This is a genomic window from Nesterenkonia halophila (genome assembly GCF_009467795.1).
In the GTDB taxonomy this organism is placed as follows: domain Bacteria; phylum Actinomycetota; class Actinomycetes; order Actinomycetales; family Micrococcaceae; genus Nesterenkonia; species Nesterenkonia halobia.
Genome location: NZ_WIAX01000001.1, coordinates 110,981 through 167,296, shown reverse-complemented (window position 1 = coordinate 167,296; position 56,316 = coordinate 110,981). Strand labels below are relative to the sequence as shown.

Sequence of the window (56,316 nt, the reverse complement as noted above, 5' to 3'; positions counted from 1 at the left end):
GGCGACGAGCCGTCGTCCGGGTCGGAAGGTCACGCCCCCGAAGTCGACGACGTCGTCGACGACGCCCTGGGCGGTCTTGGTGGACTTGCGCGGATTCGACCCCAGGGCCTTGATCCCGAGATCCACAGTCCGCAGCACGGCGACGTCGCGGACCGCGCCGTGGACGACCACGCCGGACCAGCCGTTCTCGGCGGCCATCCCCGCGATCATGTCGCCCAGCACCGCGCGGTCGAGAGAGCCGGCGGCGTCGACGACGAGGACCGCGCCCTCGCCCGGTTCGGAGAGGATCTGTTTGAGCAGGGCGTTGTCCTCGTAGCACTTCACCGTGCGGATCGGCCCGGCGAAGGCCGCCGCGCCGCCGTAGTCGCGCAGCGGCAGCGCCAGCGACTGCAGGTCCTCTCCGTGCTCGTCGTAGAGATCAGCAGTGGACGTCATCGTCCCTCCTCAGGGTCGGTCAGCGGACGAGGGCCCGCCATCTCGACGCAGGGCGGACTCCTGATCGGCAGACTATCCCGCCGAGCCGGTCGTCCGCGGCGCATGTCGGCGGACGGACGACCGGCTCCGTCCCCGGCGGCTTCACAGCGTCAGCAGCACCTTGGTGGCCCGCCGCTCGTCCATGGCCCGGTAGCCGTCGGGGGCCTCCTCCAGGGGCAGGGTCAGGTCGAAGACCTTCCCCGGGTCGATCTCGCCGCGCCAGATCCGATCGATGAGGTCCGGCAGGAATCGGCGCACCGGGGCCGGGCCGCCGAGCGTATGGATCCCGGCGAAGAACAGCTGGATGCCCGGGATGTGGACGTCGAAGTTCACCCCCACATACCCGAGGTGCCCGCCGCCGCGCGTGACGCCGACGGCCTGCATGAACGACTCCTGGGTGCCGACCGCCTCGACGACGCCGTGGGCTCCGAGTCCGTCGGTGAGCTCGCGGATCCGTTCCACGCCGGCGTCGCCGCGCTCCTCGACGATGTCGGTGGCGCCGTAGTGGCGGGCGAGCTTCTGCCGCTCGGGATGCCGCGACATCGCGATGATGCGCTCGGCGCCGAGCTCGCGCGCCGCGAGGATCGCCATGAGGCCCACGGCGCCGTCGCCGACGACCGCGACGGTCCGCCCCGGCCCGGCCTGGGCCGCCTCCGCGGCGAACCAGCCGGTGCCCAGCACGTCGGAGGCGGCGAGCAGCGCCGGGATCAGCTCGGGATCCGGCTCGCCCGGCGTGGCGACCAGCGTGCCGTCGGCATGCGGGATCCGGGCCTTCTCCGCCTGCGTGCCGATGGTTCCGGCGACCATCTGGGCGTGGACGCACTTCGAGGGGAAGCCGTCGCGGCAGATCTCGCAGGTGTTGTCGGAGATGATGAAGGATCCGACGACGAAGTCTCCCGGCGCCACAGTGGTCACCGCGGAGCCGACCTCCTCGACGACGCCGACGTACTCGTGGCCCATCGGCAGGTGGTCGGCCTCTTCGACGCCGCGATAGGGCCAGAGGTCGGAGCCGCAGATGCAGGTCGCGCGCAGGGTGACGATCGCGTCGGTGGGCTCGATGATCCGGGGGTCCTCGCGCTCCTCGACGCGCACGTCCCCGGGGCTGTGCATGATGACTCCGCGCATGGGCGCAGCTCCTCTCAGTGGGTTCCCGGCCGGGGGCGGCCGGTGATGACGGTGATGGCAGTACTGTCGAGGGCGGGGCCCTCTCGCGCGGCGAGGCTCAGCCGGCGTCGCGCGGGGCGGCCCGGTGCTCCTCGTCGGTGACCGCCTCGCCCCAGTGGACGACGGCGTGGTCCGCGTCGCCCTCGTTGATGGCCAGATGGACCATCAGCCGGTCGGGGGCCGCGCCGTGCCAGTGCTCCTCATAGGCTTCGAAGAGGACGCGGCCCCGGGGCGGATGACCTCGACGGGTCCGCCGCGGCGCTGGCAGAGGCCGACGCCCTCGGTGACGAAGACCGTCTGGCTCAGCGGGTGGCTGTGCCAATGGGTGCGCGAGCCGGGCATGAAGTGGACGAGACTGGCCTGTACGCGCGAAGGGGCCGGCGCGGCGGCGACGGCGTCGCGGTCGAGGATCGCGACGTTCGCGCCTGCCTCGGCGAAGGTGCGGACGGCGGCCTCGCCCATGCCGGCACCGCCGCCGGTGACGAGGGCGGTCCTGCCGGTGAAGTCGTAGAGGGGATGGGTCATCTCTCTCCTCATGCTGTGGTCTTGCGTCCGGCGTTCCGCTCATGGCGGCCCGCCCCGGCCTGTCTGACCGGGTCAGTCATCTCCGACCACGCGGCGGAATCCGCCGGGCTCGACATGCATGCGCCAGATCCGGGCGGCGAGCGCCTCGGGCGCGAACTGCGGGTCGCCGCCGCCGATGGCACCGGGGACCACGAGCTGGGCGACGTGGACGCCGTCGACCGCGAGGGTGGTGTGCAGCATCTCGCCGTAGGCGCTCTCACCGGCGAAGGCGACGGAGGTGCCGGCCACCGCAGGGTTGGGCGTCGCGGCGCTGCCGCCGTTGACCAGCAGGATGGTGCCCCGGCCCCGCCCGGTCATCGAAGGCAGGACCTGCTGCACGACGACGACGAGGCCGAGGATGGAGAACTCGGCGGCCTCGGCCAGATCTCCGGGAGACGTCTCGAGGACGGGCTTGAGGAACTCGCGGCGCGGGATCGGGCTGTACTGCAAGACCTCCACCGGTCCGAGGTCGGCCTCAGCCGCCTCGAGCGCCCCCGCGAGGGCGTCGCGGTCGCGGACGTCGGCCGTGTAGCCGCGAGCCCGGATCCCCGCGTCCTGGAGGTCGCGGGCGAGCCGGTCGACGTTCTCCTGCGTGCGGGAGACGAGGGCGACGGCGAAGCCCTCTGCGCCGAAGCGGCGGGCGACGGCGGCGCCCAGGCCCGGTCCGGCTCCGACGATGGCGATCGTGGTCATCCTGGCTCCTTCCACCAGTGATCGGCAGGTGCTGCGGCGAGCGCGTCCGAGGACGTCCGCCCCGCCGGCATGATCCACCGTAGAGCGACCGCTCCCGCCGGAGGAGTCCCTGTCGGTACCCCCACGGGCAGGGACTCCCCGTCGGCCCGACGCCGTGGTCGCATGAATCCTGCGGCGGCGGCCGTGCCGGCAGATCTCGCCGGCTCCGGCCCCGTCGCGCCGCCCTGTCCCCTCCCGACCCCAGCGAGGAGAATCGTCGTCCATGTCGAGGACCGCACGCGAGAACCTCCGCGAGACCGCACCGGAGACTGCCGAGACCGGCGCCGAGGAGACCGAGGCCGCGCCGTCGCGGCTGCCGCGGGTGACGTACCTGCTCGCCGCCGGAGTCTTCCTGATGGGCACCACCGAGTTCCTCGTCGCCGGGCTGCTGCCGGAGATCGCCCGGGACCTCGGCGTCCCGGTGGCCGACGCGGGTCTGATGATCACCGTCTTCGCCCTCGGGATGATCGTCGGCACCCCGCTGATGGCGGTCCTGACCCTCCGGCTGCAGCGGCGGCACACGCTCACCTTGGCGCTGCTGGTCTTCGCCCTCGGGCATCTCGTCGTCGCCGTCGGCCCGAGCCTCCCGCTGCTGCTCGGCGCCCGGTTCGTCACCGCCCTGGCCACCGGAGCCTTCTGGGCGGTGGCCGCCGTCGTCGGCGCCCGCGCCGCCGGGCCGGCGCGGTCCTCCCGCGCACTGGGGATCATCCTGGGCGGCGGCATGCTCGCCAACGTCCTCGGCGTCCCGCTCGGGGCCTTCGCCGGTCAGGTGATCGGGTGGCGCGGGCCCTTCTGGGGACTCGCCGTCGTCGCAGTGCTGGCCGCAGTGCTCATCCGACGCCACGTCGCCGCCGAGGCCTCGTCGACGAGACCCTCGGTGCGGGCCGAGCTGGTGAGCCTGCGCGACGTGCGCGTCTGGCTGGTGCTCGCCGGTGCGGCAGTCGTCTGCGGCTCCTCGCTGGCGGCCTACAGCTTCATCGCTCCGCTGCTCACCGACGCGGCAGGGCTGCCGTCCTCGGTCGTGCCCCTGGTCCTGGTGGCCTATGGGGCCGGCGCGCTGGTCGGCTCCTGGGCGGGCGGCCGCCTCGGAGCCCGGCGCCCCTGGCCGGTGCTGTTCACCGCCGCGACGATGACGCTGCTGGTGCTCCTCGCGCTCGCGGCCTTCGCCAGCCTGCCGGCGGTCACCGTGCTGCTGGTCGCGCTGCTGGGGCTGTTCGGGATGTCGACGAACCCGATCCTGATCAGCAAGGCGGTCCACTACGCCGACCGGGCCCCGACGCTGGCCTCGGCGATGGCGACTTCGGCGTTCAACGTGGGCACTGCTCTCGGCTCGTGGATCGCCGGCTTCTCCCTGGAGTCTTCTCTCGGATCGGTCGGCCCGGTGGTCGTCGGCGCCGGCATCGCCGCCCTGTACTTCCTGCCGCTGGGGCTGCTGCTGGTCCGCGACCGAGCCGACCGCGGAGCCGACCGCCGGAGCGCCGCCTCAGGGACGTGACCGCGGCGTCGGGGCGTCGTCGCCGCGGTCGCCGCCTCGCTGGTCCCGCCGCGGCGTCCCGCCCGATTCCGGAGCGGCGGACTGCCCGGCCTGTTCGTCGTCACCCTGCTCGCTGGCCGCCCAGGAGGCGAGCAGCTGCATGCGCTCCGCGGAGGGCGTGGCGGGCTCGGCCGCGTAGATGGTCAGGGTCAGCCCCGGCTCCGCGGCCATCTCGAGTCCTTCGTAGGCCAGCGTCATCTCGCCGACGACCGGGTGGCGGAATCGTTTGGCCCCGCTGCCGTGATGGCGGACGTCATGCGCGCCCCAGCGCCGGCGGAACTCCTCGCTGCGCGTGGACAGCTCCCCGATCAGATCATGCAGCTCCTTGTTGCGCGGGTCCCGTCCGGCCTCGGTGCGCAGGATGGCCACGGTGACGTCGGCGACGGCGTCCCACTCGGGATGGAAGTCGAGGGCCCGCTGGTCCAGGAAGATGTAGCGCGCGATGTTCGGCGGGCGTCCCGGCATGTCGTAGACCTGTTGGTAGAAGGCCTGGGCGAGCGGATTCGCCGCCAACAGGTCCATCCGTCCGTTGCGGACGAAGGCCGGTCCCGCCGTGACCGCGTCCAGGGCCCATTGCAGGCCCCGGTGCGGAGTCCAGCGGCGGGCGCTGCGCCGACGCGGCGGACGGGCGACGGGACTGGCGGCCTGGGCGAGGTCGAACAGGTGGGCGCGTTCCGCGTCTCCGAGCAGCAGGGCTCGAGCGATGCTGTCCAGCACCTCCGGAGAGGCTCCGTCGATCGCGCCGCGCTCCAGCCGCGTGTAGTACTCCACGCTGACTCCGGCCAGCGTCGCGACCTCGCTGCGCCGCAGTCCGTCGACGCGACGATTCGTGCCCGGCGGCAGCCCCACCTGGTCCGGAGTGACCCGGGCTCGCCGCGACATGAGGAATTCGCGCACCTGCGCTCGATCGTCCATGCCGCCCACGATAGGCGAGCTGCATGTGACGGGGAGTCCCTCTCAGGGACCCCGTCCGAGCCCGTTCCGACCAGAGGAACCGAGATCCACAGCAGATGTCCAGCCGACGTCAGGCCCAACACCAGAGGTGGTCCGTAGTGTCGGAGACACCTCATCGAGGTGCGAGTGATCCGAGGACCCTCGGGTCGGGCTTTCTGATGCGTCCCCCTCACGCCGCCCGGCCCGGGGGTCCTCTTCTGCTCGCAGACGGATCGGCGCGTGCGGCACCGTCGTCGTCCGCCAGCAGCTGGAAGAGGATGTGATCCTGCCAGCGCCCGTCGATCCGGAGATAGTCCGGCGCCACTCCGTACGGCCGGAATCCGTTCTTCGCGAGCACGCGCTGTGAGGCGGCGTTCGCGAACACGGTCTCCGCCTGGAGGCGATGCAGCCCCAGCTCGCCGAAGGCGACGGCGATCGCCGCGGACACCGCCCGGGTCGCGATCCCGCGCCCGTTCGCCCGTTCGCTCACCCAATACCCCATGGCGGCCGATTGGAAGGCCCCTCGGGTGATTCCGCTGAGCGTCAGCCGCCCGACGATCGCGTCGTCGTCGAGGATCACCGCCGGGAACGTCCTGCCCTGTGCGTGGTCGTCGAGGCTCTGCCTCGCGATCTCGAGCTGCGTCGCGGGCTGGAAGTACTCGTCCTCCCGGGCAGGCTCCCACGGGGCCAGGAACTCGCGGTTCTCCCGGAGCAGCGCCGTGACCTCCTCGACGTCGTCGACGGACAGACGACGGATCGTGGCGCTCACGGCGACTCCCCCTTCGCTCCGGGCTCCGGACATGAGAAAACCCCGGAACCACCGAGTGGTTCCGGGGCTCCGGGCCCGTAGCGGTGGCGGGGCTCGATCCCGCGACCTCACGATTATGAGTCGTGCGCTCTAACCAACTGAGCTACACCGCCACAGAATGAGAAGCGCCCGCGCCGTGCAGTGGCGCCCCATCCTCGGGAGGATGAGACGCTCTGCGCTGCGCGGGCTCTCACTCCGAGCCCCAAGCGGGAATCGATCCCGCGACCTCCACCTTACCAAGATGGCGCTCTACCGCTGAGCTATTGGGGCAACGGCATGAAAGTCTACCAGCACCCTCATGGCGAGTGAAATCGAGAGGATGTGACCTGACTCACCTCTTCGATCCACCCTCGCGTCCGGGGCTCGATGACCAGCCGCGCGGCCGGTCAGGCGACCGGCGGCCTGAGACTGCCGACACGACGACGGCGCGGCCCCGACCGTGTGGCCGGGACCGCGCCGTCGTCGTGCAGGCTCAGCTCGAGCGCGGCTTGCGCTTCGTGGAGCCGAAGCCGCCGGACTTGGCGTCACGACGCCCGCCGCCGCGCGGTGCGCCGCCCCCGCGGCCGCCGGACGCGCCGCCGGCGTCCTTCTTCAGCTCGATCAGCTCGCCGCCGATCCGCGTCTTCGCCAGCGCATCCCACTGCGCGGAGGACAGCTGCTCGGGCAGCTCGACCAGCGCGTGGGTGTTGCGGATGTCGATGCCGCCGATGTCCTTGGCCGGCAGGTCGGCCTCGTTGGCGATGGCCCCGACGATGTGACCGGGGTTCACCCCGTTCCGGCGGCCCACAGCGATGCGGTACATCGCCTTGCCGGGGCCGGCCTCGCGGGCCGGCCCCTTCGGGCCACGGTCACGACCGCCGCGCTCGGGCTTCTCCGAGGCCTCGCGGGACGCTTCGCGGACCAGGTCGTCGTGGCCGGAGTCCCGGTCGAACAGCGGACGCCCCTCGTGGAGCATCGCCACCAGCGCGGCGGCGACATCCTCCCCGGAAACATCGTTATCGGCGATGTAGGAGCTGACGACCTCGCGGTACTGGTCGATCTGGCCGTCCTGCCGGGCGGCGGTGATCCGCTCGGCGAAGCGCCGCGACCGGGCGGCGTTGACGTCGGCGATGGTCGGCATCGCCATCTGCTCGACCTTCTGGCGCGTGGCCTTCTCGATCGAGCGCAGCATCCGCCGCTCGCGCGGGGTCACGAACAGCACAGCCTCCCCGGAGCGCCCGGCGCGGCCGGTGCGGCCGATCCGGTGCACATAGGACTCGGTGTCCATGGGGATGTCGTAGTTGTAGACGTGGCTGATCCGCTCGACGTCGAGCCCGCGGGCGGCGACGTCGGTGGCCACCAGCACGTCGACCCGGCCGGCGCGCAGATTCTCCACCGTCTTCTCGCGCAGCTTCTGCGGGACGTCGCCGTTGATGGCGGCGGCGCGGAAGCCGCGGGCGGTCAGCTTCTCGGCGACCTCCTCGGTGGCCGCACGAGTGCGGACGAACACGATCGCTCCGTCCTGCGTCTCGGTCTCCATGATCCGCACCAGGGCGTCACCCTTGGCGTGATGCTTGACCTGGACGTAGCGCTGGCTGATCGTCGACGACGTCGACGTCGCCTCCTTGACCGAGACCTCCACCGGGTCGTTCAGGTAGTCGGCGGAGATCCGGCGGATGGCCTTCGGCATGGTGGCCGAGAACAGCGCGACCTGCTTCGCGGACGGAGTCTTCGCCAGGATCTGGTCGACCTCCTCGGCGAAGCCCATGCGCAGCATCTCGTCGGCCTCGTCGAGGACGAGGTGCTCGATGCCCGAGAGATCCAGCGAGCCGCGCTGCATGTGGTCGATGACGCGCCCCGGGGTGCCGACGACGACCTGCGCACCACGGCGCAGACCGTCCAGCTGCGGGCCGTAGGGGGCGCCGCCGTAGATCGGCAGCACGGTGACGCCGTCGACGTCGGCCGCGTAGGTGGAGAACGCGTCGGCCACCTGCAGCGCCAGCTCACGCGTCGGGGCGAGCACCAGCGCCTTGGGGGTCCGGGTCAGCTGGCCGGCGTCGTGCTCGGCGGCCAGGCTGCTCAGCGTCGGCAGCGCGAAGGCCGCCGTCTTGCCGGTGCCGGTCTGGGCCAGACCGATGACGTCGCGGCCCTGGTTCATCAGCGGGACGGTCCGGGCCTGGATCGCCGTGGGGGTCGTGAAACCCATCCGGTCGACGACGGCCATCACACGATGGTCCAGGCCGAGGGTGCGGAAGGCGGGCTCGGCGGCCTCGGGCGCCGCGGACGTCTCAGCGGTCTCGGACTGCACGGGCTCCTCCGTCTGCTCAGCAGTCTGGTCGGTCGCCTGCTCAGTCGTCTGCTCAGCAGTCGGCTCAGCCTGCGGGGTCTGCTCCTCCGTCGCAGCCGTGGCGGGCTGCTCGACGGTCTCCTGACGCTCGTCGGCGTCCGGGGTGATGGTGGGGGTGCTCATGGGCGGTGCTCCTTCTCGGATCGGCACGGCCGGTCCTCGACAGCACAGCTCTTCTGCACACATGCGTCGACCACCTCTGCTCGACATGCGTCAAGGGCAGGGCAGGGTGCACATGCTCTGATGAGAGCTGGGATGACGGGGACTCTGCGACCGCTGGTCGGCTCCGGAGTCGACCCGTGAAACACACATGAACCTCGACAGGCATCACAGGCGTCGAATGCTTCGACGCTCGCCTGGAGCAAGCAGGAGAAGACGGGGCCTTCCGGAGAATGCCCTATGAGTCTACGGCATCGCGACGCCGAATGCCGAGTCGAGAGACGAAGGTCACGGCCAGGCCACGTACCAGGCGTTCTGCGCGTCATGCGGCAGCAGGTGCGTGGACACCGAGCTGAAGCCGCTCTCGGCGAGCAGCGCCTCCGCGGCCGGCCGCCCCCACGCGGCTCCGAGGCCGGTCCCGCCCCGGGCCAGCGAGACCGTCAGGCAGTGCATCGTGGAGATCGTATAGATGAACGGTCCCAGCGGGTGGTCGAGGTCGCCGGCATGAGTGCCCGAAGTATTGATGTCCTGGGCCAGGTAGACGCCGTCGGGCCGCAGCACCTCCCGGATGCCGCGCACCACGGCGAGGGGATCGACCTGGTCGTGGATCGCGTCGAAGGTCGTCACCAGGTCGAAGGACTGGGCGCCCCACGGCGCCGGGAGGACGGCGGCGTCGCCGACGCGCCCCTCCAGCGACGGCAGGTCGGCATGCTCGGCGCGCAGGTGGTCGATCGCCTCCTGGGAGAGGTCGAGCCCGTGGAACCGCGAGCGCGGGAACTCCCGGGCCAGCACTGCCAGCGCCCTCCCCCGGCCGCACCCGACGTCGAGCACGTCGATGCCGGCGGTCAGCCGGCCGGCGAGGCCTGGGACCATGGGCAGGACGTCGTCGAGCAGGGCGGCGACCACCGTCTGTGCGGAGTCGGCCTCCATGACCTCCTGGAACCGCGGATAAGAGGAGTACGGGACCCCACCGCCCGTGCGGAAGCAGCCGACGAGCTCGTCCTCGACGCCGGCGAGGACAGCCAGGTACTGGGCGAAGGCCGCTACGTTCGCCTCGCCGGCGTCGGTGAGCAGGTCCGCATGCGCCGCCGGCAGCCGATAGCGTCCGGTCTGCGGGTCGTGGGCGACGAGACGCCCGACGGTCATCGCCCCGAGCCACTCGCGCACATAGCGCTCCTGGAGACCGGCGGAGGCGGCGAGCTCGACAGCCGTCGGCGGCGTCGACGCCTGCGCCAGGACGGAGAGGAGCCCGGTGCGGTGGCCGAGGGCCAGCATCAGCCCCAGGCACCCGTCGTTGAGGATCCCGACGAGACGCTCCTCCGCCGCCTCGGCCGTCGGGTCGTCCACCGTCCACATATGCCTCACCCCGCTGCCCGGTCCACCGTCAGCGTCCGCCCGGCCGACCGGGAGAGTCAAGAGACCCGGCCCGTGATGCGGGAGAGACGGGCCTCGCCCGCACGATCCGATGCTCGACCCAGAGCACGAAGGCCGCGACCGCCGCGGCATCGGCCAGTGCCACCGGCCAGCCGACCTCCGTCGCCGCCAGGTCGCCGATCCCGCCGAACCCGACGAGAGACGCGGCGAGGTTGTTGACCACATGCAGCGCGATCGCCGCCTCGAGCCCTCCGGTGCGCCAGGTGATCCAGGCTGTCCCGAGCGCGAACACGGCGATCGCCAGCTGCCCGGGCAGGTCGTAGTCATGGCCGAGCACGAAGGCCAGCAGCAGCATCGGCCACGGGACCTGCAGCCCCATCTGCCGCCCCCTCGCCGAGCTGCGCCCAGGCGGAGACGGCCGCCATCCCGGCGGTGACGACGACGGCCGGCACCAGGCAGCGCGCCATCATCGTCCAGCGCAGCCGCCCGGCCACTGAGGACAGCAGCCCGACCGGCCGACATCCCGCCAGCCGGAAGCCCAGCAGCAGCGCCGGGAGCATCAGCGCGATGGTTCCGAAGATCAGCGTGAATCCCCAGGGATCGTAGACGTCCAGCGTCGCAGGAAACTCCGCGTCGGAGTCCCGGATCAGCGGCGACAGCAGTACGGCGATCATGAGGACTAAGCCGCCGACGGCATAGATCACCGCACTGAGCACCAGGCCCAGCAGCGGCTTCCACCAGCGGTACTGCGGCCAGCTGCGGGCCAGTCGGTGGTGGGCCGGCGGCGCCGACGCCTCGTCGGGGCACGGCATGGAGTGCGGCGGGGTCGTGACATCAGTGGTCGTCGAAGAAGGCCTGGTTCCATCCTTCGCCGGCCCGCCGGCGCCCACATCGGCCGCTGAGCAGCCGGCCCGCCGTCGAGAGGACCAGATCAGCGTCATCCTTCCGGTCGACGCGGGGCGCCGGGCCGGTGGATAGGCCGGACGCCGTGACAGCTCGTGGACGACGCCGACGCCACCTCTGGCAGCTGCCCCTGACGGCGCTGATCGGCCTGGCCTCCGGCGTCGTCGTCTGGGTGGACGTCATCACGATCGACCCCGGCATCTCGCCGCTGCTGCTCCTGCTCGACGTCCTCCTCGGCCTCACCTCGATGGTCCTGGTCGGCCTGCGGGACCGGGCCCCGGTGACCATCGCCCTGCTCCTCTGTGCGACGGCGGGCTTCTCCGTCTTCGACGTGGCCCCGTGGCTGCTCGCCGTCGCTTCGCTGAGCACGCGCCGCAGCCTGCGGCTGGTGGCGCTCCTGCTCGCCGCCACTGTCGCCTCGCCGCCGAGCAGGCCCGCACGGAGGAACGCATCCGGATCTCGCGGGAGATCCACGACGAAGTCGGCCACCGGCTCTCGCTCATCGCCCTCCATGCCGGGGCGCTGGAGTACCGCGAGGGGCTCGCCGCCGAGCAGGTACGGCATGAGGCCGGAGTGATCCGCTCCAGCGCCCACCAGGCGATGGGCGAGGTCCGCCGCACGCTGCAGGTGCTGCGCGACGACGCGTCCGGACATCTCCCGGAGGATCACGACCCGGGGCTCGATCTGGAGGCGCGCATCCGGCGCCTCGCCCAGGACGCCGACGACGCCGGCTCCCCCACCACTGTGCGGACCCCGGCGCCGCTGGCCGAGCTGCCGCCCGCGTCGAGCCGCCACGTCCACCGCATCGTGCAGGAGGCGCTGACCAATGCGCTGCGCCATGCCCCGGGAGCCGCCGTGGAGGTCACCCTTGACGGCGGCCCCGGCGACCGGCTGGCGCTGACCGTCGCCAACCCGCGGATCCGCAGAGCGCCGGAGGAAGCTCCGGTCGGCGCCGGCGGAGGACTCAGGCATGTCGGCGCCCGCGAGCGCTCCGAGCTGGCGGGCGGGCAGCTCGTCACCGAGGCCGGAGAGGACGAGTTCCTCGTGAGGGCGTGGGTGCCATGGCCGAGCTGAGTGTGCTGGTCGTCGACGACGAGGAGCTCATCCGTGCCGGTCTGCACCTGCTGCTCGACGGCGCCGAGGGGCTGCACATCGCCGGCGAGGCCGCCGACGGGCACCGGGCCGTCGAGCTCGCCGCCGCGCTCGACCCCGATGTCGTGCTGCTCGACCTGCGCATGCCGGGCATGGACGGCTTCGCCTGCGCCGAGCAGCTGCTGGCCGACGACCCCGACCGTACTGTGCTGGTGCTGACCACCTTCGACGCCGACGAGACCGTGCTGCGGGCCCTGGAGCGCGGCGTCGCCGGATTCCTGCTGAAGGACACTCCGCCGGCCGAGCTCGTCCGCTCCGTGCGGCAGGCCGCCGAGGGCGCCCCGGTGCTCTCTCCGTCAGTCGCCCGGCAGGTGATCTCGCGGGCCACCGCCCCGCGCGAGGGCTCCCGGAGCGAGGAAGCTCGCGGCCGCCTCGCCGCACTGACCGAGCGGGAGCTGGAGATCGCCCGAGCCGTCGCCGAGGGGATGACGAATCAGCAGATCGCCGAGGCGCAGGTCGTCAGCCTGCCGACGGTCACGACGCACATCGGGCGGATCATGCAGAAGCTGGAGGCCGACAATCGGGTGAAGATCGCCCTGGCGATCCATCGAGCGGAGCTGAGCTGAGGCGGCTCAGTCCCCCGGCCGCGCGGTCGCCGGGCCCTTCGCCGTCGCGATCTCGCGGATGGTGGCCTCCGGGGCCTCGGCGACGGAGATGACCTCCACCGGGTCGCCGGCGCGGATCTCGCCGGGGGTGACCACGCGGAAGTAGGTGCCGGGGCGGCCGGCCTGCAGGAACCGCTTCACCCAGCCGGGCTCGTCCATCCAGCGGCCGAAGGTCGCGCAGGGGATCCGCGGGCGGGTGGCCTCGAGGACGAGCTGCTCGCCGATCCGCCATCGCTCCCCCGGGTAGGCGCCGTCGACGTCGAGGCCGGCGAGCCGCAGGTTCTCGCCGAAGGCCCCGGCCGGGAGGTCCCGGCCGAGCTGATCGGCCCACCAGGCGGCGGCGTCGTCGGCATAGGCGTAGACCGCCTTCTCCTCGCCCCCGTGGTTCCTGCGGTCGGCCTGGACGTCGCCGTGCAGCCCGAAGGTCCGGACCATGACCGGTTCCTCGGTGGGCCGCTTGTCGATGGCGGTGACCCCGACCGTCCCGGCGGCGTCGCGGACGAGCTGGTCGACCACGCAGACGGCCTCCACTGTGCCGGTCAGGCCGAGCCGGTCGGCGGCGGCGAGCAGACAGATGGGCGAGGCGTCACTCATGGCGCCAGTCTAGGCGCCCCCTCGGAGGCGATGACGCCGTGGAAACTGTGGGAATGGTCGCTCATTCCCACACGAGCCACGGAGTCATCCCCGGCCGACGGCGCTCAGAGGCCGGCGAGCGCCGCGTCGAGGTCCTCGATGAGGTCGGCGACGTCCTCGATGCCCACTGAGAGACGCAGCAGGTTCTCCGGCACCGCCAGCTCGGTGCCCTGCACCGAAGCGTGGGTCATGTGGTGCGGGTGGTTCATCAGCGACTCGATGCCGCCCAGCGATTCGGCCAGCTGGAACAGCCGGGTGCCCTCGGCGACCTTGCGCGCCGCCGGCTCGCCGCCGCGCAGCTGCACTGAGACCATGCCGCCGAAGCCGCGCATCTGGGTCTTCGCCAGGTCGTGGCCGGGGTGGTCCGGAAGCCCCGGGTAGAGCACCCGCTCGACGGCGGGGTGGTCGACCAGGTGCTCGGCGATCGCCTGGGCGTTGCTGCAGTGCCGGTCCATCCGCACCCCGAGAGTCTTCAGCCCGCGCGTGGTGAGATAGGCGTCCAGCGGCCCGGAGACCGCGCCGACGGCGAACTGCTGGAAGCCGACCTGCTCGGCGAGGTCGTCGGCGGCGGCGTCGGATCCCAGCACCACCGCGCCGCCGACGACGTCGGAGTGCCCGCCGATGTACTTGGTCGTCGAGTGGACCACCGCGTCGGCGCCGAGGCTCAGCGGCTGCTGCAGATAGGGCGTGGCGAAGGTGTTGTCGACCACGAGCAGCGCCGAGCGTCTGTGCGCGATCTCGGCCAGCGCGGCGATGTCGGTGATCGCCATCAGCGGGTTCGACGGAGTCTCGACCCACAGCACGGTGGCGTCCTCGGCGTCCAGGGCCGCGGCGACGGCGTCGGCGTCGGCCAGATCCAGCGGGGTGTTCGCGATGCCCCAGTTCCCGTGGACGCGGTCGATGAGCCGGTAGCTGCCGCCGTAGGCGTCGTCGCCCATCACGATCCGCTGGCCGGGGCGCATCACCGCGCGGATCAGCGCGTCCTCGGCCGCCAGCCCGGAGGCGAAGGAGAAGGCGTGGCCTCCGCCCTCGGCGGCGGCGAGCTGGGTCTGCAGCGAGCTGCGGGTCGGGTTCGCCGCCCGGCCGTACTCGTAGCCGCCGCGCAGCCCGCCGATGCCGTCCTGGGCATAGGTCGAGGAGAGGTGGATCGGCGGGACCACGGCCCCGGTGGTGGGGTCGAAGTCCTGGCCGACGTGGACGGCGGCGGTGGAGAAGCCCAGCGGGCTCTCGGCGTGGTGATGGGTCATGCTCAGGCCTCCTCGTCGAGTCCGGTCATCCGGACCAGCAGATCATTTCGGGTCAGCACGCCGACGATGTCGCCGTCCTGGGCCACCAACAGCGTGGGGGCGGTGCGCAGCTTCTCGAGGATCTGCGGCACCGTCTCGGTGATGCCGACCAGCGGCAGCTCGTCGGAGAGATGCTCGGACACCGGGGCCCGCGGGTCGACCTGGCCGAGGATCAGCGCGTCGGAGAGCCGCTCGACGTCGACGGTCCCGTAGACCTCGCCGATGCGCGCGACGCGGCCCGGCTCGTCGATGACCGGCACGATGTCGACGCCGTAGCGGGTCATCACCGAGATCGCCTCGCGCAGCGTCGTCGAGCGAGGGATGGCGATGACCTCGGGCAGCGCCTCGGAGACGGCGTCGCGCTTGGCGGTCAGCAGGTCGGCCGCCGTCGTCGTGCGCGGATCGCGCGCCCCGGTGCCCGGGGCCGGATCGGCGACGCCGCCGAGGCGGCCGTCGCGCACGGCCTCGGAGATCTCCTCCGCGCTGGTCACCGCCAGCTCGGAGCCGGTGGAGGTGGAGACGACCTCGCCGAAGCCGTGGTCGATCATCCACTGGTCGTTGAAGATCTTGCCCAGGTAGCCGCGGCCGGAGTCGGGCAGCACGGCGACGACGACGTCGTCCTCGCCCAGGCCCTCGGCGACCTTCAACGCCGCGGCGACGGCGGTGCCGGAGGATCCGCCAACCAGAAGCCCCTCCTCAGTGGCCAGCCGGCGGGCCATGGCGAAGGATTCAGCGTCGGTGATCGCGTGCTCCTCGTCGGGCACCGACGGGTCGTAGTTCTTCACCCAGATGTCCTCGCCGACGCCCTCGACGAAGTACGGGCGCCCCTCGCCGCCGGAGTAGACCGAACCGTCAGGGTCGGCGACGACCACCCGCACAGGTCCGGACGCGCGGTCGGCGGAGACCTCCTTGAGGTAGCGGCCGGTGCCGGTGACGGTCCCGCCGGTGCCGGCGCCGACGACCAGGTGGGTGACCGTCCCGTCGGTGTCCTCCCAGATCTCCGGGCCGGTGGTCTCGTAGTGGGAGTGCGGCGCGGCCGGGTTGGAGAACTGGTCGGGCTTGAAGCCGCCGGCGATCTCGGCGGCGAGCTGGTCGGAGATTCCGTAGTAGGACAGCTCGGACTCCGCGGAGACGCCGCTGGGGCCGACGACGACGTCGGCGCCGTAGGCGCGCAGCACGTCGCGCTTCTCCTGGGCTACCTTCGGCACGGTGACGAAGACGCTGCGGTAGCCCTTCTGCTGGGCGACCAGCGCCAGGCCCACGCCGGTGTTTCCGGAGGTCGGCTCGACGACGACGCCGCCGGGCCGCAGCCGGCCGTCGGCCTCGGCCTCCTCGATCATCTTCAACGCGATGCGGTCCTTGATGGAGGCGCCGGGGTTCAGATACTCCAGCTTGACCAGGACGGTCGCGGAGATTCCTTCCGTCACCCGGTTCAGCTTCACCAGCGGGGTGCCGCCGATCAGGTCGACTACGGACTGGGCATATTTCATGCTCCCAGGCTACCGTCGGGGCCTTCCGGGGCCGCGGGCTGATCGCCCGCGGCGGACTCACGGAGAAACAGAGCAGCCGTGCGACGAGGATCCCCTGCGGCACCCGTCGGACCGCGCCGGCTGTGGTGGGATGGACGGGTGGACCACTCCCCCGCTCACGTTCCCCGGGCCGAGCGCATCGTCGACGTCGGCGGCGTCCTCGACCTGCCCCGGACCCTGGGCGTGCTGCAGCGCGGCCGGGCCGATCCGGCGCTGCAGATCGACGGCGGGCCGCTCGGCGGCGGCGCCGTTGGCGGGCCGTCCGGCACCCCCGGAGCCGGCGCCTGGCTGGCGTTCCGACAGGATCTCCGGCGGCCGGACGGCGCCCCGGCCCCCGCCGACGAGGAGCCGGTCCCGGTCCTGCTGCGCCTCGACCAGCTCGACGCCTCTCACGTGCGGGTCCGGGCCTGGACCGCCGCGCCGGACGACGACGGCGCGGCCGCCGGGACGGCCGTCGCGGAGGCGGCGACGCTGCTGGGCGCCGCCGACGACTGGACCGCGTGCGAGAGGCTGCTCGACGCCCGCGGCGACGAGCAGTCGGCGGCGCTTGCGCGGGTGCGTCGTCGGCATCCGGGCGTTCGGCTTCCGGCGACCGGCCGGATGGTCGAGCAGCTGGTCACCGTGGTGCTGGAGCAGAAGGTCACCCATGATGAAGCCCGTCGCTCCTGGCGCGAGCTGCTGCGCGCCGTCGGCGAGCACCCGCCGGGCCCGGCGCCCCGGGGGATGCTGCTGCCTCCAACGCCGACGCAGCTGCGCGGCATCCCCTCCTGGACTTGGCACCGGTTGGGGGTGCAGCCGCCGCTGGCGGCGACGGTCCAGCGGGTGGCCGAGCGGGCGAGCGCGCTGCGGCGACTGGGCGCCGTCGGGCCCGCCGACGTCGACGCGGCCGCCGAGCTGGCCGATCGGCTGACGGCGATCCGCGGGATCGGCGCGTGGACGGCGGCGGAGACGCTGCAGCGCAGTCACGGCGCGGCGGACCTGGTCGCCGTCGGCGACTATCACCTGGCCCATCGCGTCGGCGAGGCGCTGAGCGGGCGACGCGCCGACGACGCCGGGATGCTCGCGCTGCTCGAGCCCTGGCGCGGGCACCGGCAGCGCGTGGTGCGGCTGATCGGACTCAGCGGCTTCCAGCACCAGCGGCGCGGGCCGATGCTCGCCCCGGAGGATCACCGCCGCCGCTGACCTCCGCCCCACACACGTCGAGCGGGGGATCCACTGCGGCTGTGCGCCGGATCGGCGCCGACAGCAGCCATGGATCCCCCGCTCGATGCGTCGGGGCGGGGAGGCTCAGCTCCGGACGGAGTCCTCGCCGGAGCCCTCGGAGCCCTCCGCAGCCTCGCCGGACTCCTCGTCAGACTCCTCGGAGTTCTGCGCGGCCTCGGCCTCGTCCTCGGCGATCTGGCGATGGACCTCCTCCATGTCCAGGCCCTTGACCGCCGTGATGACCTCGTTGAGCTGCTCGGCGTTCAGCGCGCCGGCCTGGGAGAACACCAGGACCTTCTCGCGGAACGCCATCAACGTCGGGATGGAGGTGATGTTCGCCGCCGCCGCGAGCTCCTGCTCGGCCTCGGTGTCGACCTTGCCGAAGGTCACGTCCGGGTGCTGCTCGGAGACTTCCTCGTAGACGGGGGCGAACTGCTTGCACGGACCGCACCAGTCGGCCCAGAAATCGATCAGCAGGATCTCGTTGTCCTCCAGCGACTGCTGGAAGCCTGCCGTGGTCAGTTCGGTGGTAGCCATGGCGGCCACCTTACGCGACCACGACGGCGCTGTGGGCGCTTAAGCGACCGGCGAAAGCTCCCTGGAATCAGGGTGGGGACCGGCTGGATGAAGCCCGCGACGGGCCCTGCGAGAAGCTCGCGAGGAGGCCCGGCGACGAGGCCGCCGCATGCACGACGAAGGGCCCGGACCATCCGGTCCGGGCCCTTCGTCTCAGGGGTGGCAGATGAGGGATTCGAACCCACGAAGGCAATGCCAGCTGATTTACAGTCAGCCCCCTTTGGCCGCTCGGGTAATCTGCCCTGCTGTCCTCGATCGGGCCTGCCCGGCCGAGCACCCCACCACTTTAGCCGACGATCCGGGACTCCTGCCAATCGGCGCCGGGTGTGCGTCTGCTCACCCGCCCGAGCTCCGCCGCGGGCGGGCTCGGCACCCGGTCAGGCACCGGGCTCAGCACCGGGCTCGGTCGCGCCTGCGCCCGCGCAGCAGCGCGCAGTAGGCTGGACGCGCAGCCCTCCGCGCCCCCGCCATCTCCAGGAGCTCCCGTGGCCGACGTCGACGCCGCCTCCCTCGCCCGTTCGCTGACCGAGCACAGCCCGGCGGGGATCGCCGAACAGGTGCGCGAGCTCATCGTCGACGGCACGCTGGAGGCCGGCACGCGCCTGCCGACGGTCCGCGACGTCGCCACCGAGGTCGGCGTCAGCGTCGGCACCATCGCCCAGGCCTGGGCGCTGCTGCGCGAGGGCGGGCTCGTCGAGACCCGCCGGCGCGGCGGCACGCGCGTCATCGAGGGCCATGGCCCGACGGCGGAGAACTTCCCCGGATGGCACGCCGTGGACCTGCTGCGCCACAGCCCGGATCCGCGGCTCGTCCCGCCGCTGGAGGATGCGCTGGCCCAGGCGGTCCACCAGCCGGGCATCCACGCCTGGAGCCGCGAGCACGTCGTCGAGCAGCTGGCCGAGCAGCTGGCGGAGCGTCTGCCCGACCAGCCGCGGAGCTATGCCGCGGTCAGCTCCGGCACCGAGGCCCTGTGGCTGGCCACCCGGGCCGCCGTCGACGTCGCCGCCGGGGCCGCCAGCGCCGAGCACGCCGCCGAGGCCGGCGTCGGGCTGCGCACCGCCGCGGGCGCCGAGCCCGTGATTGCCGTCGAGGAACCGGCCTCGCCGGGCTATCTCGGCGTGCTGCGCGGCCTGGGCCTCGCCCCGGTCGGCGTCGCCGTCGACGAGCAGGGTCCGCGGCCGGAGGCGCTGTCCGCGGCGCTGGAGCAGGGCGCGGTCGCCGTCGTCCTCTCCCCCTCCGGGGCGTTCTCCGACCGCCACCGACTCACCGCCGAGCGTGCCATGGCGCTGGAGCCGCTGCTGGCCGCTGCCGGCGAGGTCACGATCATCGAGGACGACCCGCTGGGCCCGCTGGCCGAGGACGGCGAGGCCGTGCCGTCGCTGGAGGCCCTCTTCCCGCACCGGACGCTGCGGGTGATCGGCTTCGAGCGCGCCTTCGGCATGGACCTGCGCAGCTCCGTGCTCGCCGGCGACGCGCAGCTGATCCGCCGGTGCATCGCGCGCCGCTCGGGCGGAGTGGCATCCACCAGCCGCATCCTGCAGCATGCGCTGGCCCACCAGCTGCGCGACCCGGTGGTCGCACACCGGCTCGTCTCGGCGCGGAAGCACTACGCCGCCCGTCGCGAGCTCGCCGTGGAGCGCTTCGCCGCCGCCGGGCTGACCGCCCGCTCCGGGCCGGGAAGCTGGGCGGTCTGGGTCGAGGTCGACGACGAGCAGTCCGCGGCCCTGGCGCTCGGGGCCCGCGGGATCGTCGTCGACGTCGGAAGCTCCTGCGTGGTCGCCCCGCGGCCGACCGGGCTGCTGCGGCTGTCGACGGCGCAGCTGCCCGAGGACCCGGCGCGGCTCGACGAGCTGGCCGCCACCGTCGCCGGAGCGACCCACGGCTCGCTGGAGGACGCCACCTTCGTCTGAGCCGGCGCCGGGGCCCGGCCGCCCGCCGGGCCGTGCTCAGCCGAAGAGCCGCCGCGTGGCGATCTCCGCGCCCTCGGCGAGGCTGCGCAGCTTGGCCTCGGCGATCTGCGGGTGGAGGCGCCCGCCCAGGCCGCAGTCCGTCGAGGCGATGACGTTCTCCCGGCCCACCCGCTCGGCGAAGCGCTCGATCCGCTGGGCGACGAGCTCCGGATGCTCGACCACGTTCGTCGCATGCGAGACGACGCCCGGCACGATCACCTTGCCCGCCGGCAGCTCGACGTCGTCCCAGACGGTGTACTCGTGCTCGTGGCGGACGTTGGCCGCCTCGAAGGAGTAGTACGTCGCATCGATCTGCAGCATGAGGTCGACGATGTGCCGGAACTCGATGTCGGTGGTGTGCGGACCGTGCCAGGAGCCCCAGCACAGGTGGAAGCGGATCTGCTCCTGCGGCAGTCCGCGGAGGGCGTGGTTCAGCGCGTCGATGCGCAGCTGGGTGAAGGCCCTGTAGTCCTCCACGCTGGGCTCCGGCGAGATCTGGTCCCAGTTCTCCGCGATGGAGGGGTCGTCGATCTGCACGATGAGCCCGGCGTCGGTGATGGCCCGGTACTCCTCGCGCATGACCTCGGCCCAGGCGAAGAGATGCTCCTTCTCGTCGCTGTAGTGGCGGTCGGCGATGCGGGCGGCCGAGCCCGGCGAGAGCGAGGTCATGAAGCCGGTCTCCAGACCGGTCGCGTCGAGGGCGCGGCGCAGGTTCGCGACGTCGGAGGCGATCGCCTCGTGGCCGGTGTAGGCCAGCGGGCCGGTGGTGGCCGGGAACGGCGTCGCATGCGAGCCGGTGCCGATGCCGCCCTCCGGATCGCTGTAGGCGTCGTGGAAGGCCGTCCAGTCGCGACGGTTCGGGAAGCTGGTCAGCCGCACGTCGCCGGGGGCTGACTCCACATGCGGCTGGCTGAAGATGTCCTCTCCGGTGACCTCCAGGCCGGAGACGCGCTGGAAGATGTAGGACCACCAGGCCCCGTAGTCCACTGCCGAGGACATCGCCTTGCCGTACTCGCCGTCGCCGGGAACGGTCACCCCGGCGGCCTTCTGCCGGACGACGAGGTCGACGACCGCCGCGGAGAGCTGGCGGTCGAACTCCGGGGTGCGCTGCAGCGTCAGTCCGTCTGCGGCGAACTCGCGGGCGGCGTTGGCGGCGATCAGCTCCTCGGTGCGCGGCAGCGAGCCGGCGTGGGAGACGAGGATCTGTCGCGCCGGGTCCTGCAGAGTGCCGACGGGAGTGCTGGTGTGGGTGCTGGCGTGAGGCATGCGGCCTCTCCTTCCTGGGTCGGTCGGAGGGCCCGCTCCGGCGAGCCGCGGACTCCCCGGTGCGGACCCGCCGGCGCGGCGCCGCCCGCGGCCCGTCGCGGGCTCGGGGCGCCTGGCCGGTGCAGAGCAGGTCCGCAGCGGTGCCCCGAGGCGGGGCGCGAGGCTTCGCATGCACGCTGCGTGGTTGACATGGCCGTCGTCGGACGCCGCGGAGCCGCGCCGGCCAACGAAATGTTCATGTCTTCACTGAGCATTGTAGGGCGGCCCGGTGGACCCCGGGCCGATATGACGGCGGCCGATAGACTCGACGACGACTCACGACACCGTCTCGAGCAGGAGGACGCTCATGGCCAAGGAATCCAGCTTCGACATCGTCTCCCAGGTGGACAAGCAGGAGGTCTCCAACGCGCTCCACCAGGCGCAGAAGGAGATCTCGCAGCGCTACGACTTCCGCGGGACCGGCGCGGGGATCGACTACTCCGGCGAGAAGATCCTCATCCGCGCCGAGGCCGAGGAGCGGGCGAAGGCGGCCAAGGACGTCTTCGACTCCAAGCTGATCAAGCGCGGCATCTCGCTGAAGTCCTTCGACGCCGGCGAGCCCTACGCCTCCGGCAAGGAGTACCGGATCGAGGGCGCCATCAAGGAGGGCATCGACCAGCCCACCGCGAAGAAGATCACCAAGATCATCCGCGACGAGGGCCCGAAATCGGTCAAGGCCACCATCCAGGGCGACGAGCTGCGCGTGACCTCCAAGTCCCGCGACGACCTGCAGGATGTCATCACCCTGCTGAAGGACTTCGACGACGCCGCCCTGCAGTTCATCAACATGCGCTGACCCGCGGCCGAGTCTGCGACCGGGCCGACCTCCGGGCGGCGACACGACAGCGGCGCCCCCGCTCCGCAGTGGAGCGGGGGCGCCGCTGTCGTGTCGGCCCCGTGCCGGCGCCTCGCCGACGTCGTGCCGGTCAGACGATCGCCGTCACCGCGATCAGACCCAGCGGCAGCACCAGGAAGATGCCCACCACCCAGCCGGCGGCGTAGAGCTTCTTCTCCGCGGCGACGTCGGCCAGGCGGCTCGCCGCGCGCAGCGGCAGATCGCGCAACCCCGGGATGCCGAAGATCAGCGCAGTGGCCAGCACGTTGAACAGCAGGTGGGCCAGCGCGGCGATCAGCGCCACCCTCGCCTCCGGCCCGTCGAAGGCGAAGGCCGAGATCAGCGCGGTGACCGTCGTGCCGATGTTCGCCCCGAGGGTGAAGGGGTAGATCTGGCGCAGGCTCAGCGTCCCGGAGCCGGCCAGCGGAACCATCAGGGCCGTCGACGTCGACGAGGACTGGACCATGACAGTCATCAGCGCGCCGGAGCCGATGCCGGCCAGCGGCCCGCGGCCCATCGCCGCGTGGAGCACGGCGCGGGCCTTGCCGACCATCAGCACCTTCAGCAGTCGGCCGATGAGGTTGATGACCAGCAGGATGAGCGCGACGGCGACGCCGATCATCACCAGGCCCTGCCAGAGCGGGGGCAGCCAGCCCAACGAGGCGGTGATGCCCTCGGCCAGCGGCGTGGTCGCCCCCTTGATGACGGAGCCGAGGCCGCCGAAGATGGCCGCCAGCGGCCCGCCGTCGGTGCCGGAGAGCGGGTCAGCCAGCGCAGTGGCGAGCTGCTCCAGCAGTCCGAAGGCCATCTCCAGCGGCAGGAAGATCGCCACCGCGAGGAGGTTGAAGAAGTCGTGGACCGTCGCGGCGGCGAAGCCGCGGCGGAAAGCTGCCTGATCCCGGACCATGCCGAGGCTGACCAGCGTGTTGGTCAGCGTGGTGCCCAGGTTCGCGCCGAGGATGACCGGGATCGCGATGGACAGCGGCAGCCCGCCAGCGACCAGCCCGACGGTGACCGAGGTCGTCGTCGAGGAGGACTGCGTCAGGACTGTGGCGGCGACGCCGACCATCAGGGCGACCAGCGGATTGGTGGCGAAGTCGAAGAGCGTCTCGGCGTGCCCGCCGGTGGCGATGCCGAAGCCGTCGCCGATCACGTGGACCGCGGTGATCAGCACGTAGACCGCGGCGACGACGCCGAGCCAGTTGGCGATGCTGAGCGCCCGGCCGGAGAGGCCGAGGCGCTCGAAGGGGGTGATGGGACGGGCGACAGGAGCTTCGTGAGCTCCGGTGGTGACCTTCTCCGGTGCCGCGGCGGCCGGTGCGGACATCGATTCTCCTCAGCGTGAGCCGAGACCCTCCGGGCCTCTGCCGGACGCAGCTTCCGCCGCCCGCTCATCCACCGGTGAACACTCGGTGATGTGGGTGACACGACGGACAACACTGCGCATCCCTTGCCCCATGAGCGTCACACGCGGAGGTGAACTCCGAGTGAACTGCCCTCCACCCACGCATGACAGCCGCTGTGGAATCACTCACACGCGCCCTGCTCGCCGCATGATCAACCAGTGTCGTCCTTGAGCATGGTGCTGACGGATGTTCCCGTCGAGGCCCGCGCCGAGAGCGGACGAGCGCCCCGGACGGATAGCATGGACGACGACGGGGTGATCCCGACGACGGCGCCCCTCCCCGCACGTCATCGGACAGGAGAGCGCATGCATCAGCACCACGGACGGCTCCGCACGGCAGGCCTGCTGGCCTTCCTCTTCGCCCTGCTGCTGCTCATCGGAGCGCTGCTCGCCTACTTCACCAGCAGCCCCAGCTTCCTGTTCATCTTCGGCCTCATCGGCGTCGGCTCGGTGGCGTACTCCTACTGGAACTCCGACAAGCTCGCCCTGCGGGCGATGAAGGCCTATCCGGTCAGCCGCGAGCAGGCGCCGGCGCTGTACGAGATGGTCGAGGAGCTCGCCGAACGCGCCCAGCAGCCGGCCCCGCGGATCTTCATCGCCCCGCAGCCGACGCCCAACGCCTTCGCCACCGGGCGCAATCCGGAGAACGGCGTCGTCTGCTTCACCGAGGGCATCCTGAACCTGCTCAGCCCCCGGGAGCTGCGCGGGGTCACCGGACACGAGCTGATGCACGTCTACAACCGCGACATCCTGATCTCCTCAGTCGCGGCCGCCGTCGCCGGCTTCCTGACCACGATCAGCCAGTTCTTCATGCTCTTCGGCGGCGGCTTCGGCCGCGGCGGCAACAACCAGGGCGGCAATCCGCTGGCGCTGATCGGGGCGATCGCCGCGGTGATCCTGATGCCGATCGCAGCCAGCCTCATCCAGATGGCGATCAGCCGCACCCGGGAGTACGACGCCGACGCCGACGGCGCCGAGCTCAGCGGCGACCCCCTGGCCCTGGCCTCGGCGCTGCGCAAGCTGCACGGCGGCATCAACGCCGAGCCGCTGCGCGAGGACCCCAAGCACGATGCCCATGCGCATATGATGATCGCCAATCCGTTCGGCCCGAAGGCCAAGCAGCTCTTCTCCACGCACCCGCCGATGGACGAACGCATCTCGCGCCTGGAGCAGATGACCTCCGGCCCGCCGCAGGGCTGAGACCCCGCCCCACGACGAGACGAGCCCGCCCGGACCTCAGGGTCCGGGCGGGCTCGTCTCGTCGTGGGAGGGGGCGGCGACCGCCTCAGCTCTGGCGCGAGATGCGGACCATCTCCTCGCGGGGCACGACCTTGACCCGCTCGCGCTCCACCGGACCCTGCGCCGTCGCCTGCTCGCCGAGGGAGACCTCGTGCGCGTCGAGCGTCAGCCAACCGTCCCAGGTCGTGTACTCCACCCCGCGGGAGTCGAGCAGCTCGAGCACCGCCGCCTCGTCGGGCTCCTCGGCGGCGGGCAGCTGGTGGACGTCCTCCAGCAGGCAGCCGATGGTCTCCAGCGCGTCGCCCTTGGTGTGGCCGATGAGTCCGACCGGACCGCGCTTGATCCAGCCGGTGGCGTAGGTGCCCGGCAGGTGTTCCCCGTCCTCGTCGAGCACGCGGCCGGCCTCGTTGATGATCACCCCGCGCCGGGCGTCGAACGGGATGCCCGGCACCTGGGTGCCGTAGTAGCCGACGGCGCGGTAGACCGCCTGGACCGGGTAGTCGAGGAACTGTCCGGTACTCCGGACGCCGCCGGAGCCGTCGAGCTCCATGCGCTCGAAGCGGATGCCGTCCACGCGGCCGGTGCCCTGCCCCTGCTCATCGGTGCCCTCGAGGACCTCGACCGGCTGGTGCAGGAAGTGCAGATGCAGCTTCCGCTCGGCCTCCTCAGTGCGCTCCTCCTGCTCGACCAGCCAGTTGGTCAGCGTGTTGACCATGGTCTTGACCTGATTGTTCGACTTGATCGCCTCGTCGGAGGCCTCGTCGAACTCGAAGTCCTCCTCGTCGAGGACGATGTCCACGCCCGGCGCGTGCGAGAGCTCACGCAGCTCCAGCGGGGTGAACTTCACCTGCGCGGGGCCGCGGCGGCCGAAGATGTGCACGTCGCGGGCCGGGGACTCCTCGAGCCGCCGGTGGACGTTCTCCGGGACCTCGGTGGTCAGCAGGTCTTCGGGTTGCTTGGCCAGCATGCGGGCGACGTCCAGCGAGACGTTGCCGTTGCCGATGACCGCGATCTGCTCGGCCTCCAGCGGCCAGTCGCGCGGGTAGTCCGGGTGGCCGTCGTACCAGGAGACGAAGTCGGCCGCGCCGAAGGACCCCTCCAGCTCGATGCCCGGGATGTCCAGCGAGGCGTCGCGGATCGCGCCGGTGGCGAAGACCACGGCGTCGTAGTGCCGGCGCAGGTCCTCCAGCATGAGGTCGACGCCGATCTCCACGTTGCCCAGCAGCCGGATGTCGCCGCGGTCCATGACCTTGTGCAGCGCCTTGACGATCCCCTTGATGCGCGGATGGTCGGGGGCGACGCCGTAACGGATCAGCCCGAACGGCGCCGGATACCGGTCGAAGAGGTCGATGCTGACCGGAATGTCGCTCTTCTTCTGCGACTTGGCCAGGATGTCCGACGCGTACACGCCGGCCGGACCGGCCCCGACGACGGCGACGCGGACGGGGCGCTGGGGAGTCTGGTCTGTCACTTCGGGGACGTCCTTTCCATGCGCGGCCGACGGCACGACGACGCGCTCGACCGCGGGCGGCGTCGTCGCGGGGGTCGCGCCGCCGTCGCCTGCTCGATTACCTCAGAACAGTATGCCGTATTGCACAACGCCCGCCGCCCGGAACCCTGTTCCCCGCGGGCGCCGACATGACGGATCTCACGGCGGATCGCTCCTTCCGCGGCCCCGAGACGAGCATCGCAGACGCCGGGCGCCGACGGTGCCGCGCGCCGTCAGGGCTCCGCCGACTAGACTGGCGCCATGGCGGAGATGCTCCTGGAGAAGTACAAGGGCCTGGTGGCCAAGCACCTCGACGATCGGTGGACCCCGCAGGAGGGCTACACCGCCGAGGAGCTGGCCGATCAGCTCGCCGCCGCGGATCTGCCCGCCGGCACCTCCCTGCCGCTGGCGCTCGAGGAGTTCTACCGGGCGGTGGGCCGCTGCGAGGAGCTCATGGAGGCCCATTGCTTCTTCTTCGACCCCGACGAGTTCATCGTCGAGGACGGCCATCTGCTCTTCCTGGAGGACGAGGACGAGCAGTTCGCCTGGGGAGTGCCCGTCGAGGCGCTCGACGTGCCCGATCCGCTGGTCCGTCGGCGCGCGAACTCCACCGGCGCCTGGCACGACGAGGACGCCACCGTCGGCGAGTTCATCCTGGACCTGCTGGACTTCTCCTTTGAGGAGGAGTGAGCGTGGTCGATCCGTCCACGCTGCACGCCTCCCACCGGCCGCCCGACTACGCCTGCCCCTTCTGCGGCCTGGCCCGCGGCGACGTCGAGACCGGCGACAACCGCTGCGAGCTGAGCGACCTGGTCCACCAGGACGACGAGCTGCTGGTCTTCATGGCCTGCGACGGCTTCGGCCCGCACGAGGGCCATGCGATGATCACTCCGGTGGCCCACCGCGAGGCGCTCTACGACCTCGACGACCACCTGCTGGCCCGGATCGGGGCCATGCAGCGCGACGTCGCCCTGGCGATGAAGCTCGCCTGGAACCCCGAGGGAACCTCCGTCCGCCAGCACAACGAGCCCGCCGGCAACCAGCACGTCTGGCACTACCACCTGCACGTCTTCCCGCGGTACAGCGACGACATGCTCTACCGCCAGCTGCGCCATCCCGTCCCCGTCGACGTGCGGGCGGAGAAGGCCGTGCAGCTGCGCGAGGCGCTGGAGCAGGTGCTCGCTTCCCGCTGACTCTGGTCCTGGGTTCGCTGGTGGTTGCCTGCGGCGCGTCCGGCACCCGCCTCGCACCTTCGCTCCGGCTTCGCCGTCGCCACAAGGGATCCGCGAGGCGGGTGCCGTCCGCGCCGCCTGCTGACAGTTCGCCGGCAGTGCCACGGGGAGACGGCGGGCCGCAGCCATCGCACCCCGTTGCCCCGTCCATGCGTCGCAGGGCTGTGAGATGTCGCAGGGCCACGGGACAGCGACACCTCACAGCTCAGCGATAGGCGGGAGGGACGGGCGTTCGAGTGCGCTCCCCCGGCACTCTGGTGGACCCGTTGCCTGGGCGCGCCGCCGACGGAGCGGCGCGCGGATTCCTTGTGGCGACGGCGCCAGCCGGAGCGAAGGTGTGCGACGCTTCGCCTCCGGCGCGCCCGGGTGACCGCAGCCCCATCAGGAGAGCGCCGCCGGCGAGAGGCAGAGCCTCAGCCCTCGCGGTCCACCACGGCGTCGGCGAAGGCCAGCAGGGCCGACTTGATCGTCGACTCCGGCAGGTCGGTCAGCGCCTCGGCGGCCCGGCGGGACCACTCGTGGGCGATCTCCCAGGCCCGGTCGGTGACCGGATGGGCGACGACGGCGGCGACGGCGGCGGCCAGCGCGTCGTCGTCGGTCAGGTCGCCGTCGACCAGCGCCAGCGCCTCGGCCGCGGCGGCGTCGCCGTCGGCCGCGGCGGCGCGCAGCAGCAGCACCGGCAGCGTGGGCACGCCTTCGCGCAGGTCGGTGCCCGGAGTCTTGCCGGAGGCCTCGGCGTCGGAGGTCAGGTCGATGACGTCGTCGGCGAGCTGGAAGGCCACGCCGACCGCCTCGCCGTAGGTGTCCAGCAGCGCGGCGGTCTCGGCGGTGCAGCCGCCGTAGTGTCCGCCCAGTCGGGCGGCCGCGGCGACCAGCGAGCCGGTCTTGTCGGCGATGACCTGCAGATAGTGGTCGTAGGGGTCCTCGCCCGTGCGCGGGCCGACGGTCTCATGCAGCTGCCCCATGACCAGCCGCTCGAAGGTCCGTGCCTGGACCTGGGAGCCCTCCAGGTCCAGCTCGGACATCATCCGCGAGGCGCGGGCGAGGATCAGGTCGCCGGTGAGGATCGCCACCGAGTTGCCCCAGACCTCATGGGCGGCCGGTGCGCCGCGGCGCACCGGGGCCGAGTCCATCACGTCGTCGTGGTAGAGCGTGGCCAGGTGGATCATCTCCATGACCACCGCGGCGCGCCGGACGCTGTCGTCGGGCCCGTCGCCGAGCAGGGAGGTCAGGATGGTCAGCAGCGGACGGATCCGCTTGCCGCCGGCCTCGGCGAGGTAGCGCGAGGAGGTGTCGGCCAGCTCGTCGTCGCTGGAGAGCGCGGCGAGCAGCTGCTCCTCCACGGAGCTCAGCGCCTCGGAGATCGCCGGAGCCAGACGCTCGTCGTCGGCGAGCGCCTCGAAGCCCGGCGGGAGGCTGAGCGACAGGGGGTCGACTGCGGAGTGGTTCATCGCCGTCCAGCCTATCGGGCGTCGGGCGCGTGCGGCGCGGCCGGCCGGCGCGCATGGTGGATGGCGACGATGCCGCCGGTCAGGTTCCGGTACCGCACCGACTCCCAGCCGGCCTCGGCGACGAGCGCGGCCAGCTCGTCCTGGTCGGGCCAGGCGCGGATGGACTCGGCCAGGTAGACATAGGCCTCCGGATTCGAGGAAACCCGCCGGGCCGCCGACGGCAGCGCGCGCATCAGGTACTCGAGGTACACCGTGCGGAACGCGGCGCAGCTCGGGTCGGAGAACTCCATGACCGCCAGCCGACCGCCGGGGCGGGTCACCCGGTGCATCTCGGCCAGCGCGGCCTCGGTGTCGACGACGTTGCGCAGCCCGAAGGAGATGGTGACCGCGTCGAAGGAGGCGTCGGCGAAGGGCAGGGCCGTCGCGTCGCCGTGGACGAACTCGATGTCCGGCCGACGGCGCCGGCCGACGGCGAGCATGCCTTCGGAGAAGTCGCAGGCCACCGTCTCGGCGCCGGCGTCGGCGAAGGGCTCCGCGGAGCTTCCGGTGCCGGCGGCGAGGTCGAGGACGCGCTCGCCGGGCCGCACGTCCAGCGCCTGGACCAGACGACGGCGCCACAGCCGGGTCTGCCCGAGCGAGAGCACGTCGTTGGTCAGGTCATAGCGCTCGGCGACCTGGTCGAACATCGAGGCGACGTCCTCGGGACGCTTGTCCAGATCGGCCCGGGGCCCGCGGCGCACACGCCGCGTGTCCGGCCGGGGGTCCTGCGCTGCAGAATGCGATGAGCTGGTCACGCCAGCATTGTCCCAGAATCCAGGTGCTCCCGCGCGGAGGGCGTCGCCGGAGGTCAGCGCCGGGAGGAGGCGAGTCTCACAGCCGGTGCGCGACGAGCCCGGAGACGGCGATAGACTTTCTCCGCCATGGAAGCCCCACCGCTGCACTCCGTCGTCCGGGAGGTCACCTTCCCCGACGGCGTCCGCCTGCCCGAGCTGCTGCCGCGGCTGACCCCGACCGGCTGCTGGATCCGCCGCGGCGAGGGCATCGTCGGACTGGGCGTCGCCGACGGCGCGACCGCCTCCGGATCGCAGCGCTTCGTCGAGCTCTCCCGCTGGTGGGAGGAGCGCCGCGCCGTCGTCGAGGAGGCGCCGCGACCGGCCGCACTCGAGCAGATCCCGGGCTGCGGGCCGACGGTCTTCACCTCGGTGACCTACTCCTCGGACTCCGCGCACGCCTCCCACCTGACGCTGCCGGAGGTGGTCCTCGGCGACGTCGCCGGGCACACCTGGGTCACGGTGACCACGGTCGACGCCGACGACGCCGTGGCCGCCGTCCTGGCCCGGCACGGGCTGGCCCTGGGCGAGGACGGGACGCTGACTCCGGTCGACGACGCCCGGGACTCCCCGGAGTTCCCCGCCACCCGGCTGCGCGCCGGGGCGCATCCGACCGAGCACTACCTCGAGGCCGTCGCCGCGGGCGTGGAAGCCATCGAGGAGCGCCGGCTGGAGAAGCTGGTGCTCGGCCGCGACGCCGTCGTCGAGGCCGAGGCCCCGATGCCGCGCGGGGTGATCCTCGCCGGGCTGATCCGCGACTACACCGACTGCTGGACCTACCTGGCCGGCGATCTGCTGGGGACCACTCCGGAGATGCTGGTCACCGTCCGCGGCCGCGACCTGGCCGCGCGCGTGCTGGCCGGCACCGTCGACGGCTCGCTCTCCGCCGCCGAGGCCCGCGAGCAGCTGCTCGACGACGTCAAGCAGCGCAGCGAGCACGAGATCGCCGTGCAGTCGCTGCTGGCCCAGCTGGCCCCGGTGGTCGAGCTGATCAGCGCGCAGAACCCGCCGGCGGTGCTCGCGCTGCCCAACGTCCACCATCTCTCCACCGACGTCACCGGCCGGCTGAGCCGCACCGCCGACGGCACGCTGCCCCCGGCGCTGACCGTCGCCGAGCGGGCCCACCCGACGGCGGCGATCTGCGGGACCCCGACGGCGACGGCGGCCGAGCTCATCGCCGCGCTGGAGCAGCTGGACCGCGGCCCGTTCACCGGGCCGGTCGGCTGGATCGACGCGCACGGCAACGCCGACGTCGGCATCGCGCTGCGCGGCGGACTGCTGGGCGAGGACGACCGCAGCGTGCGGCTCTTCGCCGGCTGCGGGATCGTCGCCGGCTCGAAGCCGGAGTCCGAGCTGGCCGAGACCCGGTCGAAGCTGCGCCCGATGCTCGGCGTGCTCGGAGTCGAGGGCTGAACCCCGGGGCCGGCCAGGCCTCGCGCCCCTCGTTCCTCCCTCAGGCGGCGACCAGCGGCTCCAGAGTGAGTCCTTCGCGAGTGCGCTCCACGCCGCGGACGTGCCAGCGGTCGCGGAAGAGCGCGAGCAGCTCGCCGTCGCCGCGCCGCAGCACCTCCACCCCGCCGATGGCCTCCAGCGCCGCGGCGGACTCCTCGTCGGTGCGTCGGGCGATGCCGTACGGCAGCGTCTCCCAGCGCGGGGCGGAGCGGAACTCGTGGGTCAGCCGGTGCTCGACGACGTCGAACTGCATCGTGCCGACGGCCGCCAGCACCGGGATCTCCTCGCCGCGCCGCTCGGAGCGCAGCACCTGGACCACACCCTCGGATTCGAGCTGCTCCATCCCGCGGCGGAACTGCTTGGTCCGGCCGCGGTCGGCCGGTGTGGCCACGGCGAAGTGCTCGGGGGCGAAGCGCGGCAGGCCGGGGAACTCCACCGGAGGTGCCTCATAGAGCGTGTCGCCGATGGTCAGCGCCGAGGCGTTGACCAGGCCGACGACGTCCCCCGGATACGCCAGATCGGTGAGGTCCCGGTCGCGGCCGAAGGACAGATGGGCGTACTTCATCGCGAAGGGCTTGCCGGTCCGCGCCGTCGTCGCCGTCATGCCGCGCCGGAACACGCCGGAGCAGACGCGGATGAAGGCCAGCCGGTCCCGGTGGGCCGGATCCATGCCGGCCTGCACTTTGAAGGTGAACGCGCTGAAGGGCTCGTCCAGCGCCCGGTCTCGGCCGGCGGCGTCGGGGCGGGGCGCCGGCGACGGGGCCAGCTCGACCAGGGCGTCGAGGATGCGCGGGACACCGATGTGCCGCACGGCGGCGGCGAAGAGCACCGGGGAGGTGATCCCCTCCAGGAAGGTCTCGCGGTCCAGGTCCGCCCCGGAGGCCGACAGCAGCTCGGACTCTTCGACCGCCTGCTCCCAGCCGTCGACGTAGGCCTCAGCGGCCTCGTCGGGCGTGTGGATCTGCTCACGGGCGAGGTGCCGGCCGCCGGCGGAGGGCTCGACGGTGACCAGTTCGCCGCTGCGGCGATCCAGGAACCCGCCGAACTCCCCGGCGATGCCGACCGGCCAGGTCAGCGGAGTCGGCTCCAGCCCGGTCTGTTCGCGGATCTCGTCCATCAGCTCCAGCGCCTCGCGGCCCGGACGGTCCCATTTGTTGATCACGGTGATGATCGGGATGCCCCGATGCCGGCAGACGGCGAAGAGCTTCATCGTCTGCGGTTCGAGCCCCTTGGCCGCGTCGACCAGCATGACCGCGGCGTCGACGGCGGCGAGCACGCGGTAGGTGTCCTCGGAGAAGTCGGCGTGGCCCGGAGTGTCGAGGAGGTTGAGGATCGTTCCCCGGTGCTCCAGCTGCATCGACGCCGAGGTCACCGAGATCCCGCGCTCCTGCTCCATGGACATCCAGTCGGAGACCGTGCTGCCGCGGTCTCCCTTGCCGTGGACATGACCGGCCTCCTGCACGGCCCCGCAGTGCAGGGCCAGCGACTCGGTGAGCGTGGACTTGCCGGCGTCGGGGTGGCTGATGATCGCGAAGGTCCGCCGCCGAGCGGCCTCCTGGGCCGGGTCGGCGCGGTGCTCCGTGTGCTGGTCAGCCGGCATGTCGCTCCTGATCGTCGTGACGGGTGCTGCGGTGCGACGGAGCCCCTCGAGGGGACGCCCCCGCGTGGAACCTACCGCACCGTGAGGTTCTGTCCCAGCGGCAGCAGGCGCGAGGACTGCCGAGCGCAATTTATGGAACGATGATTTCCGAATTTATCGATCTTCCATTTCTGCTTTACCGACCATACTCTGGACCTCGTCGCACCGTGGCGGAAGCTTCTGCACCGCTGGGGCGCGGCGCACCCGAGAGATCACTCGACCGGAAGGACTGAGAACCATGACCCCCTCGAAGAACACCTCCCGCGGCCTGGCTCTGGCCGGAGCCGTCGCCCTGACCACGAGCTTCGGCGTGGCCGGTGCGCACGCCGATGTCCTGGACACCACCACGGACACCACCGTGGAGGTCTCCACCGAGCTCAGCGCCGAGCTGGCCGCGGAGGTCGCCGCCGAAGCCGCCGCCGACGTGCGCGCGACAGTGGAGGCCGAGCTGCAGGCCCTCGTGGAGGCCGGAGCGCTCGACGCCTCGGCCGCCGCCGAGCTCGCCGCCGAGGCCGAGGCGGAGGCCGAGGCCGCCGTCTATGCCGCGCTGACCGCCGAGGGCGACGTCGACGCCTCCGTCGAGGCGGAGCTGACCGACTCGCTGGAGGCGAACATCGAGGCCGAGACGGACGCCGACGTGGAGCTCGACCTGGATCTGGTCGCCACGGTGGACGCGCTGCTCGAGGCCTGAGCTCAGCTCGTCACCACCCCTGGAAGGGCACCGCCTTCAGGGGCCGATCGGGGCCGGAGCGCGGCGAGCGCTCCGGCCCCGTCACGTCTCCGACCCCGGTTCAAGCCTCCGCGGCGGCGCGCTGGGCGATCCGCCCGCCGGCGAGGACCATCTCCACCTGCCGCGCGGAGAGCCGGTGGTGCAGCGCGACCTCGTGCTCGCCGTCGTCGCCGACCACTGTGGCAGGCACCTCGGTGCCGGCGCGCAGCGCCTCGTGGATGCCGCGCAGCCGCAGCCGTCCGCCCTGGGCGACTGCCCGGTAGGCGGCATCGTCGCACTCCAGGGCCAGGACGCCGAAGTTCGCCAGATTCTGCCAGTGGATGCGGGCGAAGGACTTCGCCACCACCACGCGCAGTCCCAGATGCCGCGGGGCGATCACCGCGTGCTCGCGGGAGGAGCCTTGCCCGTAGTTCTCCCCGCCGACGATCGCGTGCCCGCCCTCGGCGGTCCAGGCGCGATCCGGGTAGGTGTCGTCGACCTGGATGTAGACGAACTCGCTGATCTTGGGGATGTTGCTGCGATACGGCAGCACGCGGGAGCCGGCGGGCATGATCTCGTCGGTGGAGATGTCGTCGCCGACCTTCAGCAGCACCGGGACGTCGAGCGCGTCGGGCAGCGGGTCGAACTCGGGCAACGTGCTGATGTTGCTGCCCTTGACCAGCTCGACCTCACGGGCCTCCTCAGGCGGCAGCGGGGCGATGAGCATGTCCGGGTCGACCTTCGGGTCGGCGGGCATCCGAGGCACCGGGCAGGACATCCCCAGGTGCTGCGCCAGCATGCGCGGATCGGTGATGCGGCCGGTCAGCGCCGAGGCCGCCGCCGTCTCCGGCGAGCACAGCCAGACCGAGTCCTCGTCGGTGCCGGAGCGTCCGGGGAAGTTCCGCGGCATCGTGCGCAGGCTGTTGCGCCCCACCGCCGGGGCCTGCCCCATGCCGATGCAGCCCATACAGCCGGACTGATGGATGCGCCCGCCGGAGGAGATCAGATCCGTCAGCCAGCCGCCGCGGACCATGTCGGCGAGGATCTCCCGTGAGGTGGGGTTGATGTCCAGCGAGATGCGCTGGTCGACGTGCCGGCCGCGCAGGATCTCGGCGACGACGGCGAAGTCGCGCAGTCCCGGGTTCGCCGAGGAGCCGACGACGACCTGGTGGACCTCCTCGCCGGCGACCTCCCGGACCGGGGTGACGTTGCCGGGCGACGACGGCGCGGCGATCAGCGGCTCGAGACTCGACAGGTCGATGTGCTCGGTGACGTCGTAGGTCGCGCCGTCGTCGGCGACCAGCGGGGTGAACTGGTCCTCGCGGCCGCGCTCGGCGAGGAAGCGGCGCACCTCGGCGTCGGCGGGGAAGACGCTGGTGGTCGCCCCGAGCTCCGCACCCATGTTGGCGATGACGTGGCGGTCCATCGCGGTCAGCGAGCGCAGCCCCTCCCCGTGGTACTCGATGATGCGTCCGGAGCCGCCCTTGACCCCGTGGCGGCGCAGCATCTCCAGGATCACATCCTTCGCCGAAGTCCAGTCCGGCAGCTCGCCGGTGAGCTCCACGCCCCAGATCTCAGGCATGGTCACGTACAGCGGATCGCCGGCCATGGCCATGGCGACCTCCAGGCCGCCGACGCCGATCGCCAGCATGCCCATCGCCCCGGCGGCGCAGGTGTGCGAGTCCGAGCCGACCATCGTCGCCCCGGGGCGTCCGAAGTGCGCCTGGTGGACCGGATGGGAGACGCCGTTGCCGGCCGCGGAGAACCACAGCCCGTAGCGGCGGGCGGCCGACTGCAGGAAGAGGTGATCCTCGGGGTTCTTCTCGTCGGTCTGCAGCAGGTTGTGGTCGACGTACTGCACCGAGTGCTCGGTGTGCACCCGGTCCAGGCCGATGGCCTCGAGCTCGAGCATCACCAGTGTGCCGGTGGCATCCTGGGTCAGCGTCTGGTCGATGCCCACGGCGATCTCCGCGCCGGGCTCCATCCGACCGTCGACCAGGTGGTCGGCGAGCAGCTTCTGCGCGACGGTCCGCGGCGGGGCGGCGTCGGAGTGATCGAGGACTGACAGGGGCATGACTGACCTCCACGGTGTGCGTCTCGGGTGCGGACGTCCTGGGTCGAGGATGTCCCCGCAGGCGCTGACGGGACAAGGTCCGGCGGCCTGACCTCCGGGGATGAGGCGTCGCAGGACGCTCAGTCGTCGACGACGGCGGCAAGCCGCGCGTGCAGGTCCCGCAGTCCGGTCCGGTCGGTGCGGACTTCGATGACCCGGAGCCCGAGCCGGTCGTCAGGGTGGGCCAGGGCGGCGTCGAGCTGGCCGAGGTTCGTCACCAGCCGGTGCTCGACGCCGTGGCCGGCGGCCAGGGCCTGCAGATCGGCGGTCTGCGGCGTGCCGAAGAGCCGTTCGACCTGGGCCGCCCGTCCGGACCGGCGGCCGACCTCGCCGTGCTCGAGCTGGTCGAAGATCGCTCCGCCGCCGTCGTTGACCACGACGACGTCCACGCTGGGCGCCTGCTCTCCAGAGGGGATGAGCAGCGCATTGAGATCATGCAGGAAGGTCAGGTCCCCGACCAGCGCAGTGACCCGTCGGTCGCGGGCGATCGCGATCCCGGAGGCCGCCGAGACGTTGCCGTCGATGCCGGAGAGCCCGCGCAGCGCACGGATCGGCCCGCGCCCGGCGGAGGCGTCCATCGCCGCAGCGCCCGGCCCCTCCCCCAGCACTCCGCCGAGGTCGGCGGCCAGGTCGACGTCGCGGATCACCGACGACGACCCCAGCAGCAGCGACGTCCGCACCCGCTCGGCGACGGCGGCCGCCGTCCGCACCGAGGTCAGCCGCGGCTCAGTCTCGAGGATCGCGCGCATCCGCCGCAGCGCCGTCGTGCCCGCGGCCGCCCAGGCGTCACGCCAGCCCTCCGGCGCGCTGCCGAGGAACCGGCGCACCGCGTCGAGGTCGGCTTCCGTCCGGCGGGACAGTCGCTCGTCGCTCCAGGGCAGCGGCGCCGGCGCGTACTGGAGGACCTCGACGTCGGCGCGGCGCAGCAGCTGCTGCACCGGCCGGGAGAGCGTCGGCCGTCCGGCGACGACGACCCGGCGGATCCGGCGCGCCAGCTCCCCTGCCGGAGAGCCCTCCGGCGCCGGCAGCAGCATCCGGTGGGCGGGCACCGCACCGTCGACGGCGGCGGTGCGTGCGTCGAAGGCGCCGCTGGTCGGCTCGGCGAGCACCGGCTGGCCGAGCTCGGCGGCGAGGGTGAAGGCCTCGGGCGGAGCGTCGTGGCCCATCACGACCACGGAGGGGACTCCGGCGTCGAGCTGCTGCGCGGCGGCCAGGCCGCGACGGATCTGCTCGCGGGCGGCCTGCCGCTCCTCCTCGCCGAGGCGGCCGAGCAGCTCCTGGCTGTGCAGCTGCTCGAGCGGCCGGCCGGCGTCGCGATGCATCCGCCGGCGCTGGGACTCGTCGAGGATCGGCCGACGGGCCCAGCGCTGCTGGGCGGGGTCGGATCCGCCGTCGAGATCCTGCGGCACCAGCGGGTCGGCGAGGCCGATGTTCAGATGCACCGGCCCCGGTCCGCCCCCGCGGGCTTCGACGGCCTGCCGCATCAGCAGCGCGACCTGGGTCTCGGCGGAGAGCATGTCGTCGCGGGACTCGGGCTCCAGCCGGGTCTCGGCCTGCTCCAGGTGGATCTCGTCGCGCACCCGCGAGGCGAACATGCCCTGCTGCCAGGTGGTCTGGTTGGCGCCGGTGCCGTGCAGCTCCTCCGGCCGGTCGGCGGTGATCGCGACCAGCGGGACTCCGGCCAGGTCGGCCTCCATCATCGCCGGCAGCAGTTCGCCGGCCGCGGTGCCGGAGGTGGTGACCACTCCGGCCGGGGCACCCGAGTCCATCGCGATCCCCAGCGCGGTGAAGGCCGCCGAGCGCTCGTCGATGCGCACATGCACCCGCAGCGCACCGAGGTCCTCGGCCTCGGCGAGCGCGTAGGCCAGCGGCGCGGAGCGGGATCCCGGGGCGAGGACCACCTGGCGCATGCTCAGGCTCAGCCCGCGGACGACGCGGCGGGCCAGCCGCAGCGAGACGGCGTCCTGGGAGTCGTCGAATTCACGGAAGGGCCGCCGGGAGGAATCCATGGCCCCAATCCTATGTCCGCACCCGCCGTCCGCTCCGCTCCCCGGCTCAGCCTCCGGCCAGACCGGCATGCGCGGCCTGCAGCCGACGGCGCCAGCGCGTCTGGCCGGCGGCGTCGAGCCGGTGGGCGGCGAGCAGGCGCTCGTCCGGGGCCGGGGCTCGGGCTGTGCCGGCGGCTCCGGCCGCGCCGTCGACGTCGTGCGGCACGTCCAGGCCGCCGTCGGCGGGGACCAGCGGCGCGGCGACGACGTCGGAGGCCAGCAGCGCGGCGGTGCCCAGCCCGCAGGCCCGCGGCGTCTCCAGCCGCGAGGCCAGAGCGAGTCCGGCGGTGAGCCCGATCGAAGTGTCCAGCGCGGAGGAGACCACCGCATCCAGCCCGGAGGCGCGGACCACCGCCAGCGCGCGCTCGATCCCGCCGAGCGGGGCGACTTTGACCACGATGAGGTCGGCGGCGCCGAGCCGGGCGACCCGCAGCGGGTCCTCGGCCTTGCGCACGGCCTCGTCGGCGGCGATCGGCACCGTGATCCCGCGATGATGCAGCGTCTCGCGCAGCGCGGCGAGCGGCTCGATGCCGGCCACCGGCTGCTCGAGGTACTCCAGCCGATCTCCGGCGACGTCGGCGAGCGCCTCGGCGCCGGCCAGGGCCTGCTGATGGGTCCAGGCCCCGTTGGCGTCGGCGCGCAGCAGCGCCCGCGGCACCAGACGACGCACTTCGGCGAGGCGGGCGACGTCGTCGTCGAGGCTCTGGCCGGCCTCGGCGACCTTCACCTTCACCGCCGGGATGCGATCCAGATCGCCGAAGCCGCGCAGCACCGCCTCGACCTGCTCGGGGCCGACGGCCGGCACCGTCGCATTGATCGGGATCCGGGGCCGCCCGACGGTGCCGAGCCCGCGCCATCCGGCCTCGACGGCGGCGGCGAGCCAGGAGGCGGTCTCCGGCGGCTCGTACTCGCCGAAGGGGGCGAACTCGGCCCAGCCGGCCGGGCCGCGCAGCAGCATCGCCTCGCGCACGGTCTGGCCGCGGAATCGGGTGCGCATCGGCAGCGCGACGGCGACGGCGGAGGCGAGCAGCTCCTCGACCGGCGGCAGGGCGAGCAGCTCGTCCGCGGCGGATCCGGGCAGCGGCGGGATCTCGGACATGCCCCGAGTCTAGGTGTCCTGCGTCAGGACGTCGCCGACGCAGCCCGGCCCGTCGGCGCCCACGCTCACCCCGCCCCCGTCTCATCGAGTGGCCATCTCTGACGGCATCTCGCGCGATGTGATCGGTCTCTCGGGCGGAGATCCCGTCAGGAATGGCCACTCAGTGCGCGGGGAAGACACGAGACGCGTGCGCCGACCCGCGTGCTGCCTGCGGCGACCCGCGAGGCGCCGCCGATCGGTCTGTCGGCGGTGAGGAGCTGAGATACTGAGGACATGTCCGACGCGCACTCCCCTCGCCCGCGCACGCCGGCCCGCCGCACCTGGCTCTGGGCCGCCGGCGTCGTCGTCTGCGCCCTGGTTCTGCTGGCCGTGCACGAGTTCTTCCTGCGCTCGACGGACGGGCGCTGGCTGGAGCAGGCTCTGCTGGAATCGCGCTACTCCGCCATCACCGTCGGCCCCATGCAGGAGTCCACGTTCTTCGACCTGCTCAGCTCCGTGCCCTTGGCGGTGCTGGCGCTCGCCGGGCTGATCTTCGTCGTCACCGTGCTGACGCGCCGCCGCTTCGCCGCCGCGGGGATCGCCCTGGCCACCTTCCTGGGCGCGAACATCACCACCCAGGCGATGAAGGCGCTGCTCGTCCGGCACGAGCCCGAGGGGATGCCGATGTCGAACGCCGCCATGCACGAGTGGTGGTGGGCCCCGGACGTGACGTCCTTCCCCTCGGGCCACGCCACGCTCGCCGCCGGCGCCGCCGTCGCCGTGTTCCTGGTGGTCGGACCGCGGCAGCGTCCGATCGTCGGGCTGTTCACCGGGCTGCTCGCCGTCGTCTCCGGTGCCGCGATCTTCCTGACCGGGCACTTCGCCTCCGACATCATCGCCGCGTACCTCGTGGTCGCGATCTGGGGGCTGCTCGGCGGCTGGCTGGTGATGCGGCTGGGCGAGTCCTGGAACACGCTGACCACCGAGCAGCACACGCCGGTGGGAGCCGGGGCCGGGCTGGCCTGGTTCCTGGGGATCATCCTCACCGCGGCGGCGGTGCTCGCCGTGCTCTTCGCCGGCGGCTGGGAGGCGATCCGTCAGGCCGCCGAGGATCCCAGCGGCTGGCACTGGGTGGCGGGCACACTGCTGCCGGTGGGCCCGGGGATGCTGCTCTGCGGCGCCGGGATAAGCTTCTTCGACGCCGAGACGGGCCGACGCCATCCCGGCGAGCCGCTGCGCACGACGCAGCAGGCATATCAGGTGCCCCCGCAGTTCGGGCACCTCTACGAGGCCTGAGGGCGACCCGCCCCGGTCAGTGGCCCGAGCGCATCCTGGTGATCAGCTCCCGCGACTCCTCCGGGCCGTAGGGGATGATCGGGATCGCCTTGGTCGCGTCGCCGACGGCCTCGCGGATCGCGGCCCGGGAGAGCTGGTGGCCCTGCTGCATGCGACGGCGCATCGCGGCGACGAACTCGGCGTCCACGGGCCGCCCGTGGCCCGGCACGACGATCGCGCCCTCGCCGGCCGCCGCGCGGATGCGCCCCAGCGTGCGCACCCAGTCCTGCGGATAGGAGTCGCGGAAGCGCGGGTCGGTGCCCTCGCGCACCAGGTCGCCGCAGAACAGCACGTCCGGGGCCTCGTCGCCCCCGGCCTCTCCGGAGCGCTCTCCCCCGGCGACGCCGATCACCAGGTCCGCGGCGGTGTGCCCGCGGCCGAGATGCTCGACGTGGACGACGACGCCGCCCAGGTCCAGACTCAGCGGCTCGTCGCCGACGGTGCGGGTCGCCTCCGCCACGCCGGCGTCGCGGTGGGCGATGATCTCCGCGCCGCGGGCGGCCAGCGTGGGCACTGCGCCGGTGTGGTCGGCGTGCCCGTGGGTGCACACCACGGTCAGCGGCGCCTCGGTGATCGCGGCGACGGCGGCCAGCAGCGGCTCGACGTCGCCGTCGGCGGATCCGGGGTCGACCAGCACAGCATGATGCTCGCCGACGACCAGCCCGACGTTCAGCGGAGCGACTCCGTCGACGGCGGCCATGAACGCATGGCCGCCCAGTCGGACGAACACAGGGGCTGCTGCAGATGCGGCGTCGTCGCCGGACATTCGGATCACCTTCCTCACCGAGCGGGTGACCTCATTGTGCCCCCGATCCGCCCCAGACCGCAGGCGGCACCACCGGCGAGCCGGTGATCCGCCCGAGGACGCCGATCACTCCATTCACTCCGATCCCGGCGGCACCTGCTTCCAGTCGATGTCGGAGCCCAGATGGAAGCTGGTGTAGGCCGGCTGGTTGTAGGAGGTCTGCTGACGCGCCACTCCGGCGCGGTACTGCGGGTCGTGCATCAGCGTGTACAGCCGCCGGTCGGAGTCCTCCGTGCTGGTGTAGAGCCGAAGCGCCGAGGAGTCCTCGGTGCGCACGATCATCTCTTCGCGCCAGTCGCCGAGCACATCGGCCACCAGAGACGGGTTGCCCTTGGTCCCGTTGTTCGTCAGCGTGCCCTCGGCGGAGAGCACGGTGCCGTCGGTCCAGTCGACGATCTCCGGGGTCTGCCGCCGGTCGCCGGTGTCGACGCCGGTGATCAGCTGGGTGGTCATGTCCGGGCTCCAGCGGATGGACATGTTCGTCGAGGGCGTCGCGTCGCCGAGGTGCTCGCCGTCGACGCTGAACAGTCCCGTGGGGTCCGGGCCCTCCGAGCCGGAGGTCCAGGCCTCGAAGCCGGGACGGTCCGGGTCGATGTCGCCGACCATGCCGCGGCCGGTGTCCACGCCGGTGTAGCCGCCCCAGAGCACCTCGCCGTCCTCGGCGGCGCGCATCACGTAGCCGTAGGGCGCCCATTCACTGCCCTCGTGGACGGTGAAGATCTCCAGCCCGTCGCGGTTCGGGTCGAAGTCGCCGACGTGCTGGGCGTCGCCGTGGCCCAGCGGGGCCGTCTCGCCGGCGATCTCGCTCTCCGGATGCCCCTCGGCGGCGGTCGAGTAGAGCAGCGAGCCGTCGTCGTCGAGCGTGGCGCCGCCGTAGACGATCTCGTGGCGGCCGTCGTCGTCGACGTCGGCGGTGGAGAGCGTGTGGAAGCCCTGCCCGGCCAGCTCGGCGTGCGCGGCGTTCCGGCCGGGCTTCCCGTGCGGCGAGGCGTCGAAGGGGTTGTCCATCTCCACGTGGCCGGAGTCGGCGAGCCAGCGGGTGCTGATCTGTTCGCCGTCGAAGTCGTAGGCGGCCACCGCCGCGCGGGTGTAGTAGCCGCGGGCGAAGATCGCCGAGGGACTCTGCCCGTCGAGGTAAGCCACTCCGGAGAGGAAGCGGTCGACGCGGTTGCCCGGCTCGATCCGCGACATCGCGTAGTCGCCCCACATCAGACCGTCGTCGCCGCGGGCCGGCTGGTAGTCGACGGTGTCGAGCTCCGCGCCGGTGGCGCCGTCGAAGACGGTCAGATACTCCGGCCCATTCAGGACGAAGCCCTCGAAGCTGCGCAGGTCGTTGCGCTCCGAGCGCGACGGCGCATATTCGTCGATGAAGTAGTCGGCCAGGTCCTCGGCCGCGCTGCGCGTCAGCGGGTACTCGTGGCGCTGCTCGATGCCGAAGGCCTCCTCCAGCGTGGCCGGCCAGGTGCCGTCGACCACCTCGGGGTGCTCGTCCCAGTCCTGGAACATCGCCACCAGGTGGTCGTAGTACTCCTCGGCGCTGAGCCGGTGGTCGTCGTCATGGGTCACCCCGGCGGCGACGTCGTCGGCCGGCAGCGTGATGGGCGAGGACTCGCCCAGCTCGCCGTCCTCGGCGGCCGCGGAGCTGGTGCCCGGGGCCGTCTTGAGCATGATCTCGCTGGTGCCGTCATCGTCGAAGTCCTGCACCAGGAACTGGGTGTAGTGCGCGCCGGCGCGGATGTTCGGCCCCAGGTCGATGCGATTCAGCAGCTCGCCCTCGGCGGTGTAGGTGTCCACATAGGCCGGGCCGGTGTAGCCGACCTGGGAGACGTCCTTGGAGTTGGTGGGATCCCACTTGACCACGTACTCGTAGGAGCCGTCGCCGGTGACGTCGCCGACGCTGACGTCGTTGGCGGTGTAGCTGTACTCCTCGCCGACGGGGGTGGTGCCGCCGGCCGGCTTGGACAGCGGGATGTCGTGGTGGCCCTCGGCCCAGACCTCAGCTTGCCCCTCGGGACCACCGCCTCGCACCGGGCGCACCGTATAGGTGGAGTCGGCGGTGCCCTCGGCGTCGCGGTAGTCGGTGCTGTCGGTGACGGTGGCGATCTTCTCGCCGTCGCGCAGCACGTGGAAGGCCGGGCCCTTCACTCCGTGGCCGGCGCTGCCGGAGGACTCCTCCCCCAGCAGCCGCCAGCTCAGGTGCACTCCGTCCTCGACGGCGACCGCGACCAGGCCGCGGTCCAGCTCCTCGAGCTGGACGTCGCCGCCGGCGCCGGCGGTCTGCGCCGCGCTTCCCGGCGGGGCGGCCGCCGCAGCTCCGCCGCCGAGGCCGGCGACGGCCAGCGAGGCCGTGCAGACTCCGGCGAGCAGGGTGGTGCGAGCAGGTCGTCGGTGCTGCATGGAAGTCCCCCTCGGGTCTCGATGATCTGCATGATCTGCGTCGATGCCTGTGATACCGATCACTGTATGGTGAAACGATTCACGGGGCAACAGCGACGACGACGATCCGCGGCATGGACGCGATCCCGAGGCGCTGCTCGGCGAGCCGCCGCCGCTGCGAGCGTCCATCGGACGGCCGCCGGACCTCTGTGACTGCGATGACATCGGGGTATGCTCCCGGGCACTATGACTATGGACTCTCTCCTCTCGACCATCGGAGACATCGAGACCATCGCCTGGGATTGGCTCGGCATCTGGGTGATCATCGCCGTCGGGATCTATCTGACGATCCGGACCCGCGTGGTGCAGCTGCGCCACATCCCCGGCATGTTCCGGTCGATCGTCGAGAAGGCCCAGCGCGACGAGTCCGGACGGACCCGGTCGCTCTCGGCCTTCCAGGCCTTCACGATCACCGCCTCGGCGCGGGTGGGCACCGGAAACATCGCCGGCGTCGCCGGCGCGATCACCCTGGGCGGTCCAGGTGCGGTGTTCTGGATGTGGGTGATGGCGATCTTCAACTCCGCTGCCTCCTTCGTCGAGTCCACCCTCGCCCAGCTCTACAAGCGCAAGCGCTTCGACACGTTCAAGGGCGGCCCGGCCTACTACATCCAGCAGGGGCTGGGCTCGCGCTCCGGAGGCATCGTCTTCGCGGTGATCTTCATCTTCTGCTTCGCGCTGTCCTTCACCTCGCTGCAGGCCAACACCATCGTCGACGCCGTCACCGGCGCCGCCGAATCGATGGGCGCGGAGAACACCACCGGCCTCACCTGGGGCCTGGCCATCGTGCTGACCCTGCTCACCGGCGTGATCGTCGTCGCCGGCCTGCGCAGCGTCGCCCGCGTGGCGCAGAACGTGGTCCCGCTGATGGCCATGCTCTACATCCTGCTCGGCCTGGTCGTGGTGATCCTGAACATCGAGGAGCTGCCGCGGGTGCTCGGCCAGATCTTCGGCGACGCCTTCGACTTCCGCTCGGCGGCCGGAGGCGCCTTCGGTGCGGTGATCATGGCCGGCGTGCAGCGCGGCATGTTCTCCAACGAGGCCGGCATGGGCTCGGTCCCCAACGTCGCCGCCACCGCCGACGTCTCCCATCCGGCCAAGCAGGGCCTGGTGCAGACGCTGGGCGTCTACCTGGACACGCTGATCATCTGCTCGGTGACCGCCTTCATCATCCTCTTCACCTATGAGGATCCCGTCGCGGCGGACGCGAACCTCGGAGCCGAACTCACCCAGGGGGCGCTGGAGTCGACCTTCGGCACCTTCGGCGCCGTCGCCCTGGCGGTGATCATCTTCCTGGTGGCCTTCACCTCCGTGCTGGGCAACTATTCCTACGGCGAGGCGAACATCCTGTTCATCTCCTCCGGAGAGGGAGTGCGCAAGAGCTTCGCTCTGGTGCTGACCGCCGTGGTCTTCCTCGGCTCGGTCATCACCGTGGACCTGGCCTGGGCCATCGCCGGAGTGACGATGGTGATCATCGCGATGTGCAACCTGGTCGCCATCACCCTGCTCGGCGGCAAGGCCTGCAAGCTGCTGCGCCACTTCGAGGACCAGAAGAAGCGCGGGCTGGACCCGATCTTCGTCGACGAGGACCTGCCCGAGCTGACGAACCTGGAGTGCTGGAGCCGCGAAGACATGGCCGGCAGCCTGGCCCGGCGCGAGACGACGACCTCGCGCTGAGACGGACTGTGACGCCCCGGGCCGGGGCTGGGGACGGCGCCGAGCCGGCTCCGACCAGGCCCTGACCCGCGCGGCGTCGTCGGCCGCTCCCGCGATGGACCCCCTACTGAAGTAGGGGGTCCATCTGGCTCCGGGGCGGGACGCGACGATGGAGAACGTTTCCCTACGGTGACGGTATGACCACCACCAGCACCGTCGAACGCCCGAGGGACGCGCTCCGCGCCGATCCGGTCGCGAGCATCCCGCGCAATCGACAGACCAACGACTTCGCCGCCCTCGCCCGCGAGGTGAAGGACGCCGGGCTCATGGACCGCCGGGCCGGCAGCTACGTGCTGCGCACGGCGATCCTCGGCGTCGCCCTGGTCGGCGCGCTGGCGGCGATGATCCTCCTCGGCGACAGCATGTGGCAGCTCGGGCTGGCCGCCGTCTTCGGCGTGCTGTTCACCCAGCTGGCCTTCCTCTCCCACGACTCGGCCCACCAGCAGGTCTTCGCCAACGGGCGGCGCAACGAGTGGTTCTCGCGCTTCGTGGGCAACCTGGGCGTGGGACTGAGCTACGGCTGGTGGTCGCGCAAGCACGGACGCCACCACTCCAGCCCCAACACCATCGGCCGCGACGGCGACATCGCCACCGGCGCGCTGGTCTTCGTCCCCGGCGAGAACGAGGGACGCACCGGCTTCATGGGCTGGATCACCCGCCGCCAGGGCTGGCTGTTCTTCCCGCTGCTGACCCTCTTCGCCTTCTCGCTGCACTTCCACGCGGTGCACACGATCGCCACCGACTCCCGGGTGAAGCACCGCGTCGCCGAGGGCACGTTGATCGCCGTGCGGCTGATCGGCTTCCCCGCGCTGGCGATCATGGTGATGGGCCCCGGTCTGGGCATCGCCTTCCTCGCCGTGCAGCTGGTGGTCTTCGGCGTGTACATGGGAGGCAGCTTCGCGCCGAACCACAAGGGCATGCCGCTGATCCCGAAGGACTCCAAAGTCGACTTCCTGCGGCGGCAGGTGATGACCTCGCGCAACATCCGCGGCGGACTGCCGATGGAGTGGGCCATGGGCGGGCTCAACTACCAGATCGAGCACCACCTCTTCCCGCGCATGCCCAGCATGAACCTGCGGAAGGTCCGGCCGATCGTGCGCCGCTTCTGCGCCGAGCGCGAGATCCCCTACACCGAGACCGGGCTGATCGAGTCCTACGGCATCGTGATCCGCTACCTGCACCGCGTGGGGCTGGGCTACTCGGACCCGATGGAGTGCCCGCTGATGGCCCAGTACCGGGCGCGCTGATCCCGCGGCGGCGGGTTCTTGCCGATCCGGCAAACGGTCCTGCCGACGCGGCACGGACCGGGCAGAGTGGAGACGTCCCGCCCCGAGGAGAGGACGATCCCCATGCACGACGCCACGCCCCACCACCCGCGCCAGCACCCGCCCCACCTCCACGATGACGCCGTGGAAAGCGTGGGAAAGCACGACCATTCCCACGCGTCCCACGGAGTCATCCCCGAGGGGGAGACCTGGGATGCGATGTACGGCAGTCGCGAGCAGTACTTCAGCGGCCGGGCCAACGACGCGCTGGTCGCCGAGGCCGCCGAGCTGCCGGTCGGCCATGCGCTCGACGTCGGCTGCGGCGAGGGCGGCGACGCGATCTGGCTGGCCGAGCGCGGCTGGCGCGTCACCGGCGTCGACGTCTCCGCCGTGGCGCTGGACCGCGCGAGACAGGCGGCCGACGACGCCGGCCTGGCCGGACAGATCAGTCTCCGACGGCTCGACCTCACCGTCGAGGCGCCGACGCCGCGCGCCTACGACCTGGTCAGCGTCCACTACGTCCCGCTGCCGGTCGACGACGCCGCGGCCGTCCGCGCGCTGGCCGACTCCGTCGCCGTCGGCGGCACGCTGCTGTTCGTCACCCATGATCCCGAGGCGATCGCCCGCCGCCTCCGCGAGGGCAGCACCCGGGCGCCCGATCCGCAGGACTTCCACGGCACCGCCTCGGTCGCCGCGCTGCTCGGCGCGGACTGGGCGATCGAGGTCCACAGCTCGCGGCCGCGTTCCCGGCCGGAGCACGCCGAGCGCGACCATCCCGACGACGTCGCGCTGCGCGCCCGCCGGCTGCGCTGAGCACTGCGGCACGTCGCCCGGCACAGCCCCACCGCCCCGATGACTCTGTGGAATGCGTGGGAAAGAGCGCTCTTTCCCACGCATTCCACAGAGTCATCCCGAAAGCGGTCGCCGGTGCTCCGTCCGGATCATTCCTGTTCCAGCGGCAGGCTCGCGCGCACCGCGAAGCCGCCGTCGTCGGTCGGGCCGACCTCCACCGTGCCGCCGACCGCGCCGACCCGCTCGCGGATGCCGTGCAGCCCCATCCCCGCTCCGGGGGAGGCGGCGGCGGCGCCGTCGGAGGCGGTGTTGACCACCTCGATCCGCAGGCTCCGACCTCCCGAGCCGCCGTCGGCCACCCCGCCGTCCTCGACCGTCGCGCCGACGGAGACCGTCGCCCCCGACGCGTGACGCAGCGCGTTGCTCAGCGCCTCCTGAACCAGCCGGTAGGCGGCGATGCCCACCGCCGAGGGGATCTCGGGCAGCTCGTCGACGCCGCGGACGGCGATCGTCGCCCCCGAAGCCCGGGTGGACTCGACCAGCTCGCCGATCTCCTCCACGCCTGGAGCCGGGCCGGTGGGGGCCTCGTCCTCGCCGCGCAGGATCCCCAGCAGCATGCGCATCTCGGAGAGCGCCCGGCGGCTGGAGCGGGCGATCTCGGCGAACTCCCCGCGGGCTTCCTCGTCCAGCGCCGGATGCCGGTACGGCGCCGTGGAGGCCTGGACGCTGACCACCGACATGCTGTGCGCGACGACGTCGTGCAGCTCCCGGGCGATGCGGTTGCGCTCCTCCAGCTCGCGCCGCCGCCGAGTCTGCTGGGCGCTGGTGCGCTCGGAGACCTGCAGCCGCCCGGCGTTGAGGATCCACTGACGGGTCAGCACCCCCAGCACCACGACGCCTGCGCTCACGGTGACGAAGACGACCGAGGTGTTCACCGCCCCGTCGGGCAGACCTGGGGAGGCGGCCAGCAGCGTGCCGGCGGTGAGCAGCGCCCCGGCCGCCCAGCCGGACGCCGCGCAGTACCAGCGGCGGGTCAGGGCGGCGACCAGCACCGCCGCGCACTGGGTGATCATCGTCGTCACCGGCCAGGGCCAGACGACGACGTCGGCGCCGGCGGTGGCCGACATGGTCGCCGCCGAGGACACCAGGGCGACGCCGAGGCCGACCCAGGCCCGCCGCAGAGCGATCAGCAGGGCCGCGCAGTGGAACAGGACCACCACCATCGCGATCGCCGTGGGCACGTCGTATAGCGCGCTGACCAGCGGCCACCCGACGGCCAGCAGCACCACGGCGCTGAAGCTGGTGCCCATCCAGGACCAGGCCGCCGCGGAGAACGAGGCCTGCGGGTGGTCGGCCCCTCCCGCCTCGACGTCCGGGCCCGCTTCGCCGGGCCCGTCCAGCACGCCGACGTCGTCGGAATCCGTCGGAGCCAGCCGGCGGCGGCCGCCGGATCCCAGCAGGCTGGTGGCCAGCACGGCGTCGAAGACGGCGAGTCCGCGCAGCACCATCGGCAGGGTCACCAGCAGCACGACGCCGAGCAGGAAGTGGGCGCCGGCGTCGACGGCGTAGCGAGCGAACTCTCCGGACGGCAGGAGTCCGGGCTGGACGACCTCGAGCAGCGCGATCAGTCCCCGCTCGCCGGGGACGAAGAGCGACCAGAAGAAGTAGGTCAGCTCCGCCGGCGCACCGAGGATCCAGACCAGGGCCAGCGCGCAGGTGACCAGCCGGGCCGGCAGGGCGATGATCGTCTCGAAGACCAGGTCCAGCCAGCGGCGGGGATCGCCGATCAGCCGCATCAGCCCGGCGACGCCTCCCGTGCGGGGCCGGTAGCGCACCGGGGCGGGGACCGCGCCCCAGAAGCGCAGCCGCCGCCGCGAGAGCTCGGCGAAGCCGGAGGCGACGATCAGCGTCAGCGGCAGCAGCAGCGCGCCGATCCAGAGCACCGAGGTCGCCAGGGAGAGGACGAAGAGGCTGACCAGCAGGCTGAATCCGAAGATCGCGATGGGCAGCCCGGGCAGCACGTAGCCGCCGTCGCGGATCAGGCGGCGCAGCATGCTGACCGGTTCCGGGGCGGGGCGGAGGGTGACCATGGAGTGGAGTCTGGACGGTGGGGTCTGATGCTGTCATCACACCACAGAGCCATCCTGGTCGGATATGCGGGAGGAATCTCGGGCCCGGCGCGGTAGCGTGGGAACATGACGCCTGCCCCGCTGCCGCCGCCCTCCGAGGCGCCCGACGGCGTCTCCCCGACGGACCGCTCCGCCGCCGGCTCGCCGGTGCGGGTGCTGATCGTCGACGACCAGTCGATGATCCGCGCCGGCTTCGCCGCGCTGCTCGACGCCCAGGAGGACCTCGCCGTCGTCGAGACCGCCGAGGACGGCGCCGGGATCGTCGACGTCGTGCGCCGCTGCCGTCCCGACGTCGTGCTCATGGACATCCGCATGCCCGGGGTCAACGGGCTGGAGGCGACGCGGCAGCTGTCCCACATGGCCGGCACGCCGCCGCGGATCGTGATGCTGACCACCTTCGACGCCGACGAGTACGTCGTCGACGCGCTGCGCGCCGGGGCCAGCGGGTTCCTGCTGAAGGACGCCACTCCGGAGGAGCTGATCCACGCGGTGCGCGTGGTGGCCGAGGGCGAGGCGCTGCTCTCGCCGAAGGTCACCCGCACGCTGATCGCCGACTACGTGGGCCGCTCGCCGTCGCCGCAGCGGCTGCATCTGCTGGCCGAGCTGACCGACCGCGAGCGCGAGATCATGACCGAAGTCGCCCGCGGGATGGCCAACACCGAGATCGCCGAGGCGCTGCATCTGGCCGAGCAGACGGTGAAGACCCACGTCTCGCGGATCCTGACGAAGCTGGGGCTGCGCGACCGCGCGCAGATCGTGGTGATCGCCTATGAGTCGGGGCTGGTCCGCGCCGGGGAGTAAGCTCAGCTCTTGCCCCGGCCCGACGGGCTGTGTCACGTTCCGACCTGAGGCGGTCCCGCCCGCCGGCTGGCGCGTCACGTCCTCGCCCGGATGTCATATCCGGGCCCGGATGTGACACCACGGCGAGGGCGTGACACGTCGACGATGCAGCACGACGACGGGAGGAGAGACCGCATGGACTCCGTGGAGATCCTGAAGGACGTCGCGCGGCGGCCGCTGGACGAGGCCGAGTCGCTGCGCAGTGCGCTGACGCCGGCGGTGCTGAACGCCCACCCCGGCCATGACAACTCGCCGGCCTGGCTGCTGTGGCACGCCGCCCGCGAGATCGACGAGCAGCTCTCCGCGCTGACCGGCGAGGAGCCGGTCTGGACGCGCAGCGGGTTCGAGTCCCGCTTCAGCCTGGGCCTGGACCGCCATGACATGGGCCTGGGCCACAGCGGCGCGCAGGCCCGGGCGGTGCAGATCGACGACGCCGAGCTGCTGCTCGAGCAGCTGCGCGCCGTCGTCGAGGCCCAGCTGGCCTACCTGGACACGCTCACCGAGGCCCGGCTCGGCGAGATCATCGACGAGCAGTGGGATCCGCCGGTCGCGCGCGGGACCCGGCTGGTGAGCATCTCGTTGGACGCGCTGGCGCACGTCTCGCAGGCGGCGTATGTGGTGGGGATGGAGCCGACCGCGCGCGAGGGGTGAGCGTGGGCTGGCCGACCCTGCCCCGCCGGGGATCGGCGGATGCGGGCCCGCTCCCACGATCACCGAGTATTCGCAGCGTCCCCGTGCTGTTTCACGATGATCCTGCGAAAACTCGGGGATCCTCAGGCCGACGACGGCGCGCCGTCTCTGCACCAAGGCGCCGCCGGCGGATGGCCCGGCCGGCTCCCCGCGGCATCGGGCCATCCTTCGGCGCATGTTCCAGGTGCTCGCCGGCGAGCACCTGGACCGGGCGGCTCAGTCCACCGCGACGAACACGTCGTCGGCGAGCATGCCCGGCGTGACCTTCAGCGTCCCGTCCTCGATGCTGTCGGCGGGAACCTGCAGGGCGATGTTGCCGGTGGTCGAGGCGCCCTCGTACAGCGTGCTCATCGAGTCGAAGCTGTTCGGAGCCATGGCGGACATCTCGGTGCCGTCGAAGGTGTTCCCCTCCGGAGAGACGTACGCGACGCTCGTCATCGGCATGCTTCCCTCGGGGTCGTCCCCGGTGTACTGCACGGTGATGTCGACCAGGATGTAGGTGTGTCCCTCCTCCGGAGCCTCGTTGAACTCGTTCTCCGCCAGGACGGCGTCGGTGGCGTCCAGCTCCACGCTGTTGACCGTCACCGCCCAGTCGGAGCTGGAGATCTCCACGCCCGGCGCGTAGGGGTTCGCCCGGGTGCCCTGCTCGCCCTCGGCGCCCTCCTCGGACCCGACATCCTCAGATCCGACGTCCTCGGACCCGGCCTCCTCGGCGTCGCCCGCATCTGCCTCAGGCGCCGAGACGGTGGTGTCGTCCGAGAAGGCCTCGTCGACGGAGCCGGCGACCACCGCGAAGAAGACGATGAATCCGATGACGGTGCCCACCACGGACACGATCAGCGCGGCGATCCCGGTGCCGCGCTTCCTGTCCCGCAGGAACAGGGACACCAGCGCGAGGATGAACGCGATCGGAAGCAGCACCCAGCCGACGATCAGCGCTCCCGGGATGCAGGCGAAGATCATTCCGAGGATCGCGGTGATCAGGGCGATCAGGCCCAGGACGTTCCGACCAGGCCCGGAGGCGACGGCGGCGGGTCCAGTATGCGTCGTGGTCATCGGGGGTACCTGCTCTCTTCTCTGGAGTTCTGCGAGTGATGCACGTCGATGTGCTCTCACGAGCCTCTCCGACCCCCGACCCGCCGCGGAACGCCGGATCGGGCCGAGCAGCATGCCCGATCGGGCAGAATCCGCGCCCCGATCCGGTCTCCGACCGGCGGGGGACCCTCATTACACTGGCGGAATGCTCCCCCGAACCTGGCCCCGGACCGCGCGCGCCGTCGTCTCCGGCCTCATCGTGCTCACGATGATCATCGTCGGCCTGCTGATCCTGGTGTCAGCGACGATGACGGATCCCGCCCTGGCCGACCCCGCCACCGGGGAGGCCACGGACGTCGGCGCCGTCATGGCCGGGCTGGGCATGCTGGCGCTGCTCACCCTGCCCCTCTACCGGCGGGCCCCGCTGGTGCCGATGCTCGCCGGCACCGTCGCCGCGCTGCTGCTGGGCCTGGATCCCTTCGTGCTGGCCGTGGGGCTGACGGTATGGATCGTCCGGGCTCGCCGCCGGTGGCACTGGGCGGTCGCGGCGGCCGGGATCGCGGTGATCCTGATCAGCGCGGGCCTGCACCTGCACGCGCTCTCCAGCTGGGCGGATGAGGAGCATCGACGCACCGGGCAGATCACCGTCGTCGCGCTGACGGTGCTGTGCCTCGGCCTGGTGCTGGGCATCTCTCTGTGGACCCGGCAGCGCCGCTCGGCCGAGGCCGCCGAGGCCCAGGCCCGCGCCGCCGAGCACACCAGCGAACAGCTCTCCGAGCAGCTGACCCGCCGGCGAGAGCGCGACGAGCTGGCCCGGGAGGTGCACGACACCCTCGCCTCCGACCTCTCCGGGCTCTCCCTGCACGTGGGCGGGCTGGAGAAGGCCGTCCAGACCACCCCGGATCCCCAGCTCCGCGAAGGGCTGCGCACCACCCGCGACTACGCGGACCAGGCGCTCACCAATCTTCGCACCCTGCTGACCTCGCTGCGCGAGGGCGGGGCCGACGACGACGCTCCCGCTCCCTCGCCCCAGGGGATCGCCGATCTGCAGGCGCTCTTCGAGGAAGCTTCCTCCCAGGGGATCCAGGTGCGTCCCTTCGTCCTGGTGGACGGCTACTCGGCCGCGCCCCACGCCCTGCAGCACACCGTCCGGCGCATCATCGGAGAGGCGCTGACCAACGTCCTCCGCCACGGCAGCGATCGTGCGGCGGAGGTCAGCATCGCCGGCTCCCCCGGCCGCGGCATCGACCTGCGGGTCAGCAACCGCACCGCGGACTCGGCCGGCTTCACCGCAGGCTCCGGCACCGGACTGACCGGCATCCGGGAACGGGCTCAGCTGCTGGGCGGCACGGCGGAGGTCCAGCACGCCGACGACCTGTTCACGCTCACTGTGCACCTGCCATGGGCGGCGGACGACGCCGACGCCTGAGCCGGGCCCGGGGCCGGCCTACCAACGCGGCGCCGGCCACCGCCGCGTTGGTAGTCTGTCGGGGTGCAGATCTCCGTGGTGGCAGTCGACGACGACCCCCTGGTCCTCGGCGCGCTGCAGAACATCCTGGTGCCGGAGGAGGATGTCAGCGTCCTCGGCACCGCCGGCACCGGGCAGGAGGCCGTGGAGGCGGTCCGGGCCCACCAGCCCGACGTCGTCCTGATGGACCTGCACCTGCGCGGCACCATGGACGGGGTCGAGACCACTCGTCGGCTCCGCAGACAGCTGACCCCGCCGGCCGTGCTGGCGGTGACCAGCTTCGACACCGACCACTACCTGCGCGGGGCCCTCGACGCCGGGGCCACGGGCTTCCTGCTGAAGAACGACGCCCCGGACCTGTTGGCCACGGCGATCCGCATGGCCCACGACGGCGACCCGATGATCTCGCCGGCCATGACCTCCCGGCTGATCGCCAGCTATGTCACCCCGACCACCGACCAGGTGTGCCAGGACGCGCGCCACCAGGTCGCCGGACTCGCCGACCGCGAGCTCCAGGTGGCCAGCCTCATCGGTGACGGCAGGACCTATCAGGACATCGCCGAGACGCTGTACCTCTCCCCCAGCACGGTGAAGTCCACCGTCCGCCGCGCGATGGACAAAGTCGGGGCCGACACCGGCGCCCACTTGGCCGTCGTCGTCGCCCGCGCCCGGCTGGACGTCGCCGACGGCAGGCGACGGATCGGAGGCGGCGCCGCTCCACCTGATTGAATGGAGCCATGTCTGACGCCCCCACTCCCCCGCAGGCGACGCAGGTCCCCGTCGAGCGCACCCACCACGGCGACACTGTCGTCGATCCGTACGAGTGGCTCCGGGACAAGGAGTCGCAGGAGGTCCTCGACCACCTGCACGCCGAGAACGCCTACACGGAGGCCGTCACCGCCGACCAGCAGTCGCTGCGTGACGCGTTCTTCGCCGAGACCAAGCACCGCACTGTCGAGACGGACCTGTCCGTGCCCTCGCGGCAGGGCGACTGGTGGTACTTCACCCGCACCATCGAGGGCGAGCAGCACCCGGTCTTCTGCCGCGTGCCTGCCGCGCCCGACGACGGCGGGCTGTCGGCCTGGACGCCGCCGGAGGTCGAGCCCGGCGTCTCGCTGGCCGGCGAGGAGACCTACTTCGACACCAATGCCGAGGCGGCGAAGCACCCCTTCTACCAGCTCGGCGGCATGACTCGTGACCAGGCCGGACGCCTGCTGGCCTACAGCGAGGACACCTCCGGCGACGAGCACCACACGCTGCGCTTCCGCGACCTGAGCACCGGCGAGACGCTGGACGAGGCGGTGGACAACGTCCACGGCGGCCCGGTGCTGGACCCGGCCGGCGAGCGCGCCTACTACATGGTCGCCGACGCCGCCTGGCGCCCCCACCAGCTCTGGGTCCACACTGTCGGCACTCCGGCCGGAACCGACCGGATGCTTCTGCAGATCGACGACGAGCAGCTCTGGACCGGCATCGAGACCTCCGCCGACGAGCGCGAGCTGCTGATCATCTCCGGCAACGCCGAATACGACGAGTCCCGACTGCTGGACCTCACCGACCCCGACGCCGAGCCGCAGCTGCTGATCAGCGCCGCCCGCCGGCTGCTGCACACAGTGGAGCCGATCGAGCTCGACGGGCAGCGACTGCTGCTGATCACGCACAACCAGTCCGGCGCGAACAACGCGCTCTCGCTGACCTCGGCCGCGACGCTGCGCGCCCAGACCGAGGACGAGCCGCTGGATCTGGGCACCACCGTGCTGCCGCATGAGGAGACGGTGAAGCTCGAGGGCGTGGCCGTCACCGCCGCCGAGGTGCTGGTCAGCGCCCGGCGCGACACGATCGAGTCGGTCCAGCGCCTGCCGCTGGCCACACTGCGGGCCGTCCGTGACGGCGCGACCCCGACGCCGACCTCGCAGCTGGACGGACTGCGCTTCGACGAGGACCTCTACACCTGCTTCCTCGCCTCCGCCCGCTACGAGGCCCCGCTGTTCCGCGTGGTCCACAGTTCCTGGCTCACCCCGCCGCGGATCTACGACATCCCTCACCCGACGCCCGGAGATGACGCCCCGGAGCCGATCCTGCGCCGCGAGACTCCGGTGCACGACGTCGACCTCGACGCCTACCGCGCTACACGGATCTGGGCGCCCACCGACGACGTCGACGCCTCCGGGGATCAGGTCCAGGTTCCGGTGACGGTACTGCACCACCGCGATGTGACACCGGATTCCTCCCACCCGACGCTGGTCATCGGCTACGGCTCCTACGAGGTCAGCATGGACCCGGCCTTCTCGGTGCCCCGACTGTCGCTGCTGGACCGCGGGATCGTCGTCGCCGTCGCCCATGTCCGCGGCGGCGGCGAGCTGGGCCGCGGCTGGTACGAGGACGGCAAGAAGCTGGCCAAGCCCAACACCTTCCGCGACTTCGTCACCGCCACCGACCACCTGGTGACCACCGGCTGGGCCGATCCCGAGCGGATCGCCGCCTGGGGCGGCTCAGCCGGCGGACTGCTGATGGGCGCCGTGGCGAACATGGCTCCGGAGAAGTACGTCGCGATCGTCGCGCAGGTGCCCTTCGTGGACAACCTGACCTCCATCCTGGATCCGGACCTGCCGCTCTCGGCCCTCGAATGGGAGGAATGGGGCAACCCGATCACCGACGAGGACGTCTACTGGTGCATGAAGTCCTACTCGCCGTATGAGAACGTCCACGACACCGCCTACCCGGCGATCGCGGCGGTGACCTCGCTCCACGACACCCGTGTGCTCTACGTGGAGCCGACCAAGTGGGTGCAGCGGCTGCGCGAGCACCAGCAGGGCGAGGCGCCGATCGTGTTCAAGATCGAGATGGACGGCGGCCACGGCGGCGCCTCCGGCCGGTACGAGGCCTGGAAGGACCGCGCCTGGGACTACGCCTTCATCGCCCACCACCTGGGTGTGGCCGCGGATGCCGGACGCTGAGTGGTCACTTCTGACGGTGACGCACGGCGTGTCGACCCCGAGACCCGGTCATTCGTGACCACTCACGGCAGGAGGACGATGGCTGAGGATCTCGCCGACGACGGCACGGCGGCCGGCGCGCC

48 protein-coding genes and 3 tRNA genes (2 of these 51 only partly in view) are annotated in these 56,316 nt (G+C 72.1%); 21 read left to right on the top strand and 30 right to left on the bottom strand.

What is annotated here, in order from left to right:
- The 4 genes from rraA to GCL72_RS00785 all read right to left on the bottom strand — a co-directional run.
- Positions 1-435 carry the 5' portion of a ribonuclease E activity regulator RraA gene (rraA, locus tag GCL72_RS00800; protein ID WP_153142805.1) on the bottom strand. It extends 30 nt beyond the left edge of the window, so only the first 435 of its 465 coding nucleotides appear in the window; its start codon is at positions 433-435; the stop codon falls past the left edge of the window.
- 141 nt (positions 436-576) lie between these two features.
- Positions 577-1,599: a zinc-dependent alcohol dehydrogenase family protein gene (locus GCL72_RS00795; RefSeq protein WP_153142804.1), complete on the bottom strand. Its 1,023-nt coding sequence runs from the start codon at positions 1,597-1,599 to the stop codon at positions 577-579.
- Between the two features lie 204 nt (positions 1,600-1,803).
- Positions 1,804-2,163, bottom strand: a complete 360-nt coding sequence (locus tag GCL72_RS09815; RefSeq protein ID WP_246160945.1) for an SDR family NAD(P)-dependent oxidoreductase — start codon at positions 2,161-2,163, stop codon at positions 1,804-1,806.
- 72 nt (positions 2,164-2,235) lie between these two features.
- Positions 2,236-2,895, bottom strand: coding sequence for an SDR family NAD(P)-dependent oxidoreductase (locus GCL72_RS00785; protein WP_153142803.1), 660 nt, complete (start codon positions 2,893-2,895; stop codon positions 2,236-2,238).
- A gap of 262 nt (positions 2,896-3,157) precedes the next feature.
- On the opposite strand from GCL72_RS00785, the gene GCL72_RS00780 reads away from it, so the two are divergent.
- Positions 3,158-4,429, top strand: a complete 1,272-nt coding sequence (locus GCL72_RS00780; protein ID WP_153142801.1) for an MFS transporter — start codon at positions 3,158-3,160, stop codon at positions 4,427-4,429.
- Here GCL72_RS00780 and GCL72_RS00775 read toward each other — a convergent pair.
- The 8 genes from GCL72_RS00775 to GCL72_RS00740 all read right to left on the bottom strand — a co-directional run bounded on the left by GCL72_RS00775 (position 4,418) and on the right by GCL72_RS00740 (position 10,880).
- Complete coding sequence (locus GCL72_RS00775) at positions 4,418-5,383, bottom strand: helix-turn-helix transcriptional regulator (RefSeq protein WP_153142800.1); 966 nt, start codon at positions 5,381-5,383, stop codon at positions 4,418-4,420. The two genes, GCL72_RS00780 and GCL72_RS00775, sit on opposite strands and share 12 nt — an antisense overlap.
- 208 nt (positions 5,384-5,591) lie before the next feature.
- Positions 5,592-6,170 (bottom strand): GNAT family N-acetyltransferase, encoded by a 579-nt coding sequence (locus GCL72_RS00770; protein ID WP_211364929.1) that lies wholly within the window; start codon positions 6,168-6,170, stop codon positions 5,592-5,594.
- Positions 6,171-6,248: 78 nt separating this feature from the next.
- Positions 6,249-6,322, bottom strand: a tRNA-Met gene (locus GCL72_RS00765).
- An 85-nt stretch (positions 6,323-6,407) separates the two neighbouring features.
- Positions 6,408-6,479: transfer RNA gene (locus tag GCL72_RS00760), tRNA-Thr, on the bottom strand.
- A 202-nt stretch (positions 6,480-6,681) separates the two neighbouring features.
- A complete protein-coding gene (locus tag GCL72_RS00755) occupies positions 6,682-8,658 on the bottom strand; it encodes a DEAD/DEAH box helicase (protein ID WP_153142797.1) in 1,977 nt (658 codons plus the stop codon).
- Positions 8,659-8,982: 324 nt separating this feature from the next.
- Positions 8,983-10,041 carry a class I SAM-dependent methyltransferase gene (locus GCL72_RS00750; protein WP_211364928.1) on the bottom strand — a complete coding sequence of 353 codons (1,059 nt, stop codon included), beginning with the start codon at positions 10,039-10,041 and terminating at the stop codon, positions 8,983-8,985.
- A gap of 37 nt (positions 10,042-10,078) precedes the next feature.
- Positions 10,079-10,447 carry a CPBP family intramembrane glutamic endopeptidase gene (locus GCL72_RS00745; protein WP_153142795.1) on the bottom strand — a complete coding sequence of 123 codons (369 nt, stop codon included), beginning with the start codon at positions 10,445-10,447 and terminating at the stop codon, positions 10,079-10,081.
- Positions 10,392-10,880, bottom strand: a complete 489-nt coding sequence (locus GCL72_RS00740; RefSeq protein WP_153142794.1) for a hypothetical protein — start codon at positions 10,878-10,880, stop codon at positions 10,392-10,394. Before GCL72_RS00740 ends, GCL72_RS00745 begins: the two co-directional genes overlap by 56 nt.
- 430 nt (positions 10,881-11,310) lie before the next feature.
- Between GCL72_RS00740 and GCL72_RS00735 the strand changes: the two genes are divergently transcribed.
- Positions 11,311-12,045, top strand: coding sequence for a sensor histidine kinase (locus GCL72_RS00735; protein WP_170289516.1), 735 nt, complete (start codon positions 11,311-11,313; stop codon positions 12,043-12,045).
- Positions 12,033-12,689 (top strand): response regulator, encoded by a 657-nt coding sequence (locus GCL72_RS00730; RefSeq protein WP_153142792.1) that lies wholly within the window; start codon positions 12,033-12,035, stop codon positions 12,687-12,689. The genes GCL72_RS00735 and GCL72_RS00730 overlap by 13 nt, the downstream gene beginning before the upstream one ends.
- A 6-nt stretch (positions 12,690-12,695) precedes the next feature.
- Here GCL72_RS00730 and GCL72_RS00725 read toward each other — a convergent pair whose 3' ends face one another.
- The 3 genes from GCL72_RS00725 to GCL72_RS00715 form a co-directional block, all read right to left on the bottom strand.
- Entirely contained in the window at positions 12,696-13,322 is a 627-nt protein-coding gene (locus GCL72_RS00725) for an MOSC domain-containing protein (RefSeq protein WP_153142791.1), read from the bottom strand.
- A gap of 104 nt (positions 13,323-13,426) precedes the next feature.
- A complete protein-coding gene (locus tag GCL72_RS00720) occupies positions 13,427-14,608 on the bottom strand; it encodes a cystathionine gamma-synthase (protein WP_153142790.1) in 1,182 nt (393 codons plus the stop codon).
- Between the two features lie 2 nt (positions 14,609-14,610).
- The gene (locus GCL72_RS00715) at positions 14,611-16,137 is read right to left on the bottom strand and encodes a pyridoxal-phosphate dependent enzyme (RefSeq protein ID WP_153142788.1); all 1,527 of its coding nucleotides are present in this window, start codon (positions 16,135-16,137) and stop codon (positions 14,611-14,613) included.
- A 138-nt stretch (positions 16,138-16,275) separates the two neighbouring features.
- Between GCL72_RS00715 and GCL72_RS00710 the strand changes: the two genes are divergently transcribed.
- On the top strand, positions 16,276-17,358 hold the full coding sequence (locus GCL72_RS00710; RefSeq protein ID WP_153142787.1) for a DNA-3-methyladenine glycosylase family protein: 1,083 nt from the start codon (positions 16,276-16,278) through the stop codon (positions 17,356-17,358).
- A 105-nt stretch (positions 17,359-17,463) separates the two neighbouring features.
- Here GCL72_RS00710 and trxA read toward each other — a convergent pair whose 3' ends face one another.
- Together trxA and GCL72_RS00700 are read right to left on the bottom strand one after the other, a co-directional pair.
- The gene (gene trxA / locus GCL72_RS00705) at positions 17,464-17,916 is read right to left on the bottom strand and encodes a thioredoxin (protein WP_153142786.1); all 453 of its coding nucleotides are present in this window, start codon (positions 17,914-17,916) and stop codon (positions 17,464-17,466) included.
- A 199-nt stretch (positions 17,917-18,115) separates the two neighbouring features.
- A tRNA-Tyr gene (locus GCL72_RS00700) sits at positions 18,116-18,197 on the bottom strand.
- Positions 18,198-18,440: 243 nt separating this feature from the next.
- Here GCL72_RS00700 and GCL72_RS00695 point away from each other — a divergent pair.
- Entirely contained in the window at positions 18,441-19,865 is a 1,425-nt protein-coding gene (locus GCL72_RS00695; RefSeq protein WP_153142785.1) for an aminotransferase class I/II-fold pyridoxal phosphate-dependent enzyme, read from the top strand.
- 36 nt (positions 19,866-19,901) lie between these two features.
- Here the strand turns inward: GCL72_RS00695 and GCL72_RS00690 are convergent, their stop codons facing one another.
- On the bottom strand, positions 19,902-21,170 hold the full coding sequence (locus GCL72_RS00690) for a cobalamin-independent methionine synthase II family protein (RefSeq protein ID WP_153142784.1): 1,269 nt from the start codon (positions 21,168-21,170) through the stop codon (positions 19,902-19,904).
- Between the two features lie 346 nt (positions 21,171-21,516).
- Between GCL72_RS00690 and GCL72_RS00685 the strand changes: the two genes are divergently transcribed.
- The gene (locus GCL72_RS00685; protein WP_153142783.1) at positions 21,517-22,005 is read left to right on the top strand and encodes a YajQ family cyclic di-GMP-binding protein; all 489 of its coding nucleotides are present in this window, start codon (positions 21,517-21,519) and stop codon (positions 22,003-22,005) included.
- 130 nt (positions 22,006-22,135) lie between these two features.
- Here the strand turns inward: GCL72_RS00685 and GCL72_RS00680 are convergent, their stop codons facing one another.
- Complete coding sequence (locus tag GCL72_RS00680) at positions 22,136-23,371, bottom strand: Na/Pi symporter (protein ID WP_153142781.1); 1,236 nt, start codon at positions 23,369-23,371, stop codon at positions 22,136-22,138.
- Positions 23,372-23,755: 384 nt separating this feature from the next.
- On the opposite strand from GCL72_RS00680, the gene GCL72_RS00675 reads away from it, so the two are divergent.
- Positions 23,756-24,649 carry a M48 family metalloprotease gene (locus GCL72_RS00675; RefSeq protein ID WP_153142780.1) on the top strand — a complete coding sequence of 298 codons (894 nt, stop codon included), beginning with the start codon at positions 23,756-23,758 and terminating at the stop codon, positions 24,647-24,649.
- A gap of 85 nt (positions 24,650-24,734) precedes the next feature.
- Here GCL72_RS00675 and GCL72_RS00670 read toward each other — a convergent pair whose 3' ends face one another.
- Positions 24,735-26,159 (bottom strand): FAD-dependent oxidoreductase, encoded by a 1,425-nt coding sequence (locus GCL72_RS00670; protein WP_153142779.1) that lies wholly within the window; start codon positions 26,157-26,159, stop codon positions 24,735-24,737.
- Positions 26,160-26,438: 279 nt separating this feature from the next.
- On the opposite strand from GCL72_RS00670, the gene GCL72_RS00665 reads away from it, so the two are divergent.
- Together GCL72_RS00665 and GCL72_RS00660 are read left to right on the top strand one after the other, a co-directional pair.
- On the top strand, positions 26,439-26,867 hold the full coding sequence (locus tag GCL72_RS00665) for a hypothetical protein (protein ID WP_153142778.1): 429 nt from the start codon (positions 26,439-26,441) through the stop codon (positions 26,865-26,867).
- Positions 26,864-27,370: an HIT family protein gene (locus tag GCL72_RS00660; RefSeq protein ID WP_211364926.1), complete on the top strand. Its 507-nt coding sequence runs from the start codon at positions 26,864-26,866 to the stop codon at positions 27,368-27,370. Before GCL72_RS00665 ends, GCL72_RS00660 begins: the two co-directional genes overlap by 4 nt.
- 452 nt (positions 27,371-27,822) lie before the next feature.
- Here the strand turns inward: GCL72_RS00660 and GCL72_RS00655 are convergent, their stop codons facing one another.
- Both GCL72_RS00655 and GCL72_RS00650 read right to left on the bottom strand, forming a co-directional pair.
- On the bottom strand, positions 27,823-28,860 hold the full coding sequence (locus GCL72_RS00655) for a polyprenyl synthetase family protein (protein WP_153142776.1): 1,038 nt from the start codon (positions 28,858-28,860) through the stop codon (positions 27,823-27,825).
- Positions 28,861-28,871: 11 nt separating this feature from the next.
- Entirely contained in the window at positions 28,872-29,546 is a 675-nt protein-coding gene (locus tag GCL72_RS00650; protein ID WP_246160950.1) for a demethylmenaquinone methyltransferase, read from the bottom strand.
- A gap of 234 nt (positions 29,547-29,780) precedes the next feature.
- On the opposite strand from GCL72_RS00650, the gene GCL72_RS00645 reads away from it, so the two are divergent.
- Entirely contained in the window at positions 29,781-31,103 is a 1,323-nt protein-coding gene (locus GCL72_RS00645) for an isochorismate synthase (RefSeq protein WP_153142775.1), read from the top strand.
- Positions 31,104-31,143: 40 nt separating this feature from the next.
- Here GCL72_RS00645 and GCL72_RS00640 read toward each other — a convergent pair whose 3' ends face one another.
- On the bottom strand, positions 31,144-32,742 hold the full coding sequence (locus GCL72_RS00640) for a peptide chain release factor 3 (protein WP_153142774.1): 1,599 nt from the start codon (positions 32,740-32,742) through the stop codon (positions 31,144-31,146).
- A 277-nt stretch (positions 32,743-33,019) separates the two neighbouring features.
- Between GCL72_RS00640 and GCL72_RS00635 the strand changes: the two genes are divergently transcribed.
- Positions 33,020-33,472, top strand: a complete 453-nt coding sequence (locus tag GCL72_RS00635; protein WP_153142773.1) for a hypothetical protein — start codon at positions 33,020-33,022, stop codon at positions 33,470-33,472.
- A 100-nt stretch (positions 33,473-33,572) separates the two neighbouring features.
- Here the strand turns inward: GCL72_RS00635 and GCL72_RS00630 are convergent, their stop codons facing one another.
- The 3 genes from GCL72_RS00630 to GCL72_RS00620 form a co-directional block, all read right to left on the bottom strand.
- The gene (locus GCL72_RS00630; protein ID WP_153142772.1) at positions 33,573-35,564 is read right to left on the bottom strand and encodes an aconitate hydratase; all 1,992 of its coding nucleotides are present in this window, start codon (positions 35,562-35,564) and stop codon (positions 33,573-33,575) included.
- Positions 35,565-35,683: 119 nt separating this feature from the next.
- Positions 35,684-37,612, bottom strand: a complete 1,929-nt coding sequence (gene menD / locus GCL72_RS00625; protein WP_170289515.1) for a 2-succinyl-5-enolpyruvyl-6-hydroxy-3-cyclohexene-1-carboxylic-acid synthase — start codon at positions 37,610-37,612, stop codon at positions 35,684-35,686.
- A gap of 46 nt (positions 37,613-37,658) precedes the next feature.
- Positions 37,659-38,750, bottom strand: coding sequence for an o-succinylbenzoate synthase (locus tag GCL72_RS00620; protein WP_211364925.1), 1,092 nt, complete (start codon positions 38,748-38,750; stop codon positions 37,659-37,661).
- A gap of 273 nt (positions 38,751-39,023) precedes the next feature.
- Here GCL72_RS00620 and GCL72_RS00615 point away from each other — a divergent pair, with 273 nt between their 5' ends.
- On the top strand, positions 39,024-40,025 hold the full coding sequence (locus tag GCL72_RS00615) for a phosphatase PAP2 family protein (RefSeq protein WP_153142770.1): 1,002 nt from the start codon (positions 39,024-39,026) through the stop codon (positions 40,023-40,025).
- A 16-nt stretch (positions 40,026-40,041) separates the two neighbouring features.
- On the opposite strand, the gene GCL72_RS00610 is transcribed toward GCL72_RS00615, so the two are convergent.
- Together GCL72_RS00610 and GCL72_RS00605 are read right to left on the bottom strand one after the other, a co-directional pair.
- The gene (locus tag GCL72_RS00610; RefSeq protein ID WP_153142769.1) at positions 40,042-40,830 is read right to left on the bottom strand and encodes an MBL fold metallo-hydrolase; all 789 of its coding nucleotides are present in this window, start codon (positions 40,828-40,830) and stop codon (positions 40,042-40,044) included.
- A 114-nt stretch (positions 40,831-40,944) separates the two neighbouring features.
- On the bottom strand, positions 40,945-43,266 hold the full coding sequence (locus GCL72_RS00605; protein WP_153142768.1) for a rhamnogalacturonan lyase: 2,322 nt from the start codon (positions 43,264-43,266) through the stop codon (positions 40,945-40,947).
- A 231-nt stretch (positions 43,267-43,497) separates the two neighbouring features.
- On the opposite strand from GCL72_RS00605, the gene GCL72_RS00600 reads away from it, so the two are divergent.
- The 3 genes from GCL72_RS00600 to GCL72_RS00590 all read left to right on the top strand — a co-directional run bounded on the left by GCL72_RS00600 (position 43,498) and on the right by GCL72_RS00590 (position 47,096).
- Positions 43,498-44,979: an alanine/glycine:cation symporter family protein gene (locus tag GCL72_RS00600; protein WP_246160944.1), complete on the top strand. Its 1,482-nt coding sequence runs from the start codon at positions 43,498-43,500 to the stop codon at positions 44,977-44,979.
- 176 nt (positions 44,980-45,155) lie between these two features.
- On the top strand, positions 45,156-46,265 hold the full coding sequence (locus tag GCL72_RS00595; RefSeq protein WP_153142766.1) for a fatty acid desaturase family protein: 1,110 nt from the start codon (positions 45,156-45,158) through the stop codon (positions 46,263-46,265).
- 102 nt (positions 46,266-46,367) lie between these two features.
- A complete protein-coding gene (locus GCL72_RS00590; RefSeq protein WP_153142765.1) occupies positions 46,368-47,096 on the top strand; it encodes a class I SAM-dependent methyltransferase in 729 nt (242 codons plus the stop codon).
- A 128-nt stretch (positions 47,097-47,224) separates the two neighbouring features.
- On the opposite strand, the gene GCL72_RS00585 is transcribed toward GCL72_RS00590, so the two are convergent.
- Positions 47,225-49,165, bottom strand: a complete 1,941-nt coding sequence (locus GCL72_RS00585; RefSeq protein WP_153142764.1) for a sensor histidine kinase — start codon at positions 49,163-49,165, stop codon at positions 47,225-47,227.
- A 105-nt stretch (positions 49,166-49,270) separates the two neighbouring features.
- Between GCL72_RS00585 and GCL72_RS00580 the strand changes: the two genes are divergently transcribed.
- Entirely contained in the window at positions 49,271-50,005 is a 735-nt protein-coding gene (locus GCL72_RS00580; RefSeq protein WP_153142763.1) for a response regulator, read from the top strand.
- Positions 50,006-50,179: 174 nt separating this feature from the next.
- Positions 50,180-50,695: a DinB family protein gene (locus tag GCL72_RS00575; RefSeq protein WP_153142762.1), complete on the top strand. Its 516-nt coding sequence runs from the start codon at positions 50,180-50,182 to the stop codon at positions 50,693-50,695.
- A 255-nt stretch (positions 50,696-50,950) separates the two neighbouring features.
- On the opposite strand, the gene GCL72_RS00570 is transcribed toward GCL72_RS00575, so the two are convergent.
- A complete protein-coding gene (locus tag GCL72_RS00570) occupies positions 50,951-51,790 on the bottom strand; it encodes a DUF4352 domain-containing protein (RefSeq protein WP_153142761.1) in 840 nt (279 codons plus the stop codon).
- 184 nt (positions 51,791-51,974) lie between these two features.
- Here GCL72_RS00570 and GCL72_RS00565 point away from each other — a divergent pair, with 184 nt between their 5' ends.
- The 4 genes from GCL72_RS00565 to GCL72_RS00550 form a co-directional block, all read left to right on the top strand.
- Positions 51,975-53,198, top strand: a complete 1,224-nt coding sequence (locus tag GCL72_RS00565) for a sensor histidine kinase (protein WP_170289514.1) — start codon at positions 51,975-51,977, stop codon at positions 53,196-53,198.
- 63 nt (positions 53,199-53,261) lie between these two features.
- Positions 53,262-53,966 carry a response regulator transcription factor gene (locus tag GCL72_RS00560; protein WP_153142759.1) on the top strand — a complete coding sequence of 235 codons (705 nt, stop codon included), beginning with the start codon at positions 53,262-53,264 and terminating at the stop codon, positions 53,964-53,966.
- 8 nt (positions 53,967-53,974) lie between these two features.
- Positions 53,975-56,194: a S9 family peptidase gene (locus GCL72_RS00555; RefSeq protein WP_153142758.1), complete on the top strand. Its 2,220-nt coding sequence runs from the start codon at positions 53,975-53,977 to the stop codon at positions 56,192-56,194.
- 78 nt (positions 56,195-56,272) lie between these two features.
- Positions 56,273-56,316, top strand: partial view of a class I SAM-dependent methyltransferase gene (locus GCL72_RS00550; RefSeq protein ID WP_153142757.1) — the 5' portion only. 883 nt of this gene lie beyond the right edge of the window; only the first 44 of its 927 coding nucleotides appear in the window; its start codon is at positions 56,273-56,275; its stop codon lies off the right edge, out of view.

Excerpts from the sequence above, each read along its gene's own strand:
- GCL72_RS00650 (WP_246160950.1), bottom strand. The coding sequence starts at position 29,546 with ATGTTCGACCAGGTCGCCGAGCGCTATGACCTGACCAACGACGTGCTC.
- GCL72_RS00580 (WP_153142763.1), top strand. The coding sequence starts at position 49,271 with ATGACGCCTGCCCCGCTGCCGCCGCCCTCCGAGGCGCCCGACGGCGTC.
- GCL72_RS00725 (WP_153142791.1), bottom strand. The coding sequence starts at position 13,322 with ATGAGTGACGCCTCGCCCATCTGTCTGCTCGCCGCCGCCGACCGGCTC.
- GCL72_RS00595 (WP_153142766.1), top strand. The coding sequence starts at position 45,156 with ATGACCACCACCAGCACCGTCGAACGCCCGAGGGACGCGCTCCGCGCC.
- trxA (WP_153142786.1), bottom strand. The coding sequence starts at position 17,916 with ATGGCTACCACCGAACTGACCACGGCAGGCTTCCAGCAGTCGCTGGAG.
- GCL72_RS00745 (WP_153142795.1), bottom strand. The coding sequence starts at position 10,447 with ATGGGGCTGCAGGTCCCGTGGCCGATGCTGCTGCTGGCCTTCGTGCTC.
- GCL72_RS00740 (WP_153142794.1), bottom strand. The coding sequence starts at position 10,880 with ATGCCGTGCCCCGACGAGGCGTCGGCGCCGCCGGCCCACCACCGACTG.
- GCL72_RS00795 (WP_153142804.1), bottom strand. The coding sequence starts at position 1,599 with ATGCGCGGAGTCATCATGCACAGCCCCGGGGACGTGCGCGTCGAGGAG.
- GCL72_RS00675 (WP_153142780.1), top strand. The coding sequence starts at position 23,756 with ATGCATCAGCACCACGGACGGCTCCGCACGGCAGGCCTGCTGGCCTTC.
- GCL72_RS00715 (WP_153142788.1), bottom strand. The coding sequence starts at position 16,137 with ATGAAATATGCCCAGTCCGTAGTCGACCTGATCGGCGGCACCCCGCTG.
- GCL72_RS00645 (WP_153142775.1), top strand. The coding sequence starts at position 29,781 with ATGGAAGCCCCACCGCTGCACTCCGTCGTCCGGGAGGTCACCTTCCCC.
- GCL72_RS00690 (WP_153142784.1), bottom strand. The coding sequence starts at position 21,170 with ATGCCTCACGCCAGCACCCACACCAGCACTCCCGTCGGCACTCTGCAG.
- GCL72_RS00655 (WP_153142776.1), bottom strand. The coding sequence starts at position 28,860 with ATGAACCACTCCGCAGTCGACCCCCTGTCGCTCAGCCTCCCGCCGGGC.
- GCL72_RS00565 (WP_170289514.1), top strand. The coding sequence starts at position 51,975 with ATGCTCCCCCGAACCTGGCCCCGGACCGCGCGCGCCGTCGTCTCCGGC.
- GCL72_RS00600 (WP_246160944.1), top strand. The coding sequence starts at position 43,498 with ATGGACTCTCTCCTCTCGACCATCGGAGACATCGAGACCATCGCCTGG.
- GCL72_RS00755 (WP_153142797.1), bottom strand. The coding sequence starts at position 8,658 with ATGAGCACCCCCACCATCACCCCGGACGCCGACGAGCGTCAGGAGACC.
- menD (WP_170289515.1), bottom strand. The coding sequence starts at position 37,612 with ATGGATTCCTCCCGGCGGCCCTTCCGTGAATTCGACGACTCCCAGGAC.
- GCL72_RS00780 (WP_153142801.1), top strand. The coding sequence starts at position 3,158 with ATGTCGAGGACCGCACGCGAGAACCTCCGCGAGACCGCACCGGAGACT.
- GCL72_RS00620 (WP_211364925.1), bottom strand. The coding sequence starts at position 38,750 with ATGTCCGAGATCCCGCCGCTGCCCGGATCCGCCGCGGACGAGCTGCTC.
- GCL72_RS00570 (WP_153142761.1), bottom strand. The coding sequence starts at position 51,790 with ATGACCACGACGCATACTGGACCCGCCGCCGTCGCCTCCGGGCCTGGT.
- GCL72_RS00680 (WP_153142781.1), bottom strand. The coding sequence starts at position 23,371 with ATGTCCGCACCGGCCGCCGCGGCACCGGAGAAGGTCACCACCGGAGCT.
- GCL72_RS00775 (WP_153142800.1), bottom strand. The coding sequence starts at position 5,383 with ATGGACGATCGAGCGCAGGTGCGCGAATTCCTCATGTCGCGGCGAGCC.
- GCL72_RS00585 (WP_153142764.1), bottom strand. The coding sequence starts at position 49,165 with ATGGTCACCCTCCGCCCCGCCCCGGAACCGGTCAGCATGCTGCGCCGC.
- GCL72_RS00575 (WP_153142762.1), top strand. The coding sequence starts at position 50,180 with ATGGACTCCGTGGAGATCCTGAAGGACGTCGCGCGGCGGCCGCTGGAC.
- GCL72_RS00590 (WP_153142765.1), top strand. The coding sequence starts at position 46,368 with ATGCACGACGCCACGCCCCACCACCCGCGCCAGCACCCGCCCCACCTC.
- GCL72_RS00720 (WP_153142790.1), bottom strand. The coding sequence starts at position 14,608 with ATGACCCATCACCACGCCGAGAGCCCGCTGGGCTTCTCCACCGCCGCC.
- GCL72_RS00785 (WP_153142803.1), bottom strand. The coding sequence starts at position 2,895 with ATGACCACGATCGCCATCGTCGGAGCCGGACCGGGCCTGGGCGCCGCC.
- GCL72_RS00610 (WP_153142769.1), bottom strand. The coding sequence starts at position 40,830 with ATGTCCGGCGACGACGCCGCATCTGCAGCAGCCCCTGTGTTCGTCCGA.
- GCL72_RS00640 (WP_153142774.1), bottom strand. The coding sequence starts at position 32,742 with ATGCCGGCTGACCAGCACACGGAGCACCGCGCCGACCCGGCCCAGGAG.
- GCL72_RS00635 (WP_153142773.1), top strand. The coding sequence starts at position 33,020 with ATGACCCCCTCGAAGAACACCTCCCGCGGCCTGGCTCTGGCCGGAGCC.
- GCL72_RS00630 (WP_153142772.1), bottom strand. The coding sequence starts at position 35,564 with ATGCCCCTGTCAGTCCTCGATCACTCCGACGCCGCCCCGCCGCGGACC.
- GCL72_RS00555 (WP_153142758.1), top strand. The coding sequence starts at position 53,975 with ATGTCTGACGCCCCCACTCCCCCGCAGGCGACGCAGGTCCCCGTCGAG.
- GCL72_RS00615 (WP_153142770.1), top strand. The coding sequence starts at position 39,024 with ATGTCCGACGCGCACTCCCCTCGCCCGCGCACGCCGGCCCGCCGCACC.
- GCL72_RS09815 (WP_246160945.1), bottom strand. The coding sequence starts at position 2,163 with ATGACCCATCCCCTCTACGACTTCACCGGCAGGACCGCCCTCGTCACC.
- GCL72_RS00730 (WP_153142792.1), top strand. The coding sequence starts at position 12,033 with ATGGCCGAGCTGAGTGTGCTGGTCGTCGACGACGAGGAGCTCATCCGT.
- GCL72_RS00605 (WP_153142768.1), bottom strand. The coding sequence starts at position 43,266 with ATGCAGCACCGACGACCTGCTCGCACCACCCTGCTCGCCGGAGTCTGC.
- GCL72_RS00665 (WP_153142778.1), top strand. The coding sequence starts at position 26,439 with ATGGCGGAGATGCTCCTGGAGAAGTACAAGGGCCTGGTGGCCAAGCAC.
- GCL72_RS00685 (WP_153142783.1), top strand. The coding sequence starts at position 21,517 with ATGGCCAAGGAATCCAGCTTCGACATCGTCTCCCAGGTGGACAAGCAG.